This window comes from Xanthomonas sp. 3075 (assembly GCF_014197275.1).
GTDB lineage: Bacteria > Pseudomonadota > Gammaproteobacteria > Xanthomonadales > Xanthomonadaceae > Xanthomonas > Xanthomonas campestris_B.
On the sequence record NZ_JACIFI010000030.1, the window covers coordinates 1 to 50,485 of the forward strand.

27 protein-coding genes and 1 pseudogene are annotated in these 50,485 nt (G+C 65.1%); 17 read left to right on the forward strand and 11 right to left on the reverse strand.

Features of this window, described 5'->3' with window-relative positions; translation table 11 throughout:
- Positions 1–72 precede the first annotated feature (72 nt).
- Positions 73–1,125, reverse strand: a pseudogene (locus GGR62_RS19465) (site-specific integrase).
- A gap of 105 nt (positions 1,126–1,230) precedes the next feature.
- On the opposite strand from GGR62_RS19465, the gene GGR62_RS19470 reads away from it, so the two are divergent.
- Entirely contained in the window at positions 1,231–2,172 is a 942-nt protein-coding gene (locus GGR62_RS19470; protein ID WP_039815236.1) for a DNA-binding protein, read from the forward strand.
- Here the strand turns inward: GGR62_RS19470 and GGR62_RS21345 are convergent.
- A complete protein-coding gene (locus tag GGR62_RS21345) occupies positions 2,112–2,759 on the reverse strand; it encodes a DUF3693 domain-containing protein (RefSeq protein ID WP_326520280.1) in 648 nt (215 codons plus the stop codon). The genes GGR62_RS19470 and GGR62_RS21345 overlap by 61 nt on opposite strands.
- Positions 2,760–2,906: 147 nt before the next feature.
- Between GGR62_RS21345 and GGR62_RS19480 the strand changes: the two genes are divergently transcribed.
- The 11 genes from GGR62_RS19480 to GGR62_RS19530 all read left to right on the forward strand — a co-directional run bounded on the left by GGR62_RS19480 (position 2,907) and on the right by GGR62_RS19530 (position 9,149).
- On the forward strand, positions 2,907–3,074 hold the full coding sequence (locus GGR62_RS19480; RefSeq protein ID WP_184409486.1) for a hypothetical protein: 168 nt from the start codon (positions 2,907–2,909) through the stop codon (positions 3,072–3,074).
- A gap of 260 nt (positions 3,075–3,334) precedes the next feature.
- Positions 3,335–4,276: a replication initiation protein gene (locus GGR62_RS19485; RefSeq protein ID WP_184409487.1), complete on the forward strand. Its 942-nt coding sequence runs from the start codon at positions 3,335–3,337 to the stop codon at positions 4,274–4,276.
- A complete protein-coding gene (locus GGR62_RS19490; protein WP_011037222.1) occupies positions 4,273–4,569 on the forward strand; it encodes a G5P family DNA-binding protein in 297 nt (98 codons plus the stop codon). The genes GGR62_RS19485 and GGR62_RS19490 overlap by 4 nt, the downstream gene beginning before the upstream one ends.
- 3 nt (positions 4,570–4,572) lie before the next feature.
- Positions 4,573–4,824, forward strand: coding sequence for a hypothetical protein (locus GGR62_RS19495; RefSeq protein WP_184409488.1), 252 nt, complete (start codon positions 4,573–4,575; stop codon positions 4,822–4,824).
- A gap of 27 nt (positions 4,825–4,851) precedes the next feature.
- Entirely contained in the window at positions 4,852–4,980 is a 129-nt protein-coding gene (locus GGR62_RS19500) for a Phi-Lf prophage-derived major coat protein (RefSeq protein WP_005918131.1), read from the forward strand.
- A gap of 96 nt (positions 4,981–5,076) precedes the next feature.
- Positions 5,077–6,129 (forward strand): attachment protein, encoded by a 1,053-nt coding sequence (locus tag GGR62_RS21485; protein ID WP_326520281.1) that lies wholly within the window; start codon positions 5,077–5,079, stop codon positions 6,127–6,129.
- 135 nt (positions 6,130–6,264) lie between these two features.
- Positions 6,265–6,585: a phage coat protein gene (locus GGR62_RS19510; RefSeq protein ID WP_184409489.1), complete on the forward strand. Its 321-nt coding sequence runs from the start codon at positions 6,265–6,267 to the stop codon at positions 6,583–6,585.
- 1 nt (position 6,586) lies between these two features.
- Positions 6,587–7,909, forward strand: coding sequence for a zonular occludens toxin domain-containing protein (locus tag GGR62_RS19515; RefSeq protein WP_184409490.1), 1,323 nt, complete (start codon positions 6,587–6,589; stop codon positions 7,907–7,909).
- 196 nt (positions 7,910–8,105) lie between these two features.
- On the forward strand, positions 8,106–8,381 hold the full coding sequence (locus tag GGR62_RS19520) for a hypothetical protein (RefSeq protein WP_184409491.1): 276 nt from the start codon (positions 8,106–8,108) through the stop codon (positions 8,379–8,381).
- Positions 8,365–8,658 carry a hypothetical protein gene (locus GGR62_RS19525; RefSeq protein ID WP_184409492.1) on the forward strand — a complete coding sequence of 98 codons (294 nt, stop codon included), beginning with the start codon at positions 8,365–8,367 and terminating at the stop codon, positions 8,656–8,658. Before GGR62_RS19520 ends, GGR62_RS19525 begins: the two co-directional genes overlap by 17 nt.
- Before the next feature lie 98 nt (positions 8,659–8,756).
- The gene (locus GGR62_RS19530; protein ID WP_184409493.1) at positions 8,757–9,149 is read left to right on the forward strand and encodes a DUF4124 domain-containing protein; all 393 of its coding nucleotides are present in this window, start codon (positions 8,757–8,759) and stop codon (positions 9,147–9,149) included.
- A 36-nt stretch (positions 9,150–9,185) separates the two neighbouring features.
- Here the strand turns inward: GGR62_RS19530 and GGR62_RS19535 are convergent, their stop codons facing one another.
- Together GGR62_RS19535 and GGR62_RS19540 are read right to left on the reverse strand one after the other, a co-directional pair.
- On the reverse strand, positions 9,186–9,569 hold the full coding sequence (locus tag GGR62_RS19535; RefSeq protein ID WP_184409494.1) for a DUF3653 domain-containing protein: 384 nt from the start codon (positions 9,567–9,569) through the stop codon (positions 9,186–9,188).
- A 202-nt stretch (positions 9,570–9,771) separates the two neighbouring features.
- The gene (locus GGR62_RS19540; RefSeq protein ID WP_184409495.1) at positions 9,772–10,725 is read right to left on the reverse strand and encodes a TauD/TfdA family dioxygenase; all 954 of its coding nucleotides are present in this window, start codon (positions 10,723–10,725) and stop codon (positions 9,772–9,774) included.
- A 198-nt stretch (positions 10,726–10,923) separates the two neighbouring features.
- On the opposite strand from GGR62_RS19540, the gene GGR62_RS19545 reads away from it, so the two are divergent.
- Positions 10,924–12,507 carry an MBL fold metallo-hydrolase gene (locus GGR62_RS19545; RefSeq protein ID WP_184409496.1) on the forward strand — a complete coding sequence of 528 codons (1,584 nt, stop codon included), beginning with the start codon at positions 10,924–10,926 and terminating at the stop codon, positions 12,505–12,507.
- A 14-nt stretch (positions 12,508–12,521) separates the two neighbouring features.
- On the forward strand, positions 12,522–14,120 hold the full coding sequence (locus GGR62_RS19550; protein WP_184409497.1) for an MBL fold metallo-hydrolase: 1,599 nt from the start codon (positions 12,522–12,524) through the stop codon (positions 14,118–14,120).
- A 109-nt stretch (positions 14,121–14,229) separates the two neighbouring features.
- On the opposite strand, the gene GGR62_RS19555 is transcribed toward GGR62_RS19550, so the two are convergent.
- The 7 genes from GGR62_RS19555 to dpgA form a co-directional block, all read right to left on the reverse strand.
- Complete coding sequence (locus tag GGR62_RS19555; RefSeq protein WP_053834197.1) at positions 14,230–14,448, reverse strand: MbtH family NRPS accessory protein; 219 nt, start codon at positions 14,446–14,448, stop codon at positions 14,230–14,232.
- Between the two features lie 105 nt (positions 14,449–14,553).
- Entirely contained in the window at positions 14,554–16,269 is a 1,716-nt protein-coding gene (locus GGR62_RS19560) for a cyclic peptide export ABC transporter (protein WP_184409498.1), read from the reverse strand.
- A 76-nt stretch (positions 16,270–16,345) separates the two neighbouring features.
- Positions 16,346–17,143: an enoyl-CoA-hydratase DpgD gene (gene dpgD / locus GGR62_RS19565; RefSeq protein ID WP_260288234.1), complete on the reverse strand. Its 798-nt coding sequence runs from the start codon at positions 17,141–17,143 to the stop codon at positions 16,346–16,348.
- Positions 17,140–18,486, reverse strand: a complete 1,347-nt coding sequence (locus GGR62_RS19570; protein WP_184409499.1) for a PLP-dependent aminotransferase family protein — start codon at positions 18,484–18,486, stop codon at positions 17,140–17,142. Before GGR62_RS19570 ends, dpgD begins: the two co-directional genes overlap by 4 nt.
- Positions 18,483–19,760: a (3,5-dihydroxyphenyl)acetyl-CoA 1,2-dioxygenase DpgC gene (dpgC, locus tag GGR62_RS19575; protein ID WP_184409500.1), complete on the reverse strand. Its 1,278-nt coding sequence runs from the start codon at positions 19,758–19,760 to the stop codon at positions 18,483–18,485. The genes GGR62_RS19570 and dpgC overlap by 4 nt, the downstream gene beginning before the upstream one ends.
- A complete protein-coding gene (gene dpgB, locus GGR62_RS19580) occupies positions 19,757–20,500 on the reverse strand; it encodes an enoyl-CoA-hydratase DpgB (protein ID WP_184409501.1) in 744 nt (247 codons plus the stop codon). Before dpgB ends, dpgC begins: the two co-directional genes overlap by 4 nt.
- A 43-nt stretch (positions 20,501–20,543) precedes the next feature.
- Positions 20,544–21,638 (reverse strand): 3,5-dihydroxyphenylacetyl-CoA synthase DpgA, encoded by a 1,095-nt coding sequence (dpgA, locus tag GGR62_RS19585; protein ID WP_184409502.1) that lies wholly within the window; start codon positions 21,636–21,638, stop codon positions 20,544–20,546.
- Between the two features lie 446 nt (positions 21,639–22,084).
- Here dpgA and GGR62_RS19590 point away from each other — a divergent pair, with 446 nt between their 5' ends.
- The 3 genes from GGR62_RS19590 to GGR62_RS19600 form a co-directional block, all read left to right on the forward strand.
- Positions 22,085–35,677 (forward strand): non-ribosomal peptide synthetase, encoded by a 13,593-nt coding sequence (locus GGR62_RS19590; protein WP_184409503.1) that lies wholly within the window; start codon positions 22,085–22,087, stop codon positions 35,675–35,677.
- Positions 35,674–42,072 carry a non-ribosomal peptide synthetase gene (locus GGR62_RS19595; protein ID WP_184409504.1) on the forward strand — a complete coding sequence of 2,133 codons (6,399 nt, stop codon included), beginning with the start codon at positions 35,674–35,676 and terminating at the stop codon, positions 42,070–42,072. Before GGR62_RS19590 ends, GGR62_RS19595 begins: the two co-directional genes overlap by 4 nt.
- Positions 42,073–42,077: 5 nt before the next feature.
- The coding region (locus GGR62_RS19600) for a non-ribosomal peptide synthetase (RefSeq protein ID WP_184409505.1) at positions 42,078–50,485 on the forward strand (8,408 nt) is incomplete at its 3' end.

The following is a 50,485-nucleotide window of genomic DNA, read 5'->3' on the forward strand; positions in this document are numbered from 1 at the left end:
ATGACACCGGCTGCGTATGCCCAACATCTGGCAAACACCGATATCATCAGCCCTGGACTCTAAACCAGGCCGCTACTCAGGGCGGGGGGATGTCGACCCTACAACACTCGACACCGCCCGGTGCTCGGTCATCTGCATGATCGCGGCCAGCGGCACGCCTTGGCGGCTGGCTTCCGTCACGAAGCCCGAGCGAAGGCTGTGTCCCCCAAAGTCTCCCTCGATTCCCGCGAGCTTCGCCCGGCGTTGCACGATCTCGGCCACGGCGGCGGGGGACAGGGCAGGGCCCACGCGGCGCTTCCACAGACGGCGGAAGATCGCCCCCTCCTTAATGCCCGCCTCGGCGATCCATTCCTCAAGGGCCACAGCAGCGCGGTCCAGCACCGGCTTATCCGGGGTCGAGCTCGCGGTGACGCCAGCCTGCTGCGTCTTGCTGTGCTCCAGGCGGTAGAGGTAGCCCGCCTCTCCGATCCGGCGCAGGTCGCGTAGGTCGGCCGCGGCGATCTCGCTACGCCGGCGGCCGCCGCTGGCGAACCCAAAGCAGAGCAGGGCGCGGTCGCGGATCCCTTCCAGGCTGTCGTCACAGGTGGCCAGCATCGCCTCCAGCTCGGGTAGGGTGATCGCGGTCTTCTTGCGCGGTCGCTCACCGCGCTTGACCGCGGCCCGGGCTGCCCGGCTCAGCACCGTGCGGATCGCCGGCTGCTCGCAGGGATTGGCCACCTGTTTGGGCCGGTGCGCGGTCGACAGCACGGCGACCCGATGCCGTACGGTGGCCAAGGTCCAGGGCCCAAGCTTGGCCTTCAGGCCGGCGGCCACCAAGGTCTGGTCCACCATCGGCGGCAGCTCCCACGCCAGCTCGCCGTCAGTCGAGCGGCGCTGCACGTGGTCCACCACAAACTGCAGCACCGTGGCTTCGGGTACCGGCAAGGCGAGCTCGATGCCGTAGCGCGCCGCATGCCAGCCGGCCCATTAGCGCAGGGCACTGGCGTAGCTGCGGGTGGTGTTGGCGGCGGCCGCTTCGGCGAGCAGTTCGCGCACCGCATCCGCCGCCCGTTGCGCCAGCTGTTCGGGCAGCACCAAGTGCTGGACCGTCTGGGCGAGGGCGCTGCTGGTGGAATTATTCTTCATAGTATGTAATGTGCACTACGAATAAGCAAACGTAGCCACGATAATCATCGCTTATCGTGAGTACGTCAACTCCGGGGCAGGGCGCCAGTATTGGAGACAGTTGCAATGGCCAGAGGCATCACCGAATCCGACGTGCACGGCGCCGCCGATGCACTTGTTGCAGATGGCGAACGACCCACGGTCGAGCGCATCCGCGCCCACCTGGGTACAGGGTCACCGAACACAGTTGTGCGCTGGCTGGAGACTTGGTGGCAGGGTTTGGGTTCTCGCTTGGCAACGGACCGTCAAGTCCGGATCACCACGGCCAACGTGCCTGAAGCAGTCGCGTCCTTGGCAGGGCAGTGGTGGACGTTGGCGCTGGACCACGCCCGAGTGCACGCTGATGAGGCATTGGCTGCTGATCGTGCATCCCTCCTAGACGCCCGAGAAACCTTAGAGCGAGATCGGCATACCATGCAGACCGAATTTGCCCGGCTGAAAAGCTTGACACACGAGGCTCAGCAAGCGGAACAGCTCGCTGCTGCAAGGACCTCGGAGCTGGATCGTCTTGTCGAGCAGCTTCAGCGTCAACTGGCCGAACTTGGCCAGCAGCGCGACGCCTTAGCTTTGCGTGCCACCGGTGCAGAAGGCGCCAGTGAAATGTTGCGGATCCAGCTCCAGGAATTGCAGGATGTGGCGCGTGCCGAGCGCGACAATTTGAGCCAACACGTGCGCACCACTGAAGACCGGGCACATGCTGAGATCGACCGTGCGCGTCAGGAGTCCAAGCAGGCCAAGCAGCAGCTAGCTACGAGCCGGCGAGAAGCAGCGCTGACTGAGCGCCAACTTGAGGAAGCGCTAGATCGCGCACAAGGCAATGTTTCCGAGCTCCGCCAAGACCTCACGATCCAACAGGCACGCGCCGATGCACTTGAGGCACAACTGGCCAAATTGAACGATCTGCCGGCAGCACTCGAAGCAGCCTGGCAGCAACATGTTGGACGGAGTCAGCCCAAGCATCCAGAACCTGTGCGGTCTAAGCGAAGTCGCGGCAAAGCGGCTCCCTGATGCCAAGCAAGGCATGGTGTCGTGCTGACTACGCGGAGAGCACCCAGCCTTACCTTAGGATCGTGTCCCGTGGGAGAGAAAAAGTCCTTACAAATCAATGAGGGGCACGATCCGAGGAAAAAGGACACGAATTTAAAAAACTGACAGCGGCAATCAACAGCCAGATCCAGCGGAGCCGCGCTCACGCTGCCCGCTACGTCATTTCGCATAATGTATAGAGGGTGGGTAACGGCCACCGGCGAAAGGGCCGCCAGCAGCGCGTCATGCGCGCCTGCGTGTATGCCGATTGCCACCAGCGCCAGTGCCCCGATCACCGTAGTGACCGGGGACAGTCTGTCCCACACTACGCTCCAGGCCTTCTTCGCTTCCGGGCTTTCAGCGCCTTCGGTTCGTACAAGCACCGCAATTGCTGGGTCTGCTTGAGCTAGGTGGATCAACGCCATCAAGTGGTCGTCCTTGATGGGCTTGCCTTTCCGCCAAAGCGATATGGCGCTCGGAGACACGTCGAGATGCTTCGCCAGCTGGCGGTCCGACGGCTCATTGCGCGCTTTTAGCGCTGTGTCAAGCAATTTATTTATCGTCTGCATGTCGAGTTTTACTTGACGTGGGTGTCGAGTTTTAGTTTATATGCACCCCGTGACGAGTGGTACTCGACACCGCGCACCCCCGGCTCCCCTCCGGGGTCCGCGTCAAGGGGCAGGGGAGGGGGTAGTGGGGTGCATCCGAATTTCGTCTTGCAGCTGCTCGCGCTGATCTCCATCGCGCCTGCCTGCCTGTTACTCGGCCAGGGAATCACCGGCCTAATTGTGTGGCGGCTTGATCGCAAGCACGACGCGATGGTCGCTCAGATCGAGCAAGCCGCATTGGTCGCAATCGCATATCGCGAGGTGCGCCGTGGCTGATTCCCCATCTGTCGAATGGTGCATTTCTACTGCACCAGTGCACGGCGGTCGGCGCATTTATGTCTTGACCATCTTTGTCAACGGCAAACTCATCGAGCAAAGCTATTTCTCATCGCGTATCGATGCTGCTCAGGCGCGTGACTCTGCTATGCAGGTCTACCGTGGCTGACGGCACATGCTCGTTCTGCGGTGAAACGACCGTCTACTTTTTACCCGGTGGCCTATGCGTCGCATGCACCGGTAAAAACGCACGCATACGCATGCAGGAACAGTCCACGCAATCGCGTGAGTTGTCCGCGTTCGATGCGTCTATCGGCGTCATGCAGGCCGCTACGCGCCGCACTGAATTAGCCGCTGAGACCCTCCAAAAGAATAAGCGCGTCGTCGGCACAAGCGTGCGTGAGTTCGACGCTGCCCATCCGATCGCATTGACCCCAGAGGGCCAGCGCGCAGCGCTGGCCCTTGGGCTTGTCCATTACAAAACAACTCAAACGGGCGGCAAGCCAACCGGCACCGTCACCATCGAAATTGATCCCCTTCAGTCGAAGGCGCAACGGCTGCGCAAGTCCGTTATCACCGGAGCGCGTTTGCATGACCAGGAAGCACGGAAAGGTTCGCGACAAGGTGCGTGGTACATGCTCACGCTCACCTACGACGATGGAAGCAACGCAAGCCCTGGCGACGTTAGCGGCCTACTTGCATGCTTCCGCAGCCACCTCAATCGAACTGCAAATCGGCGCAGCCGGTTTAAAGGTCAAAGCCTTCGTTACATATGGGTCGGTGAGCTTACCCAACGTCTCCGCCCCCACTACCACCTCCTCATCTGGGTAGCCAAAGGCATCTGGTTTGGCAAGCCCGATCAGAAAGGATGGTGGAAACATGGTCACACCAAGATGGAAAAAGCCCGCAACTGCGTCGGCTATCTCGCCAAGTACGCGAGCAAGTTCACAGCCCTCACAGCTGGAGCTTTTCCCAAGGGATTCCGCACCCACGGCGTTGGTGGACTCAACAGCGAATCCAAGCGCGAATTGCGCTGGTGGAAAGCACCCAAAGACGCGCGTGAAGCTCTCGGCGGGGAAGCGGATATCCGCAAAGCAAAGGGCGGATGGTTCGACAGGCTTACCGGAGAGTTCTGGCCGTCTCCGTGGAAAGTCACATTCATTTTCGGCCGGACATTCGCCTGGAAGGTAGTCCAACTATGAAAGTTCAGATCATGAGTTCCGCTGTCGCTGTTCGTTCGTTCCCCGCGCGCGAGGGTAAGCCCGCGACGCATTTCCGTGAGCAGACCGCCGCTGTGCTGCGTGAGGGCGATTTCCCGCTGCCGTTCACCATCGGTCTGGATGAGGATCAACCGCCGTATGGCGAGGGCTTTTACATCATCGATCCCAAGTCGTTGCAGAACAATAAATTCGGCGGTCTTGAGTTCGGCCGTCGCATTCGTCTGATTCCGGACCTCACTGCGAAGCTGCAACAGCAGCCCGCAAAGGTCGGGTGATTCATGGCGATGTGCGTAGCCCTGCAAGCGGATGGCACGTTGGTGCCCACCGGCCAATCGGTTGGCGAGTGCAGCGGCTACGTGCTCGTCAGTGGTAGCGAATACAGCGTGTATGCGCTGGTGCAAGAAGCGTTTGCAATGCCTAGCAAGGAAGACGCTGTTGCGTGGTCCACCAGCTGCTGCGGCCTTGTGATCGTGTGGTTCGTCCTGGGACGCCTTGCCGGCAGCGTCGCGGGCATGTTCAACGACCGGTAAATCAATCAATCAAATAGGAGAGACAACATGGGTGACATTCTGACTGGCGTGAGCGGTGCTGAAGCTGCTACCGCGATGATCGCAGCGGCCGCAATCATTGCCTTGGTGGGCTTCACCAAGTGGGGTGCCAAGAAGGTTGCAAGCTTCTTCGGCTAATGGTGGTGAGGGCAGGGCGGCGCTTCGGTGTCGCCCTCTCTCTTTCTGGGGTGGGGCGATGATTATTTTGTTGTTCTGTGGATTCATGGGCGCGCTGTGCGGATGGGCAGGTGTCAAGGGGTTGGACGCGTGATGCTTCGTATCGCAGTCGCACTTACGTGCGTGTTGTGTGCTTGTTTTGCCTTTCCGATTGCGTCTAGTGCTGCCATTCCTTCGGTTGTGTGTGTGCCTAGTTCTGATTGCGATCAGGGCCAGGCATTTGCAGAGGCGAACTCATTCAAGAGTCACGCTGGTGAAAGATGCTCTTCAAACGGGAACCCAGCGCCGAAAGATGTTGTGGTGCGTGATCTGTCTCCTTCCAAGTCGTATGACGTGTATTTTGCGTGTGTCTGGGTGTCTGGTCCGAATACGGGCGGCATTACAGGCTATGAGACGTTTGGCGCGTTTTCCTATAAGACGGATTGTTCTGCGAGACCGCCCATGATCGGCGCTAGCTCGTCCGATGGCAGTGGTGCGAGTTGCGACGATGGGTGTTTTTACAACTTCACCATCGGCGGCGAAAAGGGCAACGGCATGTATCCCAGCGGCGCTACCTGCTCCGCCGGTGATGCGCCACCTTCCACGCCCGGTGATGACGGCGGTGATGGCGATGGTGGTGGCGATGGTGGTGGAGACGGTGGTGGTGACGGTGGTGGTGATGGCGGTGGAGACGGCGGTGGAGACGGTGGTGGTGATGGCGGCGGTGATGGCGGCGGTGATGGCGGCGGGGACGGCGATGGTGACGGTGACGGTGACGGTGACGGCGATGGTGATGGCGGAACGCTTCCCGGCGACGGTGATGGCGAGGAAGGCGGCGAGGGCGCACCCATGTCTGAGCTTTACAAGAAAAGCGGCAAGACTGTTGAGTCTGTGCTGAGCAAATTCAATACGCAGGTGCGTGGCACACCGATGGTTGCCGGCATCACGGATTTCATGAAGGTTCCGTCTGGCGGATCGTGCCCGGTGTTTTCGCTGGGCGCGTCTAAGTGGTGGAACGCCATGACGATCAATTTTCACTGCGGCGGTGATTTCCTGGCGTTTCTGCGTGCGGCTGGCTGGGTCATTCTGGCCATTGCCGCATACGCCGCACTTCGCATCGCTGTGACTTGAGGACGACGATATGCAAGTAGGTTTTTTCAATGATTTCACTTCGTGGCTATTACGCACCTTGAAAGCGATTTGGGATGGATATTCCGATTTCATGTCTGAATTTCGGCGCTGATGCTTCGACTTGGGGACAACGATATGCAAGCTGGATGGTTCAACGATTTGACGGCATGGCTGTGGCGTGCCGTCAAACTGGTGTGGCAAGCGGTTGTCGATTTTGTGGGCGACCTGTTTGTGATGTGGCTGGAACAGTCGCTCTCGGCGATTCTCTACGTACTGACGTTGTTGCCGATGCCGGACTTCATGAAGGGACAGAGCATCGGCGGCATGCTCGGCAATGCAGGCAGCACAATTCTGTGGTTCGCGGACGTGTTCAAGATCGGCCCCGCGCTGGTGATGATTGGCGCGGCCATGGTGTTCTATTTGTTGCGTCGCGTGCTGACGTTGGGGATTTGGTGACATGCTAGTTTTCAACGAAGGCGTGCCTCGCGCCGGCAAGAGCTACGACGCGGTAAAGAATCACATCGTGCCTGCGCTCAAGAAGGGACGCCGCGTGTTCGCCCGTCTCAATGGGTTGCGCTTTGACCGCATCGCCAAGCACCTGGGCATGGCCGAGAATGATGTTCAGCACTTACTTGTGCTTGTGGACACCAAGGACGTGTCTAAGCTCTTTGCGTGCACGCAGGATGAGTCGGGCAAGTGGTGTATTCCCGACGAATTCAAAGATGCGTTGGTCGTGATCGATGAGGTGCATGAGTTCTACGTCAACGAGCGCAAGCCGCTCGCTCCGGCAGTGGAGAATTTCTGGGCACTGCTCGGCCAGAACGGCGGCGATGCGGTCATCATGACGCAGTGGATCAACCGCCTGCACTCGGCGGTGAAGGCACGTATCGAGAAGAAAAACACCTTCCAGAAGCTCACCGCTATCGGCATGAAGGGCCGATATCGCGTGACGTATTTCCACACCACCTCGCCGGGCAAGTTTGAGAAGGTGGGCGGGCAGACGCTCAAGTACGACCCGGCGATTTTTCCGCTGTATGACGGCTATGCCCCTGGTGCCGAAAACACTGAGGTCTACGAAGAAGGCGGTAAAAACGTCTGGGCAGCGATGGCGGTGCGTGCTGCCATCTTTATCGTCGTCGGTGGTGTCGGCATCTACTTTTTCGTGCACTACTTCACCAAGGATCGTTCCGATCCGAACAAGCCGGTGCCCTCGGCCAGCCAGACCAGCAAGCCCACGCACGTGGGTGCGGGCTTGGCTAATGGCGCGCCAAGCGTGCCGATCCAGCCGCCGCCGCCCGATCCGCTCGCCGATCTCACGCAGGAACAGCGCTATGTTGCCGAGCTTGCCAACAAGGGCCGCATACGGCTGTCAGCGCGTGCGCGGGTAGGGGATCAGGATCGGGCGTGGGTCCAGTGGATCGACGAGAGCAACAACGTCATTGAGGAATTGGACCTCACGCAGCTGCGCGCCCTGGGCTACAGCGTCAGCGTCGTCACGTACGGCGTTCGCTTGTCAGCTGGCAAGCACATCATGGTGGCGACCGCGTGGCCCTGGACCGCGCCCATTCGTGAGAAGGACGCACGGCTCTACAACATGGCCCCCGATGGGAGCGGTGGCGCTGCTGGCGTTGCGACCGTAGGGAGTGACGGCGGCGGCGCTGACCGCGACCGGGTGCGAGGCGGTGTCATTGAGTACGGGCCGCGCACGCAGGGCACGTTCCCGGACAACAAGGCCTACACCACGAACACCACGACGCCGGCCACTACCTTGCAGATGTAGTTATGTGACGCGTCATATAACTAATGGTGATTAGACTTTTCTGACGCGTCAGATTAATATAGACCCATCAGATCAAGGGGCAGGGCATGGATACCAAAGATATTCTCGTCGGGATTCAAATCGCAGTTCTGATTTTCTTCGGCATCTTTCGGTGGTACATGGCTGGTCGCCGCGAAGGCAAAAAGGGGATTATGTGATGCGCGACGAAAAAGACCCAGGCACCATTGAAATGCAGCTGCCCAAGCGTCGCGGCCGTCCGCCGCTCAATGGGTTGTCAGCACAAACTGCTGCTGACCATAGCCGCGCCTATCGCCAACGCCGCAAATCACAGCTTCTTGCTGAGGTCAAGATCGCTGACATGAGCGATATGGCCATCATCGACGCCTTGCGCCGTGCCGTGTCTGAAGGCATGCATAGCTTGGTCGTAATCTATGCGAAGGAGATCCAGGAGCGCCATGAATTCACCCGATAATTCTGACGCGTCAGAAAAACAACATCGTCCGGTGGGCCGCCCACCTCGCGGCGACGTTGCCATGTCTGCTGCCGAACGTTCTGCCGATTACCGTGCCCGCAAGGCGCGGCGTCTGCGCGTGGGGCATGCAGCGCCTCGGCAATTGTCTGATGGCCTGCTGCTCGACTTGATCCGCAAGTCCATCGACAACGGATCTGCCGCGCAGACCGTCGCACGCCTGGTCGCCGAGTTGTCTAGTCGCTATCCGATCAATAATTCTGACGCGTCAGATAAATAATGCTACGCAAATCGTGATGCATCACGGAAATAAGGTGTGTAGGGGCAGCGCCTCTACGGACCGTCCGTTATGATTCCCCCTCAGCCAAGGGGAAGGGCATGGAAGCAAGATTTCTAGTGGTGCTGGCGATGGCAATTGTCATGCCCGCCCAAGCACAGCAGGTGCACAAATGCCGCGAGCGCGGCCAGGTCGTTTATCAGTCAGCGCCGTGCGCCTCCGGCCAAGCTGAAAAGGCATGGGATGCCACGCCAGTGCCGGAACAGAGCAACGCTGAGAAATGGCGTCTGTATCGGATCGACCGTCAACTGAAATCCCGCAATGCAGGCGCTGGCAGCTATGCCGGCGGTGCGACCGTTTCCGACAGTGCCAATGGCTCTGCATGTCAAAGCGCCAGGGCCAGCCGTGCAGCCGCCTATGAAGCGGCTGGCGTCCATCGCGACTTCGCGCTTTCCAGCTATTGGGACAACGTGGTGCAAAACGCCTGTAAGTGACCGGGGTGTAGGGGCATAGCCCCTACGGATAACGCCTCACCCGCGCCGTGGACCTCGAGGCCCACGCGTCCTAAGCACTACCTGCGCTCGATCGGCGGACCCCGCGCCATCCACCACTGCAGACCGCTTTTTGCGGCCACGCTGCAGCACATCCCGCAGGTAGATCACCTTGCACGGCTCAGACTTCCTAGCTCCTGGCGTCCTTGTGGCCACAGGCGTTCCCGGCACGTCTCGCCGGCTTTGCCGTTCCTCGGCCATCATCACTGACCACTCCCGCGCGATGCAGCACGTCAGCGACCAGAAGGTCATGTTCGTGGGGTGCAGCTCGCGACCCTCGGGCGTGAAGAACTTGCCCCCTTGAAAACCAAAACCGGCCCAAGGGCCGGTCAGGTCTACGCGATCGTAGGTGTCTACCTTCATCGTCCAGTCCGCTTCCTGTGGAGGGACCAGCAGTGATAGGCCGCCAGGGCGCACAGGAGCGTCAACACATCATTTCGCATAATGTATATTATGTCAGTATGTCAGAATGCTGTTTGGCTGACTAACTCGCCTGCCGCCCACCTTGAGCCATTCGCACAGATACCTGCCGAATGCCCATCGCGATGAGACGCGATGAGCAATATCAGCCACTAGGCTCCATCAACGCCGCGAACACGGCGCGAGATCCCTTGTACGGCTTGCGCCCGTGCGCGAATTTCATGTTGTCGAGCAGCAAGACATCGCCAGGCTGCCAACGAAACATCAGCGCCTCGCTAGAGAAAGCCTGTTGGATCCGGTGCAGATCATCCTCGGAGATTTCCGTGCCGTCGCCGAAGCGCGCATGCCTTGGCAGCTTGTCGGCGCCAAACATGTTCATCATTGCTTGTGACTGCGCTTGCCCCAGGCTGGAGACATGGAACAGGTGAGCCTGATTGAAGAAGACTTTCTCAGAAGTCTCCGGATGGAAAGCGATGCCCTGCGCCCGATTCGAGGTGCGAAGCAAGCCGTCGGCGCTCCAGTGGCAAGAGATGCCGTTATCTGCGCAATATTCGTCGACTTTCGATCGATCTTCTGTTTGGAAGACGGTTTCCCAGGGAAGATCGATGTTCGGGTGGTAATGGCGAATATATTCGACCCCCTTTTCTTCCATTCGCTCGATCAGTTCCTTGCCAATGTTTCGGGACACTTCGCCCATCGGGGCGATCGGGGTTTGTCCGCCTTCAGCCGGTGCTTCGATGCAGCAGAACGCCAACAAGAGTGGCCACGTCGTATGGTACGCACATTCGTTGTGCATCGGAATTTCAAGGCGCGCTGGATAGTTTGTCGCGGTGGATACCCGGTGCGTTATCTCGGTCCTCGGCGTGGATCGATAGACATATTTGTACTGCTGTTGGGATACGCTTTCGACAAACGCATCGAAGTGTTTTATTTCCGAGACCTCGAAGCCACGCAAGAGAATGGCACCATGTTCGTTGAGTTCCTGCCGGTAGCGCGGCATGTCGGGGACGATGACATCAAGCAGCGAGTGCCGCCCGCTTGTCGGTGAGATGATGGTTGGCCCCTTTCTGTTTTCAAATAACGGGGAATATTTGAGCATATGTCCTCTTTATCATTAAACGTTAGGTTGTCATGCTTGGGCAATCGCTATTGTCAGAGACGCACGCGCCTTTGGATATAGACCTGCCGCGCGTTGGCGCGCTGCGACAAGTCGCTGCCACGATCAAGCAAGCATCGGCACCGCCCGGGTCACAGACTGCAATTCATCATTGCTATGCCCTGCATGGTCGCTACCCTAATGACATCTCCCCGCTTCCGGCTGTCCGAACACGTCCGCCTGCTCCCGCGTATCAATGGCTGGTTCGCCCATCCGTATCTGATTTCGCCACTCACCTTCGGTCTGTATACCGAACACTCGCATCTGGCAATGATGGACTCGTTTCTGGAGGATCCGGAACAGCACCGCGCGGCACTGCGCGAGCCTGACATGCGTGGCGGCCCTTTCATCGACCATGCCGGCGATATCGCCGATATACGCAAGCTGCGCGATCAGACCCTGCAACGCTGCGCGCCGCAGCTTCGCTACGCCGAGGCGATCGCCGCGCTTTACCAATTGCTGCACAGCGAAGCCAAGGGCGCCGGCCTGGCCGGTTTGTACGGCAAGATCGATCCACTGATCCGCGACAAGCTGGAAATCTTCTACGATGTCAGCAAGCAGCCTGGTGCGCGTTTCATGGAACGCCAGTTCTACGCCAGCGACGCCTACGACCCCGGTCTGCAGACCGCAGTGCTGGAACCGGTCAGCGAACAGGAACGCGCGTTCGCGCTGAGCACGCCGCAGTTGCCGTCGGCAGCCGGTTCGCTGGAGTTGAGCGTGCCCTTCGCCGATCCGTTCTGGGACCAGCTGTGCGGCGGCATGTCCGATGCCGATGCCCTCGCCGATCTGATCCTTCGCCACGCGCCAGCCGGTACCACGCGCGCAGAAGCCCTCGCCTTGCTGACCGATGCGCCGCTGCCCGAACACCCGACGCCGGACGGCGTGCGCGTGCGTTACTTCGGCCATGCCTGCGTGCTGATCGAAGGCGCCGGAGTCAGCGTCCTGATCGATCCGCTGATCAGCTATCCGGGCGAATGCGCCATCGACCATTTCACCTTCGACGATCTGCCGGCCAAGATCGACTATCTGCTGATCACCCATCCGCACCAGGATCACGTGGTGATGGAAGCGCTGCTGCGGATCCGCCACCGCGTCGGCACCGTGGTGGTCGGACGCGCCGGCGGCGGCGACTTGCAGGACATTTCGCTGAAACTGTGCCTGGAGCAATGCGGCTTCGCCAACGTGGTGGAACTGGCCGACTACGAGGAACTGCGGTTCCCGCAGGGAAGAATCGTCGGCGCGCCGTTCTACGGCGAACATGCCGACCTGGATATCCGCGCCAAACTGGTCCACGCGGTGGAACTGGACGGCAAGGTGTGCGTGCTGTTCGCCGATTCGCGTCCGCCGATGGTGGAGTGCTACGCGCAACTGAAAGCGCTGTTCCCGAAGATCGACTGCATGTTCCTGGGGATGGAATGCGTCGGTGCACCAGCGACATGGCTGTACGGCCCGCTGCTACAGAAGATGCTGACCCGGGGCGAAGACCAGTCGCGGCGCCTGGACGGCTGCGACTGCGCGCTGGCCAGCGCGCTGCAGGATTTCTTCCTGCCCGAGCGGCTCTACGTCTACGCCATGGGCGCCGAACCCTGGGTCACGCACATCACCAGCATTCTGTATTCCGAGGATCTGCCGCAGTTCCGCGAGGCGCGCCAGTTGGAGGCGACCGCGCACGCGAAAGGACGCCATGCCGAACTGCTGTTCGGCCGCTGCGAAATTACGCTCTAGTCCAGGTATCGCTCATGTCCGATGCACCACGTTATCTGCGCGCCAATGCCGTGGCGCGTCCGCTGCTGAATCACTGGATCCTGTGGGACATGCTGATCCCACCGGTGCAGTCTGCGCTGGTGGTGGCCAAGCAGCAGCTGCCGATCCTGGAGTCCTATCTACGTGCGCCCGCGCAGCACGCCCAGGCGGCGCGCGATCCTGTTCTGATGGGCGGGCCGTGGATCAATTATCCCACCGACAAGAGCACCGAGATCGCGCAGTTGCTTGAGCGCACCCGGGCCATGCAAGGCGATACGCTGGCGCTGGCCGCAGCGCTGCAGGCTCTGGACGATCTGTTGCGCCGGCAGGCAACGGGGCAGTCGCTGGAAGCGTTGTACGCGCAGATCCCTGCCGAACTGGCGGGCCTGGTTGAACTGGTCTACGACCTCAACGATCATCCCGGCCTGCGCTTGCTCGAAGGCCTGCTGTATCGCAGCCGCTTCTATCGACGCGACCTGCAACAATTCGCTTTTGGCCTGGTCGAACGCGACTGGCTGCCGTACGAGCGCAGCACACCGGTGCTTGAATCAACTGAGACCCCGGTGCTGAGCCTGCCCTGGGACGATACCCGGCTCGATGCCTTGTTCTGCGCCGAGCACACGCCGGTGGTGGTCGATGAACTGGCCGAACTGCTCGGCATCACTGCCGCGCAGCGTCCAGGATTTGCGCGCTTGTTCGATCTTGCGCCGCCAGCTCGGCGCCATCGTCCACCCGTTGCCGGGGTACGGATCCGCTATCTGGGCCACGCCTGCCTGCTGATTGAATCTGACCAGGTCAGCATCCTCATCGATCCGTTTGTCGCCTACGAGTATCCGACCGACCTGCCCCGCTACACCCTGGCCGATCTGCCCGAGCGCATCGATTACGTGCTGATCACCCATGGGCACAGCGACCATATCCGTCCGGAGATCCTGCTCAGGCTCCGCAACCGGATCGGCAGCGTGGTGGTGCCGCATAGCGCCGGGCGACGCCTGCAGGATCCGTCGCTGAAACTCATGCTGCAGGCGCTTGGATTCGAGCGGGTCATCGAACTGCACGAATTTGAACGCATTGCGCTGCCCGATGGGGCCATTACGGCGTTGCCGTTCCTCGGCGAACATAGCGATCTGGATATCCAGGGCAAGGCCGGCTATCACGTGCAGCTCAAGGGCTGCAGCACTGCGTGCCTGGCCGATTCCTGCAACCTGGATCCGGCCCTGTACCGGCATATCGCCGCCGAACTAGGCGACATCGATGCGTTGTTCCTGGGGATGGAGTGCGAGGGCTCGCCGCTGAGCTGGGGCTATGGCCATCTATTGACCCGGCGCATCGATCCAAAGCTGGACCGCAGCCGGCGTGATCGCGGCTCGCATGCCGACGAGGCCATCGCGCTGATCGAGGCCTGGCCAGCGCACAGCGCCTACGTGTATGCAATGGGCCAGGAGCCCTGGTTGAATCATGTGCTGGCGATCAACCAGTCTGGCGAGCACCTGGGTCTGCGCGAGGCTGATCGCTTCCTTGCCTATTGCCGCGCGCGTGGCATCGATGGCGAGCGTCTTTTCGCAATGAAGGAACTCACCCTGTCCGCAGGCTGAGCGTGGACAACCGGCCACGCCGGTTTTGCCTTTTCCCCCTGCCTCCCCTACCCCCCCGCCCTGTCCTCCCGACGGTATTCCGTCAGGAGGCAGGGCAGTAACGCGGTGCTCAGTGCTCCGCCGCTGCCATGGCGTCGCGCAGGCTCTTGGGACGCATGTCGGTCCAGTGTTCGTTGACATAGTCCAGGCAGGCCTGCTTCGGGTTGGGGCCGAACACCACCGACCAGCCATTCGGCACGTCCGCATAGTCCGGCCACAATGCATATTGTTCTTCGTGGTTGATGACCACGACGTAGATCTGGTCTTGCTCGTCGTCTTGGATCGACATCTGTACGTCCTCCGGTGGGGATGAGTGGCGGCGTGTTGCACGCATCAGGCGATGCGCGATGCGCGGGGCGTCGGCCGCAGGTTCGACGCGCCCGTGGTCTTTCGATCAGGTCCCCGGCGGTATGCCGGGGACCTGCAGTGTTTCCAGCGCCGGCCCGCGCAGGTCCGCAGGGCACTGCGCGTTGCGTGTCGGCTCGGGGCCGACCAGGTGCCCGTAGTCCAGCGTCAGCACACGGTCGGCCAGGTGCCGGTAACCCTGGTCGTGGGTCACCAGCACCAGCGTCTTGCCGCGCGCGCGCAACTCGGGCAACAAGACGGTGTAGAAACGCTCACGAAACGCCTGGTCCTGGTCGGCGGTGAGTTCGTCGAAGATCATGACCTGGCGGTCGTCCAGGCAGGCCTGCACCAGGGCCAGGCGTTTGCGCTGTCCCTGCGACAGATCCACGCTGTCGAACACGCCTGCCGCCTGGTCGAAACCGACCTTCTCGGCAAGATTCACGCGCTCCAGCCAGGCATGCACCTGTGCCGGATCGGCCGGTGCGGCGTCGGCCCCGATGGCGTGCTCGAACAGCATGAAGTCGAAGAACACCGCGCTGAACATCGCCCGGTAGCTGGTCAGCGACAGACTGGTCCCCAATACCTGTCCATCGACCAGAATGCGTCCCTCACTGGGGCTCAGCAGACCGCTGAGCAGCAGCAGCAGGGTCGATTTGCCGCTGCCGTTGCCGCCGGTGACGAACACCGTTTCGCCGCGCCGCAAGGTGAGGTCCACGGGGCCGAACTGAAAGTGATCGCCGTTGTCGCCGGCATAGCGATAGACCACCTGTTCCAGGCACAGCGTGGTCCAGGTCGGCGCCATGCTGGCCGGTGCGGCGGCGACCGCTGCCGAGGGCTGCGCGGACGGCGCATCGTCCAATCCCACTTCGCGCAGGTGGCGTACGCTCGCCGATGCGCTGCCGACCTGGGCGCCGAGATCGAACAGCGCATTGAGCGGGCCGCTGATGAACAGCCCGGTGATGACGAATTGCAGGATCGTGGCCGAGGGCAGTTCGAACAGATAGCGCCCGGCCAGGATCGCGGCCAGCACCCAGCCATAGCCGATCAGCTCGGCGCAGGCATCGCTGATGCCCCAATGCATGCTGGTGTCGAACTGCGTGCGGCGCGCGCTCTCGATCGCCGGCCGCAACTGCGCCTGGGCGAAGTGCCCGGCCCGCGCTGGCGACAGGGTCAGTTCCTTCTTGCCCTCCACCAATGTGCGCAGCAGGCCGTTGAGTGCTTCCTCGGCCTTGCGCATACGGTCGAAGGCAGGACCGGTGAAGCGCCGGGTGACGTAGAACAGCACGCCCGACAAGCCGATGAAAGGCACCACCACGGCAAACAACGGCAGCGACACCCAGGCCAGGTACAGCAGCCCCCCCAGCGACAGCAGGCTGTTGGTCAACAGCACCGGCCCCATCTGGATCATCTGCGCCAGGCGTCCGACATCGCCGATCAGTGCGCCGAACACCGCGTGCTTGCGGTGCATCAACCGTTCCAGCGGCAGCTCCAGAAAGCGCGCCGACAACTCCACGCGCAGGTCCGCCATCAGTCCGCTGCTGACGCGCGCCGCCAGGCGTGCCGACAGCAGGCGCACGACGAGCGCGGCGCCCAGCAGCAAGCTGCCGCGCAGCAGCGCATCGCGCATATCGGCATGCAGCGCATTGGTCGCGGTGGCGTTGAGGTAGTCCAGCAGCAGCATCGAGGTGCCCGCGCTGGCCGCCGACAGCAGCGACATGCCGGCCAGCATGCGGGCATGACGACGCAGATAGCGCTGGATCAACATGGCATCTCTTCTTTGGCTGTGGTGGAGACAGTTCCATCGGCCAGCATGCGGCCGCTCGCCGACGGCGTTGCCGCGCTCATCGGCCGGACCAGCGCGGGGCGCGCTTTTCCACGAACGCCAGCGGCCCTTCGCGGCTGTCCTGGCTGTGGCGCCGACGTTCCTCCCAGGGATAGCGGGTGGCGAAGGCATCGGCCAACGGCAAGCACGCCGCCGTGGCCGCCGCCTGCTTGATCGCGCGCAGCGACAACGGCGCGCACGCCAGCAGATCGGACAGCCAGCTGTCCACGCACGCATCCAGCTGCGCGGCCGGGACCACGTCGTTGACCAGCCCCAGCTCCAGCGCTCGCGCCGCGCCAATGCGCCGGCCGCTGAGCAGATAGCCCATGGCGGTGCGGTACGGCAATTGCCGGGTCAGGCGAAACACCCCGCCGGCCCCGGCAATCATGCCGAGCCGCGCTTCGGGCAATGCAAACTCGGCGGTATCGGCGGCGACGATGATGTCGCAGGCCAAGGCCAGTTCGAATCCGCCGCCCAGCGCCAGACCGTTGACCCGTGCGATCACCGGCTTGCACAGCTCGAAGCGTTCGGTGAGGCGTGGCCATCCCGCCGCGCCCTGGCTGCCGAACGACGAGGACGGCGCGCCGTTGGCAAGCCGCGCTGCCAGTTCCTTCAGGTCCTGACCTGACGAGAAGGCGCGCTCGCCGCTGCCGCTGAGCACGGCGACCCACAGCGTATCGTCGTGCTCGAAGCTGTCCCAGGCCTCGGCAAGCGCGGCATGGGTGGCCAGATCGAGTGCGTTGAGCACCGCCGGGCGGTTCAAGGTGATGCGGGCGACATGGCCGTCGCGTTCGAACAGCACCGGCATGTCGTTCATCCAAGGACTCGCGGGTCGCACAGGAAGCGGCGCAGGCGTCCGACTCCGTCGTCGATCTGCGCATCGGTGAGATAGCTGCAGGACAGGCGCAGGCTGTGCTGGCCGCCGTCGTCCACGTAGAACATGCGCATCGGTGTCCACAGCACGCCGTAGTCGCGTGCGGACAGCTCCAGCAATGCCGCATCCACCGGTATGCCGAGCTGCATGCAAACGAAGAAGCCGCCCCTGGGTCGGTTCCAGCGCAAGCCCGGATGCGCGGCGGCCAGATCGCCGAGTTCGCGCTGCAACGCAGCCAGCAGGCGGGCGAGCTTGCCCTGGTAGAACGCTCCGCGATCCGCGCCCAGCGCAGCGAGCGAACCGCCACTGCCCAACAGCATGCCGGCGGCAATCGCCTGGCAGACCGGCGAGGTATTGACCGTCACCATGCTCTTCAGCGTGGCCAGGGCATCGGCCAGCACCCGCGGCGGCTGATCGGCCACGCGCTGATCGGCGATCACGAAGCCGACGCGGATGCCCGGCAAGGCGATCTTGGCGAAGGTGCCCATGTGGATCACTCTGCCCGTGCGATCCATCGCCTTCAGCGACGGCACGCCCTGCGCGTGCGGGACGGTGAAGCCATAGGTATTGTCTTCCAGCAGCCAGAAATCGTGCGCGTCGGCCGCATCGAGCAAGGCCTGGCGTTGTTCACGATCGAGCAGACTCCCGGAGGGATTGGAGATATCCGGAGCCACGTACAAGGCGCGCACCCGGCGGCCCTGCGCGCGCAGTTCGGCACAGGCGCGATGCAGTTGATCCACATCGACGCGGCCATCGTGCTCGTCGATGCCGAGCAACGCGATGTCGAGCGCGCGCGCCGCACCCATCGCGCCGACGAAACACGGTTGCACCACCGCCAGGACGTCGCCGGGTGCGGCGAACAGCGCCCGCAGCACCAGAAACATCGCCTCCTGGAAGCCGACCGTGACCACGATGCTCGACGGCGCGATCTGCAGTCCCTGATCCTGGCGCAGCGCCTGCGCCAGTAGCGTATTGATGATGCCGCGGCTGGGGCCGTACTGGAACAGGCGCCGACGCACCTGCAGCTCGCTGAGGCCTTCGGTTTGCGCCACGTACGCGAGATAGGTCTGCAGGTGGGCGCTCAGGTCCAGCGGTTCCAGCAAGGCCGGCGCCGGTGCGCCTGGTGCGAACGAAATGGCGTCCGGATAGCGGTCGATCACTTCGTTGAGAAAATCGATCGCTCCCAGCACCGGCTCGCCCAGGCTGGGATGCAACTCACGCGGGTCCAGCGTCGCCAGTGCCGGTGGCGGCAGATCAGCCAACGCGGCGCTGGGATGCACGCTCATGCGGACCACCGCTGGCGCAGGCGCGCAAGCACGTCGTCGGCATAGATGCGGCTGCACTGCACCAGGACGAATTCGGTCATGTAGCGACGGAAATCCTCCGGCGATTCTTCCGCCACGCACAGCATGCGTCGGTTGGGCGCCACCGCTTCGCTGCGCATCTGCTGCACCGCGCGGGCGATCGCCGCATCCATGTCGCCGGCGTCGACGACGTCGTCGGTCAGGCCTGCGGCATCCGGTTCCTCGGCACGGATCACGCGTCCGCGCAGGATCATGTCGCGGGCGATCCGATTGCCGGTACGCAGACCCAGGCGCAGATTGGCCGAGCCCGGGACGATGCCCTCCTTGGCCGCAGGCAAGACGAAATAGGCCTCGCGTTCGGCCACCACATGGTCGAACACCAGCAGCAATTGCAGGCCGCCGCCGATGGCGAAGGCGTCCACCCCCGCGACCCAGGGTTTCTCGATGGTGCGCTGGCGCGCATCGGTGCCCGGCCAGCACAGGCCGCGTCGGATCTTGTTGAGGTAGGTGAACTCGCGACGCAGCAGAAAGTCGACGAAGGAAATCTTGCCCTGGTGCAGATGCTGCAGGTTGATGCCCGAACAGAACACCCGCCGGCCAAGGTATTTGGGATGTTGCATCGGGCCGCCACGCACCACGCCGACCATGACCTGCTCGTCGAGCAAGGCCAGATCGACGGCCACTTCCATCGCCTCGACCAAGTCATTGTCCTCGGCGTTGAGGCCGGTCTGGTTGGCGACGGTCAACCAGGCGGCGCCATCGCGGCGTTCCAGATGGACCGGGCCGATCTGCACCTGCGCTTGGCTGCGGAACTGCGGCAACAGTTCGAGCGCGCGCGTGGTCGGCCGCAGCAGGCTTTCGATGAGATGGTGGCCGCACTCCGGCTGCCGCAGCACGCCCCACAGGACGATGCCCTGGTCGATCTCCCAGCCTTCCTTTTCCGACTGGATGCAGGTGCTTTCGTGCGCCCATTGCGCCTGGCTGGGCAGCAGGCCAGGCACGAGCTCGGCGGCAGCGTGCAAGACCTCGTCCAGGCGTAGCGCCAGGGTCCGCTCCTGGGTCAGCGTCGCATACAGCCAGTCGCCGTGGTGGCGCATGAAATCCATGCGTGCGGCCCGGCAGCGCGCATGCACGGTGGCGGCGTGCTGGGCCTGGGTCTGATCGCGCTGTGCAGGCACTGGCAAAGCGGCGAGCGCCTGTTCGGACCACGCCGCCAATGCCTGCAGCTGCGCCAGGTCGTCTGCCAGCAGCGTCATGCCGACACCATCTGCGCCGGAGCGTCGTGCCCGCAATCGGCAGCTGCATGCTGCACGGCACGCAGCTGGCGACGGCGCAGCTCCACATCGCACGCGGCCAGATGCTGGCCCACGGCCTGTTCGTAGGAATGGGCGGCGCCTTCGAGCAGCAGCAGGCGCCGACTCGGCAGCACCTGCACGTCGACGCCGGCCAGCGACGCCAGCCATGCGGCGATCGCGCCCTGGCCATCGTCGCTGACCTGATCGACCACACCCAACTGCGCCATGCGCGTGCAGCACAGCTGCGTTTCGAACAGGAACACTGCGCGCGCCGCGCCCATCCCCAGGCGGGTGCTCATGCGCCGCATCGCCATGCTCGGCCATGCGGCTTCGCCGTTGTGCACGCAGACGCTGGCCGTGGGCGCGGCCATGCGCTGGTCCACCGCCAGCAGCAAGTCCAGCATGCCGGCCGAACAGGTGTTCTCGATCCAGGCCAGCGACAGACCCTGCAGGCGTTCGAAGCGGCGCATCGCCTTTTCCCAGCGGTTCACCAGGTCCAGGCTCACCGCGCCCGGCCAGCATGCTGAGGCCGGCAGCTTGGCCGTCCCGCGCAGGTGCAGGATCAGGACCGCCGGTATCGCGGCGTCTTCGACTTCATCGCAGGCGGCGGTGAGCCGTTGGATCTGTGCGTCGTTCAGCGCGCTGGCGGCGTCGATATCCAGATGCACGAGATGCACCAGGGGACTTGATGGATCGCTCATGAAAAATCCATAGGGTCGATGGTCGGTCGGAATCAGGTGTGGTCTACCAGCGCAGCAGCGCGGTCTCGATCGACGAGCCGGGCCCCATCGTCATCATCACGCCCCAGTCGCCAGGGCGAACCTGCCCCTCCTCGATCAGGCGTGCATAAGAGAACAGGAACGAACCGCTGGACATGTTGCCGTGGTCGCGCAACACGTCGATGGTGTGGCGCATGTCGTGGCTAGTCAGCATCAGGTTGGCCGAGATCGCGTCGATGACCTTGCGTCCACCCGAGTGCACCAGCCAGTGGGCGATGTCGCGGCGGCGCAGACCGGTTCCCTCGAGCAGGCGGTCGATCACGGTCGGCGCATTGGCACCGACCACGTACGGCACGTCCTTGTGCAGACGGAAATGGAACTTGCCATGCGCCTGATCCCAGACGAAGCGCATCGCATCCAGCGCCTCGGGAATCACCTGGCTGGCGAATTTGCACACGCGCGGCCCGCCATGGCCATCGGCGCTGTCGGCGATCACCGCCAGCGCTGCGGCGCCGTCGCCGAACAAGCTGTTGACCACTGCCGTCTCGATTCCCTCGTCGTCGACGTAGGCCGCCGAACACACCTCGATGCACAGCAGGATCGCGAGTTTTCCCGAATTGGCGTTGGCCCAGTTGACGACCGAGTTGAAGCCGTTCAAGCCGGCGTTGCAGCCCATGCCGACCACATCCAGACGCACGCAGTCCTGACGCAATCCCAGGCGCTGGATCAGCAGCGAACTGAAGCCCGGCGTGAGCAGCCCGGTGGTGGTGACACAGCACAGGTACTGCACCTGGTCCAGTTGCGCCCCGATCGATTGCAGGCAGCGGGTCAATGCGTGTTCGCCGATCTCCAGGCCGATGTCGCGGTGCTTGTCGAGCAACTGCGCCTGCGTTTCGCATGGCGCCGCGCCTGTGTCGTCGCGCTGCGGCAGGACCAGGCTGCGCGAGTCGATACCGTTGCGCAGGAACACCAGGCGCCGCCGCTGATCTTCGATGCCGAAGCGGTCCAGCACATCCGGCTGCGAGTAGCGGCTGCCAGGCGTTGCGGTACCGACGCCACGAATGCGCGGCACGGTGGATGGCGGTGCGTCCGTCGATGCAATAGCCGCATTGAAATTCATGCGTATCCAGGTTCCAGCGTTGCCCGGGATGAATCGCCAAACGATCAGGGCGACAGCGATGCCGAGCATGCTGGTCGATGCCCTGTCGGGGTACTTGCTCGTGTGCGCCGATCAGTTGCCTGTCAGCGTCACTGGACAGGGCGCGCGCACGACACCTTGCATCGGCACTGCGGGGGCGAGCGCCGGGTTGGTGGCAAGGCGAAGTGGTTGCGCGGTTAGCGCAGACACGACCGCTAAAGACAAACCGCAGTCACTGCCAGTCAAGTGCGCAGGTGCCCGAAGCACTACAAAACCTACCTACGCAACTGCAAGTTGGGTCAGGTACGTGCAACGCCCGATGTCGATGATCCTGTTCCGGCGCGATCGCCAAGTGCCGCGTCTTCCGCCACGTACTGCCAGGCGCACGCTCCGGTGCTGGTCAGGCCTGCTCAAGGATCCCGTCCATCATGGATAAGTCTGCAAAGACCCTTCCTGCCTCGTTCGTGCAAAAACGCATGTGGCTGCTCGCCCGGCTGGATCCGCAGGCGTCGATCACCTACCACATCGCCAATGGTGTGCGCCTGATCGGCGAGTTGGACATCCACGCGTTGCACGCTGCGCTGGATCGCATCGTGGCCCGGCATGAGGTGCTGCGCACCAGCTTGGTCGAAGTCAATGGCCAGATCCGTCAGCGCATCCAGCCGGCAACCGGCTTCCCGCTGGTGCATCAGGACCTGAGCGATTGCGCTGCGGACCCAGCTGCGGTCGCGCGCATCGTGCAGCAGGAAGCCAGGCAGCCTTTCGACCTGGAACTGGGCGCTCCGGTGCGTGGTCGCCTGTTGCAGCTGACAGCGCACGAACACGTCCTGCTGCTGACCTTCCATCACATCGCCTGCGATGGCTGGTCAATCGGTGTGCTCTTGCGCGAGCTGGAAGTCTTGTACGGGGCCTTCATCCAGCAACAGCCCGATCCGTTGCCGCCCTTGTCGATCCAGTATGCAGATTATGCAATCTGGCAAAGCGAGCAGTTGCAGGGCGATACCCTGGAGACACAGCTGCGCTTCTGGACTGCGCAATTGGCTGGCGCCCCGTCGCTGCTGGCACTCCCGACGGATCATCCACGACCGGCCATGCAGGACTATCGCGGCTCGGTGGTGGAGGTGTTGCTGCCGCCTGCGTTGGGCCAGCGGTTGAATGCGTTGGCACGACGCCACGGATGTTCGTTGTTTGTCACGCTGCTGGCCGGCTGGGCGCTACTGCTGGCGCGCATCAGTGCGACCAACGATGTGGTGATCGGCACGCCGGTGGCCGGACGGACCCATCCGGACCTGGAGCCACTGATCGGCTGCTTTATCAACACCTTGGCGCTGAGGCTCACCGTATCGGGCACGCCCAGCGTGGCGCAATGGCTGGCCTATGTGCGCGATGTGGTGTTGAACGCGCAAGATCACCAGGCGCTGCCATTCGAGCGCCTGGTCGAAGCGCTGCAGCCAAACCGCAGCTTGAGCCATACGCCGGTATTTCAGACCCTTTTCAGTCTGGATGGTTTCAGCGGTAGCCAATCCCTGCACATGCCTGGACTACAGCTGGAGCCGTTGGCCGATGCATCGGACATGTGCGGGTTTGATCTGGTACTGGCGATGCAGGAATCCCCGGCCGGACTGGGTGCGTGCATCAAGTACCCGATTGCCCTGTTCGAACGCAGCACCATCGAAGGCCATCTGGCCCAGTTCATCAGCCTGCTGCACGGCATGGTGGCTGACGACAACCTCCGCGTCGATCGACTGCCGCTGCTGAGTGCGCCTGCATGCGAACAGTGGCTGCAGACACGGGCGCTTACGCAGCGGGTGTTTGCCGACGATCGCTGTCTGCACAGCGTGTTTGAGCAACAGGTCGCGCAGGCACCGCGCGCCATCGCGGTGGTGCACGACGATGTGAGCATCAGCTACGCCGAGCTCGACATCCGTGCCAACCAGCTCGCCCATTATCTGATCGCCCAGGGCATCGGGCCGGAAGATCGCGTGGCGTTGTATCTGCAGCGCGGCATCGATCTGATCGTGGCCATCCTGGCCGTGCTCAAGGCTGGCGCCGCCTACCTGCCGCTGGACCCGGCCTATCCTGCGCAGCGGCTGGCCTTCATGCTCGACGACGCGCAGCCGCGCCTGCTGCTGGCCCATCGGGCGCTGGCAGCCACGCTGCCAACCGATTCCGAGATCGCCACGGTGCTGCTGGACGCTGACCCGGTATGGGCGCAGCAGCCGACACACGCGCCGCAGCGCAGCGACGTGCTGCCGCAACACCCGGCCTACGTCATCTACACCTCCGGCTCCACCGGCACCCCCAAGGGCGTGGTCGTGGCCCATGCCCAAGTCGTGCGCCTGCTGCATGCCACCCGCGCCTGTGTCGCACCCAGCGCCGAGGATGTCTGGACCCTGTTCCACTCCTGCGCCTTCGACTTCTCGGTCTGGGAACTGTGGGGCGCGCTGGCCCACGGTGGACGCCTGGTGGTGGTGCCGCAGCACACCGCACGCGACCCCGCCGCGTTCCATGCCCTGCTCTGCCAGCAACGTGTGAGCGTGCTCAATCAGACCCCCAGCGCCTTCCAGGCGCTGCTCGATGCGCAACGCGAGAGCCCCCTTCAGCACAACCTGCGCCTGGTGATCTTCGGCGGCGAAGCGCTGCAACCGGCCGCCCTGGCACCGTGGTTCGCTCAGCACGGCCAGCGCACTGCCCTGCTCAACATGTATGGCATCACCGAGACCACGGTGCATGTGACCGCGCATGCGCTGACGGCGGACGATGCGCAACGCCCGGGGCACAGCCCGATCGGCGCACCGCTGGCCGATCTGCGCGCCTATGTGCTGGCAGACGATGGCCAGTGCCTGCCGGTTGGCGTGGCTGGCGAACTGCACGTGGCTGGCGCCGGTCTGGCGCGGGGCTATCTGGGTCGTCCCGGCCTGACCGCCGAGCGCTTCGTGCCCGATCCGTTCGCCGAACAAGCCGGCGAGCGCATGTACCGCAGCGGCGACGTGGCGCGTTGGCGTACCGACGGCAGCCTCGAGTATCTCGGCCGCAACGACGAGCAGGTCAAGATCCGTGGCTTCCGCATCGAACTGGGCGAGATCCAGGCCGCCTTGCGCGGCTGCGATGGCGTGCGCCAGGCCGTGGTCGTCGTGCGCGAAGACAACACCGGCGACAAGCGCCTGGTCGCCTACCTGGTCGGCGACACCGATATCACGCTCAACGCCGACGCGTTGCGCACCCAGCTCGGCGCGCGTCTGCCCGACTACATGTTGCCGGCCGCGTATATGCAGCTCGATGCGCTGCCGCTGACCGCCAACGGCAAGCTCGATCGCCGTGCCCTGCCCGCACCCGATGCCGACGCGCTTGCCGTGCAGGCCTACGTCGCCCCGGAGGGCGAGTTGGAAACGCAATTGGCCACGCTGTGGAGCGAGCTGCTCGGGGTCGAACGAATCGGCCGCTACGACGACTTCTTCGCCTTGGGTGGACACTCGCTGCTGGCGGTGCAGTTGCTCGCACGCGTACGCCAACGGCTTGGACTGGACCTGAGCTTGGCCGGGATCTTCGCGCATGCGCGCCTGGCGGATCTGGCCGCGGCCTTGACCAGTGGGTCGGTTGATACTCCGCCGGCAGTGGTGCCGTGTCCGCAGAATGGGCCGCTGCCGTTGTCGTTTGCGCAGCAGCGCCTGTGGTTTATCGACATGCATGGGCAAATCGGCACCGCCTACTCGCTGGCCTACGCGCTGCGACTGCGCGGCAGCCTTGAGGTGACGGCGCTGGGGCGTGCGCTGGAGCGCATCGTCGAACGCCATCAAGCGCTGCGGACCTGTTTTGTGACGGTGGACGGACAGCCGCAACAGCTGATCCAGCCAGCCGATCGCGGCTTTGCACTGGTCCATCACGACCTCAGCGCCGACAGCGATCCGCTGCAGGCCGCCTACGCACACGTCGAATCGGAGGCGCAGGCGCCGTTCGACCTTGCCAGCGGGCCGTTACTGCGCAGTCGACTGCTACGCCTGGGCGAGCACGATCACATTCTGCTGTTGACCGTGCATCACATTGTCGCCGACGCCTGGTCCGGCGCAGTGCTGGTCAATGAACTGAGCGCCTTGTACAGCGCCTTTGTGCAAGGGCTGGACGATCCGCTGCCGCCGCTGCCGATCCAGTACGCCGACTTTGCCATCTGGCAGCGCCGCTGGATCGCCGGCGAGCGGCTGCAGCGTCAGTTGGCGCACTGGGTGGAGCACCTGCGCGGCGCCCCGGCGCTGCTCGACCTGCCCACCGACTACCCGCGCCCATCGCAGCCAGACCATCGCGGCGAAGTGCTGCCCTTCCGCCTGGATGCCGCGCAGTCTGCGGCGCTGAAGGCGCTGGCCCAGCGTCATGGCGCGACCTTGTTCATGGTCATTCTGGCGGCCTGGGCCGCGCTGCTGTCGCGCTTGTCGGGGCAGCGCGAGGTGGTGATCGGTACCCCCATCTCCAATCGCCATCAGGCCGAACTTGAATCCTTGATCGGGCTGTTTGTTGATTCGCTGGCCTTGCGCATCGACCTGAGCAAGGACCCGAGCGTGGCCGCGTTGCTGGCCCAGACCCGGGCCACGGCACTCGCTGCGCAGGCCTGTCAGGACATTCCTTTCGAGCATGTGGTCGAGGCGCTCAACCCCGTGCGCAGCAACGCGCACAATCCGGTGTTCCAGGTCATGTTTGCCTGGCAGAACGCGCCGGAGGGCGAACTCGCCCTGCCGGGGCTGAGCCTGGAGTCGCTGGAGCGCAGCGGCCGCAGCGCGCAGTTCGATCTGGAACTGTCGATGCAGGAAGACGCCGACTGCATCGTCGGCAGCCTGGGGTTTGCCACCGCCTTGTTCGCCCGCTCGACCATCCAACGCCACATCCGCCAGTTGCTGACCCTGCTGGGCCGGATGGCTTCCGCCGACAGCGCTCCGCTCTCCACCCTGTCTGCGATCGAGCCGCAGGAACTGGCACGGCTGCAGGATTTCAACGCGACTGACATCGCGATGGCTGACGGTGCCGGTGTGCAGACGCTGTTTGAACGCCATGCCGAACAAAACGGATCGGTCATTGCGGTAGTCGATGCCCAACGCAGTCTGTCCTATGCCGAACTCGACGCCCAAGCCAATCAGCTGGCCCGCTACCTGATCGACCTGGGCGTGGGCCCGGACCGCCGGGTGGCGCTGTGCCTGGGGCGCAGCATCGAGCTGATCGTGGCGATGCTGGCCATACTCAAAGCCGGCGGCGCTTACGTGCCGCTGGATCCGGCTTACCCACCGCAACGGCTGGCCTTCATGCTGGCCGACAGTGCCCCGTGCGTGCTGCTCACCGATGCCCAAGGCGCTTCCCAGCTGGGCACGCAGGCTGGCATCCCCGTCCTCCTACTTGACCAGTCAGATCCAGATTGGGCGCAGCCGCCGCACACTGCCCCGCGTGTGCCGGCGCTGCAACCCCAGCACCTGGCCTATGTGATCTATACCTCCGGCTCGACCGGCACGCCCAAGGGTGTGGCGGTGGACCATGGCGGATTGCGCAATTACTGCGTGGCCGCCGCCACCCGCTACGGATTACGCAGCGGCGACCGGGTGCTGCAATGCAGCTCGCCCAGTTTCGATATCGCCGTGGACGAAATCTTCGCCACCCTGTCCAGCGGCGCCACGCTGGTCCTGTTGCCCGGCCAGCGCTTGCCGGCCATCGCCGAATTCGTGCGGGTGATCGAGCAGCAGCGGATCAGCGTGCTCAACCTGCCCACCGCCTACTGGCATGCCTGGATGGCCGAACAGGCGCACAGCGTGGCGCCACTGCCGGCGACGTTGCGCCTGGTGGTCTGCGGTGGTGAAGCGCTGAACCCTGCGCATGTCCAGGGCTGGCACACGCTGGCAGATGAGCGCGTGCAACTGATCAACGCCTATGGCCCCAGCGAGACCGTCTCCGGGGTCAGCTTTGGCACGGTGCTGCCCGGGCAAGCGGTGCACATCGGCGGCCCCATCGCCAATGTGCGCCTGCACGTGCTGGACCGCCGGCAGCAGCCGCTGCCGATTGGCGTCAACGGCCAGTTGCATATCGCCGGCGCACAGCTGGCGCGCGGTTACCTGGGCCGCCCGGATCTGACCGCCGAGCGATTTGTTCCCGATCCGTTTGCGCCGCTGCCTGGCGCGCGCATGTATCGCAGCGGCGATCTGGTGCGCTGGCGCGAGGATGGCACGCTGCTGTTCGTCGGTCGCGATGACCAGCAGGTCAAGCTGCGCGGTTTCCGCATCGAACCGAGCGAAATCGAGGCCGTGCTGCGCACGGCACCGGGCGTGCATGACGCCGCCGTGCTGGTCCGCGAAGACCGGACCGGCGAGCGCAGCTTGGTCGCCTATGTGGTCACCTCGTCGCTGCAGGTGGATGCCGTGCGTGCGCATCTGGCGGCGCGGCTACCGGACTACATGGTGCCGGCCAGCTATGTGCGCCTGGACGCGCTGCCGCTCACCGCCAACGGCAAGCTTGATCGCCAGGCGCTGCCGGCGCCGGATGCCGAACGCAGCGATCCGGCCGGCGCATCCCCGCAAGGGGCCAACGAGCAGGCCCTGGCCCAGCTGTGGTGCGAGTTGCTGGCGATTGATCAGGTCAACCGCGACGATGATTTCTTCGACCTGGGCGGACACTCGCTGCTGGCGGTGCAACTGATTGCGCGGGTCCGCGACAGTCTGGGGGTGGAGCTGCAGATCGGCGATGTGTTCACCCACACCCAATTGCAGGCGCTGGCGCGATGCCTTGACCGCAGCAGCCCTGGCGAGGCACAGACCATCGTGGCGGTGGACCGCAGCACAGCGCTGCCGCTGTCCTTTGCCCAGCAGCGGCTGTGGTTTCTGGACCGCTTTGATCCGCACAGTCAGCTGGCCTATCTGATGCCCGGCGGGGTGCGCTTGAGCGGTCCGCTGAACCGCACGGCCTTGCGCCGGGCGCTGGACCGCATCGTGGCCCGGCACGAGTCGCTGCGGACCGTTTTTGGCGTCGAAAACGACGCGCCGGTGCAGTTGATCGCGGACCCGGAGACCGGGTTTTCACTGGACTGTATCGACCTGACCACGCTGCCCGACCCGGAGGCCGCCGCCCGCGAGCACGCGTTCCAGGAGGCCACCACCGGCTTCGACCTGCAGCATGGCCCGCTTCTGCGTGGCCGCCTGCTGGATCTGGCTGAGCACGAACATCTGCTGCTGGTGACCATGCACCACATCGTCTCTGACGGTTGGTCGATGGGTGTGTTCATCCGCGAGCTGGGCGCCTTGTACAGCGCATTTGTGCAGGGTCGCGACAATCCGCTACCGCCGCTGCAGGTGCAGTACGCCGACTACAGCAGTTGGCAGCGTCGCCGGATCAGCGGCCAGACCCTGCAGCGCCAGCGCGACTTCTGGGGCGCGCATCTGCAAGGCGCGCCGACCTTGCTGGAATTGCCCACCGACCGGCCGCGCCCGGCGCGCCAGGACTACACCGGCGACATGGTCCACTTCAGCCTGGATCCCGCTCACAGTGCCGCGCTCAAGCAGCTGGGCCAGCGCCACGGCACCACCGTCTACATGACCTTGCTAGCTGCCTGGTCGGTGCTGTTGTCGCGCCTGTCCGGGCAGTCGGATGTGGTGATCGGCACCCCGGTGGCCAACCGCACCCATGCCGAACTGGAGCCGCTGATCGGCTTCTTCGTCAACACCCAGGCACTGCGGGTGGATCTGTCATCCAACCCGACCGTGGCCCGCCTGCTGGCCCAGGTGCGGCAGACCGCGTTGGCCGCACAGAGCCATCAGGATCTGCCCTTCGAGCAACTCATCGAGACCCTCAACCCGGATCGCAATCTGGGCGCCCATCCGCTGTTCCAGGTGATGTTGAGCTGGGAGAACTTGCCGGAACCGGAGCTGAGCCTGCCAGGCCTGCGCCTGCAGGGCGTGGACCTGCAGCTGCCGACGATCAAGTTCGATCTGAGCATGGGCTTGCAGGAACACGATGGCTGCATCGTCGGCACGCTCGGCTATGCCAGCGCGCTGTTTGACCGCAGCACCATCCAGCGTCACGTCGCCCAGTTCGTGCAGATTTTGCAGGCGATCTCGGCAGGCGACCAGCAGCGTGTCACCTGCCTGCCGCTGCTGCCGCCAGCGCAGCAGCGGCAGCTGCTGGAGATGAGCCATGCTCGTCCAGCGCGCACGTTGGCACAGGCGAGCCTGCATGCCCTGTTCGCGCAGCAGGCCGCGCTGACCCCTGATGCCCCGGCCATCGTCAGCCAGGCCGCAACCCTGTCCTATGCCGAGCTGCTAGCCCAGTCGCAGCGCTTGGCGCAGCAGCTCATGGCCGCCGGTGTGCACCCTGGCGACCGGGTAGCGGTGGTGCTGCCACGCTCGGCCCAGCTGATCGTCGCCCAATTGGCCGTGCTCCATTGCGGTGCGGCTTACGTGCCGCTGGATGCGGAACATCCGGGCGAGCGCCTGGTCGAACTCATCGGCCACTGCGCGGCGCGTGCAGTGCTCAGCGACAGCAGCATCGCGCTGCAGGATCTGCAGCTGCCGCGCCTGGACCTGGACTGCCTGGCGCCTGCTGATCAGCGCCAGGCGATGCCGATCGCGGTCGCCGCGCACAGCCCCGCCTACGTGATCTACACCTCTGGATCGACCGGCACGCCCAAGGGTGTGGTGGTGGCCCATGAGGCGGTGATTGCTTTTGCCATGGGCGGTGGACATGTCCCCATCCAGGCCGACGACCGGGTCGCGTTTCTGGCCAACCCGGCATTTGACGCGTCCACTTTTGAGGTATGGGTTGCCTTGTTGCACGGCGCGGCCATCGTCGTCGTCGAGCAGCACGTCTTGCTCGATCCGCCAGCCCTGGCCGAGCATCTGGCCAGCAACGCGGTCAGTATCCTGCACCTGACCGCCGGGCTGGTGCCCAGCTACTGGCGCGCCTTGGCTGGCTGTCTGCCCAAACTGCGCTGTCTGTTGACCGGCGGCGACCGGGTCGACGCGCGCGCCATCGGCGAACTGCTCGCCCAGGCGCCACCGCAGCGGTTGCTGCATTGCTATGGCCCCACCGAAACCACGGTCTTTGGCGTGCTCCATCCGCTGGCAGCGGTCGAACCTGGCGCCGAACGCCTGCCGCTCGGACGGCCCCTGCCCGGCACCTGCGCTTACGTCCTGGATCGGCATGGCCAACTGGCTCCGATCGGCAGCAGTGGCGAACTGCATCTTGCCGGCGCGCAATTGGCCCAGGGCTATCTGGATCTGCCAGGGCTGACTGCCGAGCGCTTCATCCCTGATCCGTTTGCCACTGCACCCGGCCAGCGCATGTATCGCACTGGCGACCTGGCACGCTGGCGCAACGACGGCACGCTCGACTTCCTCGGCCGCAACGACGACCAAGTCAAGATCCGCGGTTTCCGGGTGGAGCCGGCCGACGTCGAAGCGGCCTTGCGCGATTGTCCCGGCGTGCGCGAAGCCATCGTGCTGACCGACATGCCACGCCCCGGCGAGCGGCGCCTGGTGGCCTATGTCGTGGCCAGCGCGGTCACCCCCGAGGCCCTGCGCGCCATGCTGAGCGCCAAGCTTCCGGCGTACATGGTGCCGGCTGCGTATGTCTGTGTGGACGCGCTGCCGCTCACCGCCAACGGCAAGCTTGATCGGAAACGCCTGCCAGCGCCGGGCAGTGACGACCTGGCCAGCGATGCCTATGCCGCACCGCAGGGACTGCTGGAACAGACCCTGGCCAGTCTGTGGTGCGAATTGATCGGCGTTGCACGCGTGGGTCGCCACGACAACTTCTTCGCGCTGGGCGGACACTCGCTGCTGGCGGTCACCCTGATCGAACGGCTGCGCCGGCATGGCTGGCACGTGGACGTGCGCAGTTTGTTCAGTGCACCGACGCTGGCCGGCCTGGCGGCGGGTCTGCAGACGGCCGTCAAGGTGGTCATCCCCCCCAACCTGATCGCCCCGGACTGTGGTCGGATTACCCCGGAGCTGCTGCCGCTGGCAGCGCTGACCCAGGCCGAGATCGATCTGGTGGTGGCCAGCGTCGATGGCGGCGCGGCCAACGTCCAGGACATCTATCCGTTGGCGCCGCTGCAGGAAGGCTTGCTGTTCCACCACCTGGCCGACACCGTGCGCGATCCATACCTGCAGCACACGCTGCTGTGCGTGGACACGCGCGCCGGTCTGGATCGCTTGCTTGACGCCTTGCAGGCCGTGATTGCCCGTCACGACATCCTGCGCACCGCCATTGTCTGGGAGCGGCTGAGCGCCCCGATGCAGGTGGTCTGGCGGCATGCGCCGCTGTCGGTGCAAGAGCACCCGTGGACCGGTTCGGTCGAGCGCCTGCGCGAGCATGTGGCGCAGGCGCCGATGTCCCTGCAGCAGGCACCGCTGTTGTGCGCGCACGTGGTCCACGACCGCAGCCAGGATCGCTGGTTACTGGGTCTGCAGCACCATCACATGGTGATGGACCACACCACGCTGGAACTGGCGATGGACGAGATCCAGACCTGCCTGGCCGGGCATCAGGACCGTTTGCCGCCGCCGCTGCCGTTCCGCGATTTCATCGCGCATGCGCAGTTGGGGATGCCGCCATCGGAACACCAAGCGTTCTTCACCCAGATGCTGGCCGATATCGATGTACCCACCGCGCCGTTCGGACTGCCCACACGCGACGATGCATTGCGCGACAGCGAACAAGCGCATCTGTCGTTGGATGACACGCTGGCCCACAGCCTGCGCAGCCATGCCCGACGCATGGGCGTGAGCGTTGCCAGCCTGTTCCATGTGGCCTATGCCCTGGTCGTGGCGCGCAGCAGTGATCGCGACACGGTGGTGTTCGGCACGGTGTTGTTCGGACGGATGTGGGCTGGCGATGGGGCTGATCGGGTGCTCGGCATGTTCCTCAACACCTTGCCGCTGCGTCTGGACTGCGACGCAACGGGCATTGCCCAGGCGATTGAGGACATGCAGCACCGGCTTGCCCAGCTGCTGCGGCATGAGCATGCGCCCTTGGCGCTGGCCCAGCGCTGCAGCGGCGTGCAGCCGCCGGCGCCCTTGTTTACTGCGGTGCTGAACTACCGTCATGCCAGTGACGGGCGCACGGCCGCTGCCGGTCCCGATCACGCCTGGGACGGGATCGCGTCGCTGTCAGTGCAGGAACGCACCCACTACGCGCTGCTGCTGTCGGTCAATGATCAGGGCGATGCACACGGATTTTCGCTGGATATCCAGGCCATGCCCAGGGTCGGCGCCCAGCGCGCCGGCCGGATGATGCTGCAGGCCTTGGCTGCGCTGGACAGCGCCTTGCGGCTGGCACCGACAACGCCGCTGCAGGCGTTGGACGTATTGCCGCAGCAGGACATCGCCGCGGCGTGCGCATCCCATCCGGCGGCGCCGACAGCCGCTGCGGAGTATTGCGTGCACCAGGTGTTTGAACAGCAGGTGGCGCGCAGCCCAGAGTCCATCGCCGTGCATTTTGGCGATCACGCGCTCTCCTATGCGCAGCTCAACGTGCAGGCCAACCGCCTGGCCCATCACCTGATCGCGCTGGGTGTGAGGCCAGACAGCCGCGTGGCGCTGTGTCTGGAGCGCGGTCCGGAGATGATGGTCGGGGTGTTGGCGGTACTCAAAGCCGGCGCCGCCTACGTGCCGTTGGACCCGAGCTATCCGGCCCAACGCCTGGCCTTCATGCTTGAGGACAGCGCACCGCACTGCGTGCTCAGCCACACCGCGCTGAGTGCATTGTTGCCGACCGGCAAGGTTCCGCTGCTTTGGCTGGATGACAGCAGCGCCTGGGCGCAGCAGCCCGAACGCAACCCCGACCCGGCTGAGCAAGGTCTATGCCCGCACCACCTGGCGTATGTGATTTACACCTCCGGCTCCAGCGGACGTCCCAAGGGGGTGATGGTCCAGCACGCGGCTGTGGTCAATCTATGGCAGGCCCTGGATCGGGTCGTGCATGGGGACGCCACGTCCACGCCGTTGCGCGTATCGGTCAATGCCTCGCTGTCGTTCGACGCCTCGGTCAAGATGTGGGTGCAACTGCTCTCCGGCGACAGCCTGGTCATCGTCCCGCAGGCGCTTCGCCTGGATGGCGAGGCGCTGCTGGCCTGGATGCGCCAATCACGCCTGGATGTGCTCGACTGCACTCCCGCACAGCTGCAACTGCTGCTCGACCACGGCTTGCTCGATGCATCGGCCGGGGTACCGAAGAAGGTCTTGATCGGTGGCGAGGCGATCCCTCCCGCCATGTGGCAACGCCTGAGTCAGTGCGCGCATATCGGCTTCTTCAATGTCTATGGCCCAACCGAATGCACGGTGGATGTCACCGTCGCCGCGATCCAGTCCGATGATCCGTTGCCCACGCTGGGCCGGCCATTGGCCAATGTGCGACTGTCCTTGCTTGATCGACGTCGCCGGCCAGTGCCGGCTGGCGTCGTCGGCGAACTCATGGTCGGCGGCGTCCAGGTGGCGCGCGGCTATCTGCATCGTCCGGCGCTGACCGCCGAGTGCTTTGTCCCTGATCCGTTCGCCGAGCGGCCAGGCCAGCGCATGTATCGCACTGGCGACCTGGCGCGCTGGCGCAGCGATGGCGCCCTGGAATTTATCGGCCGCAACGACCATCAAATCAAGCTGCGCGGCTTCCGCATCGAGCTGGGAGACATCCAGGCAGCGCTGCTGCGCTGCGACGGCGTGCGCGAGGCGGCCGTCATCGCCCGCGATGACGACCATGGCGATATTCGCCTGATCGCTTATTGGGTCGGCGATGCGCGCAGCCTCTCTGCTGATGGCTTGCGCGCGCAGCTGTCGGCGGAGTTGCCCGATTACATGGTCCCAACCGCGTATCGGCAGCTGGAGGCGCTGCCGCTCAACGCCAACGGCAAGCTCGATCGTCAGGCCTTGCCGTTGCCGGATGCGGCCATGCCGCTGCGTCAGGGCTACGTACCGCCAGCCAATGCCATCGAACGCGCCTTGGCCAAACTCTGGGCCAGCGTGCTGGGACCGCAGCGTATCGGCCGCGACGACCACTTTTTTGAATTGGGTGGACATTCGCTATCGGTGGTGCGGCTGATCGCCGCAGCCAAGCGCAGCAGCTTCGAGCTGACCGTGCAGATGGTGTACCAATCCCCGACCCTGCGCGCACAGGCTGCGCATCTGACCGCAGGCGTGCAGACGCTGGGGCAGCAGGCGCTGGCGGCCCGTCGCGGTGGCACCCGGCCTGCGCTGTTTGTGCTGCCGACCGGGGTGGGCGACATCACCTATGCCTTCGAGCTGGCCGCCTACATCGATACCGATATCCCCGTCTATGCCCTGCCCTGGCCAGATCCGCTGCCGGCCACGTTGGAGGCGCTGGCCGCGCATATGGTCGAGCTGATCCAGGCGGTGCAGCCGCACGGTCCGTATCATCTGCTCGGTTACTCCTCCGGCGGCTTGCTCGCCTATGCCATCGCCCAGCACTTGGGCATGCACGACCAGCCCGTCGGCTTCCTGGGTCTGCTTGATTGCGACGTGCCGGCAGCGCCAACGGAAACAGACACGCTCGACGATGCGATTGGCCGGACCTTGCTGCGTCAACTGGAAGGATTGCAACGCCATCGCCCCTACCAGGATCGCGATGACGTCCAGGACGCGTTGCGGTCGTTGCTGGATCGCATCGGCAACAGCGCCTACCAGGACATGGCGCTGGCCTGCCAAAGCGATCCGATGCTGGCGCAGTTGGCGGGTGAAGAGCAGACCACGGTCGCGGCCCTGCTGCATAGCTGCGTTACCAGCACCTGTTTCAATCGCTTGTGGCCCACCTTTGCGGTGCAGCCACTGCCGACGGCCTGCCGACTGCATCTGTTCCAGGCCACCGAGCCCGAACCGGCCAGCGACGCTTATGGCTGGCAGCATCTGCTGAGCGATGCGCAGATCGAACGGATCCCGGTCGAAGGCGAACACACCACGCTGATCGAGGCCGAACATATCGCCGCACTCGCGCGCCGCATCGAACAGGCGCTCGACAGCGCTGCGCGCATGACCATCCAGGGGACTGCATGAGCGCTATCGAGCTGGCTTCTCCGGCCCTGCTTGCGGTGCATCCGCTCGGCTCGGCCCAGCAAGGTGTCTGGCTCGGTCAACTGCTCGCACCGGACCAGCCCAGCTACACCATCGGCTGCGTGATGCACTTCGAGGGCACGCTGTGCCGGGATGCCTGGGAGCACGCCGTCACAGCGGTGATCGCACGCCACGACGCCCTGCGCATGGTCCTGATCGAAGGATCGCCGCTGCCGAGCCAGCACGTGCTGGAGACCATGCCCGTTTCGCTGCCCTGGCACGATTATTCGGACAGCAGCGACGGCCAGCAACGCGCCTGGGAACACATCCGGCAGGCGCTGACACAGCCGTTGCTGCGCTATGCCCAACCGCTGTGGGACATCCAGTGGCTGCAGACCTCGGCCACCGCTGGCTATTGCCTGTATCGCTGCCACCACATCATTGCCGACGGCGTTTCACTGGGCATGCTGTCCGAGCAGATGGTCGATTGCTACAACCAGCGCCTGCGCGGCCAGCCCGACCAGCCGCCAGCGCCGTCCTATCTGCAAGCGCTCGATGCCGACCAGGCCTATCTGGGCTCCAGCCGCTACCAGCGCGATCTGGCGTACTGGCGCGCCCGCCTGCAAGCGCGACCGGAGCCGCTGTATCCCAGCATCACCGCTGCGCTGGGCCATCGGCGCAGCGTGCAGCTCAGCTGCGCGCTCGACACCCCGGACTTCCTGGCCCTGAGCGCACTGGCCGAGCGCCTGGGCGGCTCGTTCACCAGCTTGATTCTGGCCTGCCTGGCCAGCGGTCTGTCTCGGCTGAGCAATCACCAGGCGCCGATTGCCATTGGCCTTGCGGTCCACAATCGCCACAACGCGATCGAACGCGACATGTTCGGCATGCTGTCCACGCAGCTGCCGCTCTACCTGGCCGTCTCGCCGCACGCGGACATCGCCACCGCCATGCGCGCCATCGCGGTGGAATTGCGCGCGGCGATGCGCCACGCCCGCTGCCCGCTGCAACATGCCCTGCGCCAGCTGGGCGAGGCCGGACAGCGGGCGCCGCGGCCATTCGACATCAGTGTGTCGGTCGAGGATTTCAGCGCATTCGGCGATGCGCCCATCGTCGGCGGCCGCTGTCACATGCTGCCGCTGCACGCCGGGTATGAAGACACTGCGCTGGGCGTGTTCGTGCGGCGCTACAGCAAGCAGCGTCCAGTCGTGCTGGAATTCAATGTCAATCCGGACCGGCTGCCAGTGCCGCTGGCCGAACAGGCCCTGGCCGCGCTGCGGCAGATGCTGCTGGCCCTGCTCGCGGATCCGCACACGCCGTTATGGCGCCTGCCGCTGCTGACGGCCTCGCAGCGCCAGCAGGTGCTGTACGCGTTCAACGACCAACCCGGGCAAGCGCATAGCGACCACCAGGTGCATCACGCATTTGAACGCCAGGCCGCCGCCACCCCGGACGCCATCGCGCTGGTGTTTGAAGACACCCGCCTCAGCTATGCGGAGCTGGATGCCCAGGCCAACCGGCTGGCCCATCACCTGTGTGCGCTGGGCGTGGCGACCGACGACCGTGTGGCCGTGTGCCTGCCGCGCGGCATCGCCATGGTGGTGGCGGTGCTGGCCACGCTCAAGGCCGGCGCCGCCTATGTGCCGCTGGACCCAAGCTATCCGCCCGAGCGCCAGGCCTACATGCTGCACGACTGCCGGGCGTGTGTCCTGCTGACCACGCCGGCCTGCGTCGACGCACTGGCCTTGCCTGCGGACCTGGTGGTGGTGTTGGCCGACGCTCGACAGCCAGCGTGGCAGTCGTTGCCGGCCACCGCACCGGCACGCGCCCGCTCGCCGCTGCAGGCCGCCTACGTCATCTATACCTCTGGCTCCACCGGTCAGCCCAAGGGCGTGGTGATGCCGCATGGCCCGCTGCTCAATTTGCTCCACTGGGAAGCCGCGCACTGCGCTGCGGCAGGGCTGCAGGCGCTGCGCACCCTGCAGTTCTCTGCGTTGGGCTTCGATGCCAGCTTCCAGGAAATCTTCAGCACCCTCGGCACCGGGGGCACGCTGGTACTGATCGATGACACGCAGCGGCGCGACGCACATGCCCTGTACCGTCATGTCTGCGCCCAGCGCATCGAGCGCCTGTACATGCCTTACATCGCCCTGCAGTCGCTGGCCGAGACGGTGCTGGCCGATCCGGCGCTCGATGCGCTGGACTGTCCGCTGCGGCAGGTGCTCACCGCGGGCGAACAGCTGCGCATCACCCCGGCGATCCGCGCCTTCTTTGCCGCGCGTCCGGCCTGCCGCCTGCATAACTATTACGGCCCCACCGAGACCCACGTCGCCTCGGCCCACCTGCTGCCGACCGACACCGAGCGCTGGCCACTGCTGCCGCCGATTGGCACCGCGCTGCCGCGCACGCCGCTGTATGTGCTGGATGCGCGGCGCCAGCCGCTGCCAATTGGCGCCATCGGCGAGTTGTTCATCGCCGGCGTGCAGGTTGCACGCGGCTACCTGCACCGTCCGGCGTTGACCGCCGAACGTTTCGTTCCCGATCCGTTTGCCACTCAACCCGGCCAGCGCATGTATCGGACCGGCGATCTGGCCCGTTGGCGTGCCGAGGGCAGCGTCGAGTTTCTTGGCCGCAACGACGATCAGGTCAAGCTGCGCGGCTTCCGCATCGAGCCGGGCGAGATCGAAGCGGCATTGCTGGCGTGCCCGGGCGTGCGCGATGCAGCGGTGCTGCTGCGCGAGGATCGGCCTGGCGACAAGCGTCTGGTCGCCTATCTGGTCGGCGATGGCCTGAGCGTTGAGCCGCTGCGTGATCGGCTCGCCGCCGGCTTGCCCGAGTACATGGTCCCAACGGCGTATGTCGTGCTGCATGCCATCCCCACCACCAGCCACGGCAAGCTGGACCGACGCGCTCTGCCGGCACCCGATGCCAGCGCCCTGGACGTGCAGACCTATGTGGCCCCGCAGGGCGAACGCGAAGTCCTCCTGGCCGCGCTGTGGAGCGAGCTGCTCGGGGTCGAACAGATCGGCCGCCACGATAGCTTCTTTGCTCTGGGCGGCCATTCGCTGCTCGGAGTGCAGCTGCTCTCGCGCATCCGCAGCGCGCTGGGCCTGGAACTGCCGTTGGCTGCGGTGTTTGCCCAGCCGCGCCTGGCCGAGCTGGCCCAGGCTCTGGACCACGCGGCGGCCAGCAAACTGCCGGCCATCGTGCCGCTGCCGCGCGCAGGCCAGTTGCCGCTGTCCTTTGCCCAGCAGCGGCTGTGGTTTTTGGCCCAGTTCGATCCGCGTGCCGACTTGGCGTATCTGATGCCCGGCAGCGTGCGCCTGCGCGGCACACTCAACCTGGCCGCGCTACAGCAGGCGTTGAACGCCATCGTGGCCCGGCATGAAGCCCTGCGCACCTGTTTTGTCGAAGGCGATGACGGCGCCACCCAGCGCATCGCACCGCCGCAGATCGACTTCGCCCTGGACATCATTGACCTTCGACACGCACCGCATCCGCATGACGAAGCCCAACGCCATGCCGAACGTGAAGCCAGCACCGCGTTCGATCTGGCACATGGCCCCCTGATTCGCGGCCGCTTGCTGCGCCTGGCCGAGCACGAACATCGCCTGCTCATCACCCTGCACCATCTGATCGCCGACGGCTGGTCCATCGGCGTGTTGCTGTACGAACTGGGCGCGCTCTACAGCGCTTTTTCCCAAGGTCAGCCCGATCCGCTGCCGCCGCTGCCGATCCAGTACGCCGACTACACCGTGTGGCAACGTCGCTGGATCGAAGGACCGCTGCTGCAACGCCAGCTGGCCTTCTGGCGCGAACACCTGGAGGGCGCCCCGGCGCTGCTGGAGCTGCCCACCGATCGCCCGCGCCCGGCCGAACAGGACTACGCCGGCGCCGCGCTGCCGGTGGTCCTGGACGCGGCACTGACCCAGGCCTTGACCGCCCTGAGCCAGCGCCACGGCACCACGCTGTTCATGACCGTGTTGGCCGCCTGGGGCGTGCTGCTGGCGCGTCTGGCCGGCCAGGACCAGGTGGTCATCGGCGTCCCGATCGCCCACCGCACCCGCGCCGAGACCGAGTCGCTGATCGGCCTGTTCGTCAACACCCAGGCCCTGCACATCGACTTGCGTGGGCATCCATCTGTCGCTGCATTGCTGGCCCAGGTCCGCAGTACCGCGCTGGCCGCACAGGAGCATCAGGACCTGCCCTTCGAGCAGCTCATCGAAGCGCTCAACCCGGTACGCAGCCTGGCCCATCATCCCGTCTTCCAGGTCATGTTCACCTGGCAGAACACGCCTCAGGTGAGTCTGGCGCTGGCCGCGCTGGACAGCCAGGTCACGCTCGGGCCGGCCCACGATGCCAAGTACGATCTGGATCTGGATCTGCATCTGGACGGGCCGTGCATCGTCGGCAGCCTGCGCTTTGCCACGGCGCTGTTCGACCCGGCCACGATCCAGCAGCAGCTGGACAGTCTGGTCGTGCTGCTCCAGGCCATGGCCAGCGACGACCAGGCACCGGTGAAACGACTGGCGCTGCTCTCGCCCAGCCAGGGCCAGCAGCTGCAGCACTTCAATCAGCGCGACACCGCCGCGACCGACACGCGCTGCCTGCACCAATGGTTCGCCCAGCAGGTGGCCGACACGCCTGAGGCCATCGCCCTGGTCTGCGGCGAGAGCGCGCTCAGTTACCAGCAGCTGGACCAGCAGGCCAACCAGTTGGCGCATCGCTTGATCGCGCTGGGCGCGCGGCCAGACCGCTGCGTGGCGCTATGCCTTGAACGCGGCATCGCGCAGATCGTGGCGGTGCTCGCCGTGCTCAAGGCCGGCGCGGCTTATCTGCCGCTGGAGCCCAGCCAACCGCTTGAGCGCTTGGCCGGGGTGCTGGCGGACGCAAAGCCGACCCTGGTGATCGTGCAGGACGCTGACAGCGCAGGATTGGCTGGCGATCAAACCATCCCGGTGCTGGCCATCGCCACCGAGCAGGCGGCCGCCGCGGCCTATCCGGACCACCTGCCGGTGGTGCCCAATCAGCATCGGCAACAGCTGGCCTATGTGATCTACACCTCCGGCTCCAGCGGCCGGCCCAAGGGCGTGATGGTCTCCCACCAGGGCCTGGTCACCCGCTTGCATGCCTTGATCGACACCTATGGGCTGGGCCCGCAGGACCGCGTGCTGCAATTTGCCACGCTGGCCTTCGATGCCTCGGTGGAAGAACTCTTCGGCGCCCTGTGCAGCGGCGCCAGCCTGGTGCTGCGCGACGATCGCTGGCTGGATACAGATCGGTTCTGGCAGCACTGCGCGCAGGCGGGGATCACCGTGTTGGATCTGCCGACCCGCTTCTGGGCGCAGCTGTGCACGCAGTCGCTGGATATCCCCACTTGCGTGCGCCAGGTCATTATCGGTGGTGAAGCACTGACCCCGGCCATGCGCCAGACCTGGGTGCAAGGCACCCGCACGCCGCTGCTGGACACCTACGGCCCGACCGAAGCCATCGTGGTGGCCACCGTCCAGGCTGTCGGCGCGGACATGCCGAGCGGCATCGGCCGTCCGCTCGCCGGCACCCAGGCCCATGTGCTGGATCGCGCGGCGCAGCCGCTGCCGATCGGCGCACGCGGCGAACTGCATCTGGCCGGCGCGGCGCTGGCACGTGGCTATCTGGGCCGCCCGGATCTGACCGCCGAATGCTTCGTGCCCGACCCGTTTGCCAGCAGCCCCGGCCAGCGCATGTACAAGACCGGCGACCTGGCCTGCTGGCACGCCGAGGGATACCTGGACTTCCTGGGCCGCAACGACGGCCAACTCAAACTGCGCGGCTTCCGCATCGAACCGGGCGAGATCGAATCGGCGCTGCTGGCCTGCGGCGGCATCGACGATGCGCTGGTGCTGGCGCGCGAGGACCAGCCGGGCGAACCACGCCTGGTGGCGTACCTGGTGACCAAACACATCGACCCCGAGGCCGTGCGCCAACAGCTGCATACGCGCCTGCCCGATTACATGCTGCCAGCGGCTTACGTGTGCATGGATGCCCTGCCGCTGACACCCAGCGGCAAGCTGGACCGCCGTGCATTGCCGGCACCACAAGGCGAAGACTTCGGACAGCGGCCTTATGAGGCACCCGATGGTCCGCTCGAACAGGCCCTGGCCGCGCTGTGGTGCGAGTTGCTCGGCATCCAACGGGTCGGCCGCCACGACAGTTTCTTCGACCTGGGTGGGCATTCGTTGCTGGCGGTGCGCTTGGCTGCAGCCATTCGCCGAACCCTGCACTGCGATATCCCGATCCAGCGCCTGTTCGCGCAGCCGACCCTGCATCAGATGGCCTATCTGGTGCTCACCGGGCGTCTTGCGCAATTGCAAGCCGCTCAAGCCGCGAACTTTCTTTCCAAAGCCAAAGTGGAACGCTAAACCCCATGACCTCTTCCGCCAAGTTTCCGCAGGATATTTCGACCCTGAGCACGGAGGAGGCACATCGGCTCTGGGCTTTATTGAGCGAGGCGGGGCCTACGGGCGTTGAAGAGCAGACCATCCAGCCGCGCAACGACGGTGAGATTGTGCCGCTGTCGTTTGCGCAACAACGTCTGTGGTTCCTGGCCCAGTTCGACGCCCGTGCCGCACAGGCCTATCTGCTTGCCGGCGGCGTGAATCTGCACGGCGCACTCGATCTGCCCGCGCTACAGCAGGCGCTGGACCGGATCGTGGCCCGGCATGAAGCCCTGCGCACCAGTTTTGTCGCCGCCGACGATCGTGCCACCCAGTTGATCGCAGCGCCGGACATCGGCTTTGCGCTGCAATGTGTCGATCTGCGCCAGGCAGCAGATCCGCATGCCGATGCTCAACACCATGCCGAAGATGAAGCCAGCACGCCTTTCGATCTGGAACACGGCCCGCTGATTCGCGGCCGCCTGCTGCGTCTGGCCGAGCACGAACATCGCCTGCTGGTCACGATGCATCACATCGTCACCGATGGCTGGTCCATGGGCCTGCTGGTGCGCGAACTCAGCACCCTGTATGCGGCCTTCGCTTTGGGCCAGCCTGATCCGTTGCCACCGCTGCCGATTCAATACGCCGACTACGCGCTGTGGCAGCGTCGCTGGCTGGAAGGCCCGTTGCTGCAGCGCCAACTGAGCTTCTGGCGCGAACATCTGCACGGCGCTCCGGCGCTGCTGGAACTGCCCACCGATCGCCCGCGTCCTGCGCTGCAGGACTACCGCGGCGACAGCATCGAAATCGCTCTGGATGCCGAACTCACCAGCGCATTGCGCGCCTTGAGCCAGCGTCACGGCAGCACCGTTTTTATGACCGTGCTGGCCGCTTGGTCAGTGCTGCTGTCACGCCTGTCTGGACAGGATGAAGTCGTGATCGGCGCGCCGGTCGCCAACCGCACCCGCAGCGAACTCGAAGCGCTGATCGGCTTCTTCGTCAACGCCCAGGCGCTGCGGATCGATCTGCGTACCAACCCCTCGGTCGCCGAGCTGTTGGCCCAGGTGCGCAACACCGCCCTGGCCGCGCAGGACCATCAAGACCTGCCCTTCGAGCAAGTGATCGAAGCACTCAATCCCACCCGCAGTTTGTCCGCCCAACCGGTGTTCCAGGTGGTGCTGACCTGGCAGAACGTCCCCGATGCCGACCTGAGCTTGCCGGGGATCGCACTGCAGCCGTTCCAGTCGCCATCGGCCGATGCCAAGTTCGATCTGGAGCTGTTCCTGGGCGAAGTTGGGGACCGCATCGTCGGTAGCCTGAGCTATGCCAGCGCGCTGTTTGACCGCGGCACCATCGAGCGCCAGCTGGCCCAGTTCGTCCAGCTGCTGGCCGGCATGGCCGCCGATGAGCAGTTGCCCATCGCGCAGCTGCCGCTGCTGCCTGCCGACGAACGCGCCCAGCTGCAGCGTTTCACCACTACCGAGACCGCGGCGCTAGATCCGGCGCAGTGCATCCACCACCTGTTTGAAGACCAGGTACGGCGTACGCCCGATGCCGTGGCTCTTTTGGAAGGCGACGCTCAACTCAGCTACGCCGTCCTCGAAGCGCGGGCCAATCAGCTGGCCCATCGTCTGCGCACCTTGGGCGTTGGAGCGGAGAGCCGCGTCGCGCTGTATCTGCCGCGCGGGATCGACCAGGTCGTGGCGCTGCTGGCCACGCTCAAGGCCGGCGCGGCCTATCTGCCGCTGGACCCGGAACTGCCCAGCGAACGCCTGGCTTTCCTGCTGGAAGACAGCCGCCCGCGCGCAGTGCTGACCTGCACCGAACTGCAGGATCGCCTGCCCGCCAGCCGCGCCATGCTGCGGGTCAGCGTGCTGACGCTGGACACGGACATGGATGTAGGTGCGGACGATCCCGGCGCACCGATGGTCCCCGGCCTGTGCCCGGACAACCTGGCTTATCTCATCTACACCTCCGGCTCCACCGGCCAGCCCAAGGGCACGTTGCTCACCCACGCTGGCGCTGCGCATTACCTGCAATGGGCCATCGCCACCTATCGCCCGTTCCCCAGCGCAGTGGTGTCTTCCTCGCTGGCGTTCGATGCCACGCTGACCAGCCTGCTCGCACCGCTGCTATGCGGCGCTAGAGTCGAGCTGCTGCCCGAGCACGACACCCTCGACGCCTTGCGCCAGCGGCTGTGCGATCCCACTCCGCTGGGCTTGGTCAAACTCACTCCAGCCCATCTGGAAGTGCTCGGCCAGCAGTTGGCCGAGCATCCAGGACCGCTCAGCCCAGCGGTAATGGTCATCGGCGGCGAAGCCTTGCCTGCAGCCACCCTCACACGCTGGCAAACGCTCGCACCGCAAACGCGGCTGATCAACGAATACGGCCCCACCGAAACCGTGGTCGGCTGCGTGGTGCACGACACCACCCGCGAAGATGCACTGGACCCCAGTGGCCGCGTGCCGATTGGTCAGCCCATCGCGCATCTGCGGATCCACGTGCTAGATCAACAGGATCAGCTGGCACCGATTGGTGTCAGCGGTCACCTGCATATCGCCGGCCCGCAGCTCGCGCGCGGCTACCTCGGCCGTCCCGATCTGACTGCCGAACGCTTCATCCCAGATCCGTTCGCCGACCAGCCCGGCCAACGCATGTACCGCAGCGGTGATCTTGCGTGCTGGCGTGCCGATGGCGCGCTGGACTTCCTCGGCCGCAACGACGAGCAGGTCAAGCTGCGCGGCTTCCGTATCGAACTGGGCGAAATCGCCGCCGCCCTGCGCGCCTGCGCCGGCGTGGATGATGCCGCTGTCTTGCTGCGCGAAGACACTCCCGGCGAGCCACGCCTGGTGGCCTATCTGGTCGGCGACGCCGAGCAGCTCAGCGCCGACACGCTGCGCACCCAGCTAGCCACGCGCCTGCCCGAGGTGATGCTGCCGACCGCGTATGTGATCCTGGAGACACTGCCACTCACCGCCAACGGCAAACTGGACCGCCGTGCCTTGCCCGCGCCGGACGCCGATGCGCTGGCCGTGCAGGCCTACACGCCGCCGCAAGGTGCGCTGGAACAGACCCTGGCACAGCTATGGAGCGAGCTGCTCGGGGTCGAACAGGTCGGCCGCCACGACAGCTTCTTCGCGCTGGGCGGTCACTCGTTGCTGGGCGTGCGCCTGATCTCGCGCATCCGCAGCACGCTCGGCCTGGAACTGCCGCTGGCCGCGCTGTTCGCCCAACCACGCCTGTCTGAGTTGGCTCAGGCGTTGGACACCACCGCCGCCAGCACCTTGCCGGCGATCGTGCCGGCAGACCGCAGCGCATCGCTGCCGCTGTCCTTTGCCCAGCAGCGCCTGTGGTTCCTGGATCAACTCGACGACCGTGCCAGCTTGGCCTACCTGATGCCCGGTGGCGTGGATCTGCACGGTGCACTGAACCTGCCGGCGCTACAGCAGGCGCTGGACCGGATCGTGGCCCGGCATGAAGCGCTGCGCACCAGTTTTGTCGCCGCCGACGATGGCGCTATCCAGTTGATCGCAGCGCCGGACATCGGCTTTGCGCTGCAATGTGTCGATCTGCGCCAGGCAGCAGATCCACATGCCGATGCTCAACACCATGCCCAAGATGAAGCCAGCACGCCTTTCGATCTGGAACACGGCCCGCTGATTCGCGGCCGCCTGCTGCGCCTGGCCGAGCACGAACATCGCCTGCTGGTCACGATGCATCACATCGTCACCGATGGCTGGTCCATGGGCCTGCTGGTACGCGAACTCAGCACCCTGTATGCCGCCTTCGCCTTGGGCCAGCCTGATCCGTTGCCGCCGCTGCCGATCCAATACGCCGACTACGCCCTGTGGCAGCGTCGCTGGCTCGAAGGTCCGCTGCTGCAACGCCAACTGAGCTTCTGGCGCGAGCATCTGCACGGTGCCCCGGCGCTGCTGGAACTGCCCACTGACCGCCCGCGTCCTGCACTGCAGGACTACCGCGGCGACAGCATCGAAATCGCTCTGGATGCCGAACTCACCAGCGCCTTGCGCGGCTTGAGTCAACGTCACGGCAGCACCGTCTTTATGACCGTGCTTGCCGCTTGGTCAGTGGTGCTGTCACGCCTGTCTGGACAGGACGAAGTCGTGATCGGCGCGCCTGTCGCCAACCGCACTCGCAGCGAACTCGAAGCGCTGATCGGCTTCTTCGTCAACGCCCAGGCGCTGCGGATCGATCTGCGTACCAACCCCTCGGTCGCCGAGCTGTTGGCCCAGGTGCGCAACACCGCCCTGGCCGCGCAGGACCATCAAGACCTGCCGTTCGAGCAAGTCATCGAAGCACTCAATCCCACCCGCAGTTTGTCCGCCCAACCGGTGTTCCAGGTGGTGCTGACCTGGCAGAACGTCCCCGATGCCGAGCTGAGCTTGCCGGGGATCGCACTGCAGCCGTTCCAGTCGCCATCGGCCGATGCCAAGTTCGATCTGGAGCTGTTCCTGGGCGAAGTTGGGGACCGCATCGTCGGTAGCCTGAGCTATGCCAGCGCGCTGTTTGACCGCGGCACCATCGAGCGCCATCTGGCCCAGTTCGTCCAGCTGCTGGCCGGCATGGCCGCCGATGAGCAGCTGCCCATCGCGCAGCTGCCGCTGCTGCCTGCCGACGAACGCGCCCAGCTGCAGCGTTTCACCACTACCGAGACCGCGGCGCTAGATCCGGCGCAGTGCATCCACCACCTGTTTGAAGACCAGGTGCGGCGTACGCCCGATGCCCTGGCTCTTTTGGAAGGCGACGCTCAACTCAGCTACGCCGTCCTCGAAGCGCGGGCCAATCAGCTGGCCCATCGTCTGCGCACCTTGGGCGTTGGACCGGAGAGCCGCGTCGCGCTGTATCTGCCGCGCGGCATCGACCAGGTCGTGGCCCTGCTCGCGGTCCTCAAGGCCGGCGCGGCCTATCTGCCGCTGGACCCGGAACTGCCCGACGAACGCCTTGCTTTCCTGCTGGAAGACAGCCGCCCGCGCGCAGTGCTGACCTGCACCGAACTGCAGGATCGCCTGCCGGCCAGCCGCGCCATGCTGCGGGTCAGCGTGCTGACCCTGGACACCGACGCACACAGCGATCTTGAAGATCCCGGCGCACCGAGCGTCCCCGGCCTTTGCCCGGACAACCTGGCCTATGTCATCTACACGTCCGGCTCCACCGGCCAGCCCAAGGGCACGTTGCTCACTCACGCTGGCGCTGCGCATTACCTGCAATGGGCGATCGCCACCTATCGTCCGTTCCCCAGTGCAGTGGTGTCCTCCTCGCTGGCGTTCGATGCCACGCTCACCAGCCTGCTCGCGCCGCTGCTGTGCGGTGCACGGGTCGAACTGCTGCCCGAGCACGACACGCTCGACGCTTTGCGCCAGCGCCTGTGCGATCCGACCCCGCTGGGCTTGGTCAAACTCACCCCGGCCCATCTGGAAGTGCTCGGCCAGCAGTTGGCCGAGCATCAAGGCCAGCTCAGCCCAGCGGTGATGGTGATCGGTGGCGAAGCCTTGCCTGCAGCCACGCTCGCCCGCTGGCAGACCCTCGCACCACACACGCGGCTGATCAACGAATACGGCCCTACCGAAACCGTGGTCGGCTGCGTGGTGCACGACACCACCAGCGAAGATGCATTGGACCCCAGCGGCAGGGTGCCGATTGGTCAGCCCATCGCGCATCTGCGCATCCACGTGCTCGATGCGCACGCTCAGCTGGCACCGATTGGTGTCAGCGGACAGCTGCATATCGCCGGCCCGCAGCTGGCACGTGGCTATCTGGGCCGCCCCGATCTGACCGCCGAACGCTTCGTCCCCGATCCGTTCGCAGAGCAACCCGGCCAGCGCATGTATCGCACGGGCGACCTTGCATGCTGGCGCGCGAACGGCGCGCTGGACTATCTCGGCCGCAACGACGATCAGGTCAAGCTGCGCGGCTTCCGCATTGAACTGGGCGAAATCGCCGCCGCCCTGCGCGCCTGCGCCGGCGTGGACGATGCCGCTGTCTTGCTGCGCGAGGACACCCCCGGCGCGCCACGCCTGGTCGCCTATCTGGTCGGCGACGCCGAGCAGCTCAGCGCCGACCGCCTGCGCACCCAGCTGGCCACGCGCCTGCCCGAGGTGATGCTGCCGACCGCGTATGTGATCTTGGAAACACTGCCGCTCACGGCCAACGGCAAACTGGATCGCCGTGCCCTGCCCGCACCGGACGCCGATGCGCTGGCTGTGCAGGCCTACACGCCGCCGCAAGGTGCGCTGGAACAGACCCTGGCACAGCTATGGAGCGAGCTGCTCGGCGTCGAACAGGTCGGCCGCCACGACAGCTTCTTCGCGCTGGGCGGTCACTCGTTGCTGGGCGTGCGCCTGATCTCGCGCATCCGCAGCACCCTCGGCCTGGAACTGCCGCTGGCCGCGCTGTTCGCCCAGCCACGCCTGGCTGAGTTGGCTCAGGCGTTGGACACCACCGCCGCCAGCACCCTGCCGGCCATCGTGCCGGCAGACCGCAGCGCATCGCTGCCGCTGTCCTTCGCACAGCAGCGGCTCTGGCTCCTGGACCGGCTTGATGAGCGTGCAGCACTGGCCTACCTGATCGCCGGCGGCGTGCGCCTGTCCGGCAAGCTGGACCGTGATGCCCTGGGCAAGGCGCTAGACCAGCTCCTGGTCCGCCATCAGGCGCTTCGGACCGTCTTCGCCTCCGATCAGGACACCCCTACCCAGGTTGTGCTCCCCGCGCAGCGCAGCTTTGTTCTGGACTGCATCGATCTGCGCCAGGCCGCAGATCCCGAGGCCGATGCCCAGCGCCACGCCGAACAGGAAACCGGCACGCCCTTCGATCTCACCTCCGGCCCGCTGATTCGCGGCCGCCTGCTGCAGCTGGCCGAGCACGAACATCGCCTGCTGATCACGATCCACCACATCGTGGCCGATGGCTGGTCCATCAGCGTCCTGCTACATGAACTGGGCGCCCTGTACACCGCCTTTGCGCTGGGCCAGCCCGATCCGCTGCCGCCGCTGTTGATCCAGTACCCGGACTACGCGCTATGGCAGCGCCGCTGGCTCGATGGCCCGCTGCTGCAGCATCAGCTGAGCTTCTGGCAACAGCACCTGCAGGGTGCACCGGCGCTACTGGAACTGCCCACCGACCGCCCGCGTCCGGCCCTGCAGGACTACACCGGCGGCACGATGGATCTGGCGTTGGATGCCGATCTCACCGCTGCATTGCGTGCCTTGAGTCAACGTCACGGCACGACCGTATTCATGGCGTTGCTTGCGGCCTGGGGTGTGCTGCTGGCACGCCTGTCCGGCCAGGACGAGGTGGTGATCGGCACCCCGGTCGCCAACCGCACACGTAGCGAACTGGAGCCGCTGATCGGCCTGTTCGTCAACACCCAGGCGCTGCGGATTGATCTGCGCCGCGATCCGAGTATCGCCCAACTGCTGGCCCAGGTCCGCAGCACTGCACTGGCGGCGCAGGCGCATCAGGATGTGCCGTTTGAACAGATCATCGAGCGCCTCAACCCGCCGCGCCATCTGAGCCACACGCCGCTGTTCCAGGTGATGTTTGCCTGGCAGAACACACCGGCGATCGCGCTGGATTTGCCCGATCTGCAGCTGGAAAGCGTGCAGAGTCCCTTCCCGATCAGCAAGTTCGATCTGGAGTTGACCCTGCAGGAAGACGGCGCGCACATCGTGGGCAGCCTGGGTTACGCCGCAGCGCTGTTTGATGCGAGCACGATCCAGCGCTGGTGGGGCTGTTTTGAGCAGATGCTGCAGGCGCTGACGAACGCGGAAGACTGTCGCGTTTCGCAGCTGCCTTGGCTGCATGAGGCACAGCGTCAGCAGCTAGCTGAGTTCGGCACCGGCGTGATCGCCGCCCTGCCTGAGCAGACATTGCATCAACGTTTTCAGGCCCAGGCCCAGCGCACGCCGGACGCCATCGCCGTGGTGTCGGACCAGCGCTACGTCAACTATGCCGCGCTCGATGCACACGCGAATCGACTGGCGCAGCGTTTGCTCGCCGTGGGTCTGCACGCCGGCCAGCGCGTGGCCATTGCCCTGCCGCGCTCGGCCGAACTGATCGTGGCGCAGCTGGCCGTGCTCAAGTGTGGCGCGGCCTATGTGCCGCTGGACATCGCCCATCCCAGCGAGCGGCTGCTGGCCTTGATCGCCGATGCACAGGCTAGCGTGCTGATTCATGCACACGACAGCACCCTGGCGCCTGCACAGCTGTCGTGCCTGACGATCCATGATCTCGACGAGGCGGCAGGCGTCGCCACTGCTCCGCCAATCAACGTCCCCGCCACGACGGCGGCCTACGTGATGTACACCTCCGGCTCCACCGGCCAGCCCAAGGGCGTGGTCGTGGCCCATGACGCGGTGCTCAACCTGGTGTTGCAGGATGG

What these genes read in the sequence shown, in the direction of transcription:
- GGR62_RS19555 (WP_053834197.1), bottom strand. Translation starts at nt 14,448, where the DNA reads ATGTCGATCCAAGACGACGAGCAAGACCAGATCTACGTCGTGGTCATC.
- GGR62_RS19500 (WP_005918131.1), top strand. Translation starts at nt 4,852, where the DNA reads ATGGGTGACATTCTGACTGGCGTGAGCGGTGCTGAAGCTGCTACCGCG.
- GGR62_RS19590 (WP_184409503.1), top strand. Translation starts at nt 22,085, where the DNA reads ATGGATAAGTCTGCAAAGACCCTTCCTGCCTCGTTCGTGCAAAAACGC.
- GGR62_RS19525 (WP_184409492.1), top strand. Translation starts at nt 8,365, where the DNA reads ATGAATTCACCCGATAATTCTGACGCGTCAGAAAAACAACATCGTCCG.
- GGR62_RS19570 (WP_184409499.1), bottom strand. Translation starts at nt 18,486, where the DNA reads ATGAGCGTGCATCCCAGCGCCGCGTTGGCTGATCTGCCGCCACCGGCA.
- GGR62_RS19520 (WP_184409491.1), top strand. Translation starts at nt 8,106, where the DNA reads ATGCGCGACGAAAAAGACCCAGGCACCATTGAAATGCAGCTGCCCAAG.
- dpgC (WP_184409500.1), bottom strand. Translation starts at nt 19,760, where the DNA reads ATGACGCTGCTGGCAGACGACCTGGCGCAGCTGCAGGCATTGGCGGCG.
- GGR62_RS19535 (WP_184409494.1), bottom strand. Translation starts at nt 9,569, where the DNA reads ATGAAGGTAGACACCTACGATCGCGTAGACCTGACCGGCCCTTGGGCC.
- GGR62_RS19470 (WP_039815236.1), top strand. Translation starts at nt 1,231, where the DNA reads ATGGCCAGAGGCATCACCGAATCCGACGTGCACGGCGCCGCCGATGCA.
- GGR62_RS19515 (WP_184409490.1), top strand. Translation starts at nt 6,587, where the DNA reads ATGCTAGTTTTCAACGAAGGCGTGCCTCGCGCCGGCAAGAGCTACGAC.
- GGR62_RS19595 (WP_184409504.1), top strand. Translation starts at nt 35,674, where the DNA reads ATGAGCGCTATCGAGCTGGCTTCTCCGGCCCTGCTTGCGGTGCATCCG.
- GGR62_RS19560 (WP_184409498.1), bottom strand. Translation starts at nt 16,269, where the DNA reads ATGTTGATCCAGCGCTATCTGCGTCGTCATGCCCGCATGCTGGCCGGC.
- dpgD (WP_260288234.1), bottom strand. Translation starts at nt 17,143, where the DNA reads ATGAACGACATGCCGGTGCTGTTCGAACGCGACGGCCATGTCGCCCGC.
- GGR62_RS19545 (WP_184409496.1), top strand. Translation starts at nt 10,924, where the DNA reads ATGACATCTCCCCGCTTCCGGCTGTCCGAACACGTCCGCCTGCTCCCG.
- dpgB (WP_184409501.1), bottom strand. Translation starts at nt 20,500, where the DNA reads ATGAGCGATCCATCAAGTCCCCTGGTGCATCTCGTGCATCTGGATATC.
- GGR62_RS19530 (WP_184409493.1), top strand. Translation starts at nt 8,757, where the DNA reads ATGGAAGCAAGATTTCTAGTGGTGCTGGCGATGGCAATTGTCATGCCC.
- GGR62_RS19550 (WP_184409497.1), top strand. Translation starts at nt 12,522, where the DNA reads ATGTCCGATGCACCACGTTATCTGCGCGCCAATGCCGTGGCGCGTCCG.
- GGR62_RS19540 (WP_184409495.1), bottom strand. Translation starts at nt 10,725, where the DNA reads ATGCTCAAATATTCCCCGTTATTTGAAAACAGAAAGGGGCCAACCATC.
- GGR62_RS19510 (WP_184409489.1), top strand. Translation starts at nt 6,265, where the DNA reads ATGCAAGCTGGATGGTTCAACGATTTGACGGCATGGCTGTGGCGTGCC.
- GGR62_RS19485 (WP_184409487.1), top strand. Translation starts at nt 3,335, where the DNA reads ATGCAGGAACAGTCCACGCAATCGCGTGAGTTGTCCGCGTTCGATGCG.
- GGR62_RS19490 (WP_011037222.1), top strand. Translation starts at nt 4,273, where the DNA reads ATGAAAGTTCAGATCATGAGTTCCGCTGTCGCTGTTCGTTCGTTCCCC.
- dpgA (WP_184409502.1), bottom strand. Translation starts at nt 21,638, where the DNA reads ATGAATTTCAATGCGGCTATTGCATCGACGGACGCACCGCCATCCACC.
- GGR62_RS19495 (WP_184409488.1), top strand. Translation starts at nt 4,573, where the DNA reads ATGGCGATGTGCGTAGCCCTGCAAGCGGATGGCACGTTGGTGCCCACC.
- GGR62_RS21345 (WP_326520280.1), bottom strand. Translation starts at nt 2,759, where the DNA reads ATGCAGACGATAAATAAATTGCTTGACACAGCGCTAAAAGCGCGCAAT.